The sequence below is a fragment of the Robertkochia flava genome, from assembly GCF_020166515.1.
In the GTDB taxonomy this organism is placed as follows: domain Bacteria; phylum Bacteroidota; class Bacteroidia; order Flavobacteriales; family Flavobacteriaceae; genus Robertkochia; species Robertkochia flava.
Genome location: NZ_JAINZT010000007.1, coordinates 1 through 57,671 on the forward strand (window position 1 = coordinate 1; position 57,671 = coordinate 57,671).

Here is a 57,671-nt window from a genome sequence, read left to right on the forward strand (position 1 = left end):
GCTCACCTCTTCCCATTCCGAACAGAGCAGTTAAGCCCGTCAGCGCCGATGGTACTACGAAAGTGGGAGAGTAGGTCGCCGCCTTCTTTGAAACCCTCATCATGAAAATGGTGAGGGTTTTTTTATGACCTAAAGTGATGTGTGATGGGGGAAGTGTGACCAGGTACAGGTTACAAGTTACAAGTACAACTGGTACTCTCTACTCCCGACCTACCGTGCTTCGCACAGGCAGGATTTCCTTCGGGAAGGGATGGCAAGCTCCCGACTCCCGACTAACTACTCCCGACTCCCCACTCCAAACTGCCCCATTAACCAGCAAACAGCTTGTAACCTCGAGGTTATTTTTCTTACTTTAGGGCTCCAATTCTTGACACATGAGACCCGTATTTTTCTGTTCATTGTTATTCCTCTTTCTTCTGCATTTCGGATTTGCCCAGCACTCCCTGGAAAATGATGTCAATGTTACTCCTTTGACCATATTTGAAGACCCTTCCCTGGTCCCCATTCATCAACAGGTAAAGGCCATTATGGAGGAGGGCATAAGCGGGGAGGCCTTTCCCGGTGCGCAGCTTATGGTAGTAAAGAACGGCCAGATGCTCTTTCATGAGGCTTACGGATTTCATACTTATGACAGCCTGGTGCCTGTAGGGAGAAATGACCTCTACGACCTGGCGTCGGTAACCAAAATAGCTGGAGCATTACCCGGGTTGATGAAGCTGGTGGATGAAGGGAAGCTCGACCTGGATGTGCCCTTCAGTACATATTGGACCTCCTGGGCCGGGGTTGATGATAAACGTGACCTTACCCTACGGGAGATCCTTGCACACCAGGCCGGGTTGCACCCCTACATTGTTTTCGTAAATTACCTAAAAAGAAACAACGGAAAGTTCAGAAAGCGCTACATAAGAAAGGAGTATAGTCCCAAATTTCCCGTGAAGATCACCGACAGTCTTTTTCTGTCCCGGAAATTTAAGGACGCCATGTATAAGGCGATAGACCGCTCTGCTGTTCAGGATGAAAAAAAGTATAAGTACTCCGGACTCTCCTTTTTATTATACCCCGAACTCATAGAAAATAGCACGGATACCTCCTATCGAACGTTTGTTCGCAAGACCATCTATGAACCCATAGGAGCGCATTCCCTGATGTTTGTCCCTGAGGGTTGGTATCCGGAACAATTGATCGTACCCACCGAAAGGGATACAGTTTTTCGCAATTCCTTGATCAGGGGAAGGGTGCATGATGAAAATGCGAGCCTGATGGGAGGCCTATCAGGAAATGCCGGATTATTTGGTACAGCAGAAGACCTGGCCAGGCTTATGCAGATGTATTTACAGGATGGCCGGTTCGGGAATAACCAGGTCATTTCCGGGGCAACGGTGAATGAATTCACCCGGGTGCAGTATCCTGAAAATGGGAATCGCCGCGGACTGGGATTTGATAAACCTTTACTCAATAATAAAGGAAAGGGTATAGAAGATGCCTATCCCGCGCCGGGTGCCAGCCAGGAAAGTTTCGGGCATTCCGGGTTTACAGGCACCTTTGTCTGGGCCGACCCGAAAGGGGAGTGGGTATTTGTGTTTCTTTCCAATCGCGTATATCCCTTCAGAAGTCATTCCGGGATCTACAGTATGAATATTCGCGAAAGACTTTTGCAGGTGTTCTACGATGCCTACCCCGATTAAAGCATACTTCGGAAGTATTTCTAGGGTACCGTGGAGAGCTTTTTTTCATAACACCGGCTGTTGGCCATGTTGGTATACTGGCCGTAACAGGGCATTTGTGTGTACCCGCAACGTTCATAAAGCCTGATGGCAGCCGTTTGTCTTAAACCGGTTTCCAGGATGCAGCGGCGGTATCCCAATTCCAGGGCCCATTCTTCCAGTTGCTCAAGTACTAATGGGGCCAGACGGTAACCGCGATGCGCTTCCCTGGTATACATTCTTTTGATCTCTACAGTGGATTCATTAAATTCCTTAATGGCTCCGCAAGCTACTGCCTCACCTTCAATATAAAGCAGCACTACATGGCGTATGGCATTTAACTTATTGAACTGATCGTAGAAGGCGTGTTCTTCCCCATCTGTAATCGCCAGATAAGCATCCAGTTTCTCCACGAGGCCCAGGAAGTCAGGGTGGGAGGCGTTGGTACGGATGATTTTAGTCTGATTCTTCACAACGCAACGGTTTAATGGTTGTTAACTTTTTTTGCTGAAAATGCATGACCTGCAAAAAAAATGACAGGCACCGTAGGGGTGCTGGATATCATTTTTTAAGGGAATCTCCTTTATATCCTTAAAGGTCTCAGTTAGAGACAAGTTTAAGTCCGACGATCGAAGCGATCAAAGTCGAAATAAAGAACAGTCGCCAAAATGTAGCGGGTTCTTTAAAAAATATAATACCTACCAACACGGTTCCGACGGCTCCGATTCCCGTCCATACGGCATAAGCAGTACCAATGGGTAGTTCGCGGCTTACCTTGACTAACAGGAGCATACTAACTGACAAACAGATCAAAAAGCCTGTATACCACCAGGCGGCTTCCGTTCCTGATACTTCTTTTGCCTTTCCAAGGCAGGCTGCAAAGGCTACTTCAAAGAGTCCGGCGATGATTAACAGTATCCAGTTCATTTGTTTTTATGCTTCCATTTCAGGAAATATCCATTTATAAACTAAGAGCAGATCTAAACGCCTTTAAGGTATCCTCCATCCAGGGGAATCGCTGTTCCGGTAAGGTAGGCAGCCTTGTCGGAAGCCAGAAAGCTGACCAGGTAACCGTATTCCCGGGGTTCACCGATTCGGTGCAGCGAATTCTGATCGGCCATTTCTTTTTGGAGTGTTACCATGCTTTTACCGCTGCGTTCCGATTTTTTGCGATTCACTTCTTCGAGTCGCTCTGTATCGAAATAACCGGTCAATATGGAATTTACCGTGATGCCATGAGGGCCCAGTTCCTGGGAAAGTGATTTTGACCAGGTTATGATGGAGGCTCTTATGGTATTGGAGAGCACCAGTTCAGGCTTGGGTTCTTTCACTGTTACAGAGGTCACATTGATGATGCGCCCGAAGCCTTTTTCTTTCATGTGAGGAACCACTTCCATGGTGGTAAAGCAAATAGTGCGGAAGAGCAGGTCGAAAGCCGTTCCGTAATCCTCATCATTCACCTCGGTGACGAAGCCCGGCGGCGGACCAGGGGTGTTGTTTACCAAAATATCTACAGGATAACTTTTTACGAATTCCCGGATATCCTTTTTATAGCGTTCCAGGTCGGCCATATCGGTACAGATATACCGGTGTTGCTGGCCGGGCCGCTTTTCCAGTTGATGAAGGAGGTTGTTTAGTTTATCCTCACTTCTGGCCATTAGGGTAACAGAGGCGCCCGACCTGGCCAATTCCCTGGCTATGCCTTCTCCTATACCCTTGCTGCTGCCCCCTACAAGGGCATGTTTTCCTGTCAGATCGATTTTCATTTCTATTGGTATTCTTCCCGGGGTGGACAAAAGATATCTGTAATCTTACAAGGGGTAATAGCCTTGCCGCCATGAGTGATATGAGGCTCCAGGTAAACCACGGTGCCGGGGCCATAGATTCTTTTAACGCCGTCTACAGTGAGTTCAAATTCTCCCTCAGTAACCTGCATGATCTGTTCGTGATAATGGCTGTGCTCGGGAATCTCTGCTCCGGCTTCCACTTCCCAATACGCTATGGTGGTTTTTGGAGTGTGCACCATCCTTCCGTGAAACCCCGGAATGATCTCCTTTTGAGGCATGTCTTTAAGTTCGATGTCCATGATAGTTGATCGGTTATATAGTTATACTACTAAATTGTTCTAATATGTTTTAACTAAAAATCTCAATTTCAGATGCTATAATTCACCATCCACCATTCACCACTCTATACTCTCTACAACAATTCCTTTCCTGCGAGGGCAGCACCGATAATTCCGGCTTCATTAAGGGTCTTTGCCGGGATCACGGGTACAGTGATTTTTAAATATTCTTCTATTTCAGGCAGGTATTTTGCTCCGCCGCCACCAAGAATATACAGATCGGGAGAGAAGAGTAAATTGTAATAGTCGAGCACCTTGTTGATTCGTTTCCCCCATTTTTTAAAACTGAGTTCCTGTTGTTTTCTTGCAGAATTTGCTGCGTAATGCTCGATCTTTTCATATTCTCTGAAGTGCACCTGTCCCAATTCAAAATTAGGGATCAGTACGCCGTTGAAAAATGCACCCGATCCTATTCCGGTACCCAGGGTGATCACCAGTACCAGTCCTTTTTTGTTTTTTCCGGCACCGAAATCCATTTCGGCCAGGGCAGCAGCATCGGCATCATTGATCACCTTAAAGGGGAGTCCGATAGATTCACTGAAGTAATCTTCAGCATTGACACCTACCCATTGTTTGTGCAGATTACTCTCCGTCTGGCAAACGCCGTTCTTGATAGCAGTTGGGAATCCGCAACCTACAGGGCCTTTCCATTTGTGGTGTTTTACGATCTTTTCTATAACATGGGTAACGGCAGCAGGGGTGGCGGGTCGGGGTGTGGGTATCCGGTAACGTTCAGTAAGCATTTTACCTTTTTTAAGGTCAACTATAGCTCCTTTTATTCCGGACCCACCTACATCAATGCCAAGAATTTGCATATATCCTGATATTTTTAAAAACGATTCCTTAAAAATACGGGATTAATGGGTATTTACATAAAATGATTCTCCGGAATGGGAGGAGGGAGTTTAAATTACCAGGGTTACACACTTTTCTGAACCACTTCAAATACCTTACTACCATCACATTTAAGGGTTTTCGAAGGGAATTTAAGCAGGAGCGCATAATCGTGGGTAGCCATAAGAATGGTTCGCCCGCTATTGTTAATTTCTTTTAGCACCTTCATCACTTCTACGCTGGTCTGTGGGTCAAGATTTCCGGTGGGTTCATCTGCCAGGATCAGTTCAGGATCGTTGAGCAATGCCCTTGCGATGGCTACACGCTGCTGTTCTCCCCCGGAGAGCTGATGGGGATATTTAAAGCCTTTGGTTGCCATCCCTACTTTTTTGAGAACCTCATCTATCTTATTATCTATAAGTTCCTTGCTGGTCCATCCGGTGGCCTTTAGTACGAAAAGCAAGTTGTCGTAGATGGTGCGGTCGGGAAGGAGTTTGAAGTCCTGAAATACGATGCCGAGCTTTCTTCTTAAAAACGGAATGTCTTTCTCCTTAAGGGTGCGGAGATCAAAGTCTACGATCTCTCCCGAGCCCTGGGTAAGGGGGAGGTCTCCGTAAAGTGTTTTCATAAAACTACTCTTTCCGCTCCCTGTCTTTCCGATAAGGTAAACAAATTCGCCTTTGTTGATGCTCAGATTGATATCGCTCAATACCAGGTTTTCTCTCTGGTATATGGCAACGTCCCGTAATTCAAGAATGACTTCGTTCATGATGGTAGATTTGTTCCCGGTAAATATAAGGACTTCTGATCGTGTTTTCATAGTCGCCAGTTTTCAGAATGCAATAATCTGCAATGGTTATAAGCATGGAATTTCTGTAAGGATAGAGGTAAGGTGATAAATCCATTGCAGATCAGGGAATTGGAAGGGAGCTCCAGTGGAGGGCCTGAAGATCGTATCGAACATGCATGATCAGGTGCATGTTATGTAGGAATAAAATGACGGGTTGATTAGAATAATCGTCAGGCCTTACCTGTTCCTCTTTTTTAATCCATAAATTCCCGGCGATCCATATAATTAACGGGAATTTGCTGCGTTATTAGTATGTTTGTTATTAGTTTCAGATCACTCAACTTAAAACCTTCTTATGCGTGTACTTCGTCATCTCTTTGGTTGTATGCTGTGTCTTTTTTTGATGCCGCTTTTTGCACAGCAATCCAGAATATATACCTATGAAGATCGGGAATACCAGGAAGCTTTGGAATTGTATAACAATAAACAATACCAGGCCGCCCAGGCAATTTTTCAAAGGGTTAAGGAGAAGACGGACGATCCGGAAGTCAAAGCCAATGCCTCGTATTACAATGCCAATGCCGCCATCCGGTTGAATCAACTGGGTGCCGATAAGCTCATGGAAGATTTTGTGAATACCTATCCGACGTCTGTAAAGCGCAATTCGGCCTTTATGGATGTTGCCGATTATTACTTTAAACACGGTAAGTATGCCCAGTCTCTTCCCTGGTACAGCCGGGTAGAAGAACAGGGAATAAACAGAGGCGAACGCGAATCCTTTAACTTTAAAAAGGGATATGCGCTATTTGCCTCCAGGAAATACGGAGAGGCTCAGAAATACCTCGAGCGGGTGTCTACATCCTCAAAATTCGGATCTCAGGCTAAATATTATATTGGGTATATGGCCTATCAGTCTGATGATTATAACCAGGCTAACCAGTACTTTGAACAAGTCTCCTCCGATCCTGAATTAAGTTCTAACCTGTCGTATTACCAGGCCGATATGAACTTTAAACTCGGTAATTTTGATAAGGCCATTGCTCTGGCAAAGGAACAGTTGCCCAAAGCCGACAGGAAAGAGATCTCTCAACTCAACAAGATCATTGGAGAGAGTTATTTTAATAAACAGGAATACCAGGCAGCCCTGCCGTACCTGAAGGCCTATAAAGGAAGTCGCGGGCAATGGACCCTGACCGATTATTACCAATTGGGATATGTGTATTACAAGCAAGGACTTTATGAAGAGGCAATTTCGGAATTCAATAAGATCACAGAGGGTAGCAATGGTGTAGCTCAGAACGCCTATTACCACCTCGGGGAATGCTATCTGCGCACTAACAGAAAACAGGAAGCTCTCAATGCATTCAGAAATGCAGCTCAAATGGATTTTAATGCCACCATCAGTAAAGATGCCTGGCTTAATTACGCCAGGCTGAGCTATGAGATCGGGAACCCGTATGAGAGTGTTCCGGAAGTGCTCACTGCTTACCTGGAGAAGTATCCCGAAAGTGAACACGGGGAGGAGGTCAGAGGTCTTCTGGTAGACTCCTTTATCACCTCGCGTAATTATGAGGCGGCCCTGGAGCTGTTGCGCAAGAACCGGTCCTATGGCAGTAAATCGGCATACCAGAAGGTGGCTTTTTATTACGGGCTTGAATTGTATACCGAGGAACGATTCTCAGAGGCCCGGGAGTATTTTGAGAAAGCACTGGAAGAACCACAGAACGACCTGATCACTGCAAGGGCTACCTTCTGGAAGGCAGAATCGGATTACCTTGCCCAGGATTACAATTCGGCCGTTATTGGATATAAACAATTTAAGATGTTGCCCGGAGCCCGAACCACCTCAGAGTACGGGGATGTCGATTACAACCTGGGGTACGCATATTTTAACCAGAAAGATTATACCAATGCCTCTGGGCATTTCCAGGATTTCGTGAACACAGGTAGAGGAGAAGGAGAACAGCTTAAGGATGCTTACCTCAGGTTAGGCGATTCAAGGTTCGTTAACCGGGAATACTGGCCTGCGATGGAAGCCTATAATAAGGTGATCTCACTGGGCGGCAGGGGAGCAGATTATGCGGCCTACCAGAAAGCAGTGTCCTATGGTTTTGTGAACAGGACAGAAGATAAGATCAAGGCTTTAAATGAATTTGTAGGTGCCTTTCCTAATTCCACCCTGAAAGACGATGCACTTTACGAAATGGGGAATACGTATGTGAACAGCAACCGTGAGGATGAAGGGGTGAGGGCTTATCGTAAGATGGTATCCGAATACCCTATGAGCTCCCTGGTCCCCAAAGCAATTCTTAAGGAAGGGCTGGTATATTACAACGGAGGGCAAAACAGTAAAGCACTGGAGCGATTTAATACTGTGGTTCAGAAATACCAGGGCTCAGAGGAGGCCATGCAGGCGGTGGCAACGGCAAAACTAATTTATGTCGATGAGGGTCGTGTGAATGAATACGCCAACTGGGTGCGGGAACTGGATTTTGTGGATGTCTCTAATGAGGAGCTGGATAATGCCTCCTTTGAATCGGCCGAGCGCCATTATGCGGAGAAGAACTTCTCCAGGGGGATTAAGGCCATGGAGTCTTACCTTGGCCAGTTCCCTAAAGGGATTCATCACGTTAAGGCACATTATTACCTGGCAGAGATGCGCTATGAAACTGACGATAAGGCGGGAGCTCTTGAACATTATGAATTTGTAGCCAATTCGGCAGGAGCCGAATTCAACGAGCCTTCCCTTTCCAGGGTAGCGGATATCTATCTTGAACAAAGAGAAAATGCAAGGGCTATCCCTTATTTGAAGCGACTGGAACAGGAAGCCAACTATCCGCAAAATATAATGTTTGCCCGTTCCAATCTTATGAAGGCCCATTATGAACTTAAGCAATATCAGGAAGCTCTGGCCTATGCCGAGAAGGTACTTGCTGAGAACGGTATCGACGACCGTATCAAGGGTGACGCGTGGATCGTTATAGCGCGGTCTGCCCTGGAAACGGGTAACGAGGCCAGAGCAAGACAAGCCTATGGGGAAGTGGCGAAAGTGGCCACCGGGTCCCTGGCGGCAGAAGCCCTGTACTATGACGCCTTCTTTAAACAAAAGGATGGGAATTACGAAGCCTCCAATACCGCAGCCCAGAAACTGGCAAAAGACTATGCTTCCTATAAGGAGATCGGCGCTAAAGGTCTGGTATTGATGGCGAAGAACTTCTATGCCCTGGGTGATGCCTTTCAGGCCACCTACATTCTTGAAAACGTTATTAAAAATTTTTCGCAGTTTCCGGAGATTACCGAAGCGGCCGGTCTGGAGCTGGAAAAGATAAGGTCTCAGGAAGCACTAAAGAATACTACTTCAGCCCCGGAACAGAAATAAAAGCATTGCCATGAAAAAGATCATCAAGAATATCGCTGCTAATCCTATGCGTTTTAGTCATAAATTATTGTTTTCAGGATCCCTTCTTTTTTTCTCCTATGCCGGAACTTATGCCCAGGAGAAGGAAGGTGTGGGTACTGAGGTTGTAAATGTGGTCAAGGCTTTTGATCCCACGGTAAATAAGGCCGTGAAGATTCAAAAACTTCCTGTTTTGGAAGACTCTGTGACCACGACAAAGAAAAAGGTGGAGTACACCATCTTTTCGGTGCCGGTGGCCTCGACTTTTACCCCTGCCAAAGGAAAGGCCACGGTGCTCAAAAAAGAACCCGGAGAAGAGCTCTTTAACTCCTATGTAGCCCTGGCGTTAGGGAATTATACAGCAGCCGACCTGGATGCCTATACCAGTTTTACCATCAGCCGCGATCAGCGATTCGACCTGGCGGTGAATCACACTTCTTCTCAGGGCGGACTGGATGCGGTGAACCTGGACGACAGGTATTTTAACAGCAGGATAGATGCAGGATACAGAATGAAGGATAATTATATGGATTGGGGGGTCATGGGGGGCTTCCAGCATCAGGTTTATAATTGGTATGGTATTCCGGATATCTTTTCTGAAACCGAAATTAACCAGATCGCCGAACGCCAGTCCTACCTTACTGCCGAATTGGGCGGAGACATAGGTTTTGAACGCTCCTTCTTTAAAAAAGGGGAGTTCCAGGTACGAAGATTTTCGGATCGGTTCAGTTCCGGGGAGAACCGGGCCCTTCTGAAGGCTGCTATGGAGCTTCCGATCTCCACAGAAAGGGTAACCCTGGACTTTGGAGTAGATTACCTCAACGGCAGTTTCGAGAGAAACTATGCCAATACGGATGATCTTGCCTACAGCAATCTGATGACGCATCTTTCCCCAGGACTGGAAATTCTCAGTGATGACCTTACAGTAAACCTGGGAGCGGCCCTGTATTATAATTTTGATATACAAAATGCAGATCATGATTTCTTCCTGTATCCAAGAGTTTCTGCATCTTACCGCCTTATCGAAGAATATATTATTCCGTACGGCGGCCTGGAAGGAGAATTGATCCAGACCAATTACCACGACCTTGTGGGAGAAAATCCCTTTCTTTCTCCTACCCAGAATATCCAGCCTACCGATATGCAGTACAATGCCTATGTAGGGGTTAAAGGACGGTTATTGCCTAACCTGGGCTATAATCTTAAGGGGGGCTATAAGGCGAGTAATGCAATGCCGTTATTTCGATCTAATCCCGAACAGGCCGGACAGTTAACCCAGGGGTATGAATACGGGAATTCCTTTGGTGTGGTGTATGATGATGTGAAAACCCTCACTGTTGCAGCCGAATTAAACCTGGATGTGAATTCCGACTTTCACCTGGGGTTACGGGGAGAAGTTATGGATTATAACACTCAGGACGAGGCAGAAGCGTGGAACCTGCCTTCGCTCACAGGAACTTTGACTATGGATTACAAACTGGGCGAAAAGTGGCTCGCAGGAGCAAATGTTTTCTTTGTGGGAGACCGGAAGGATCTTATAGACAACAGAACCTTACTGGATCCGGAAGTGGTAACCATAGACAGTTACTTTGATATTAATGCCCGTTTGTCTTACCAGGTTTCCAAACCTCTTGCAGCATTCGTTCGTCTCAATAATATCAGTAATAATGAATACGCCCGCTGGAATAATTTCCCGGTACAGGGATTTCAGGTGTTGGCGGGAGCTTCCTATAAATTTGACCTGTAGTTTCATCGGCCATTTCGGTTAATCGGGATAATGAGCTTCCAGATAGCGCTCCATGTCAGAATACAGCCTGACACTTAAACGATAGATCCATTCCAGCTGCTCGGAGAGAATTCTGGCTTCTTTGATATGTTCTCGAAAACTGGCATTAAATTCTGTGGTGCCCGCATTTTCCATACGTTTAAGTTTATCCTTAAGGACGTGGTAATGCACAATGAGGGCCTTTCTGGCTTCCTCCACCGTGCCTTCCATTTCCTCTAATCGATGAGACCCCGGCTCGATCAGGTTGGCAGCTTTTTTCAGGGTGTTAAGCGTTCCGGTAATATAGATATTGAAATGGATACTGGCTTCAGAGGTCGGGTGTATCTGTATGTAGGTACCCATGGCCGCAGTGGCCGATAACAGGTCCTGGGAGGTGCTCACCAATTCCTGCAGTTTTGCGGCCCCCTTTTGCCTTGACTTCGGTTCCTGAAGTAACCGGTGAAAGGCAGAATTTAACTGCGACATCATCAGGAACACTTCCTTCCTGGCCAGCCGGTACCGGGTAGTGGTTTGTCCTTTCAGGATGTAAGATTCCCTGATGCTTTCCAGGTAATTTTGTTCGGCTGCCAGATAGTTCAGCAGGATAGCACTGATCTGTCTGTATTCCCAGAAGGGGAGGATCAGGTAATTGGTTAGCAAGGCAATCCCGGCTCCGATAAGCGTATCAATGATTCGGTACTGGATAACGCCGTAAGGATCGGAAGTAAGCAGTACATAGATCAGGATGATGGCTATCGTTACAAAAGTTGCCGAGGTCCTGTAATTTTGCTGGACATAGGTAAAGGCCAGGGTAAGTGTGATATAAGTAAACAGGATGAGAGGGAGCTGCCCCCTGAACAGGAAAATAAGGATCGCGGCTATACCTGCACCCAGAATGGTGCCAGCTGTACGTTGCTTTGACCGCTGTTTGGTTAACGAATATGCCGGGCGCATAATTACGAATATGGTCAGCAGGATCCAGTAGGTTTGTGGCAGGGAAAATACCTGTCCTGTGATCATCCCGATAAGAATCGCAAAAACCAGTCGCAGGGAATGCCGGAATATAGGTGACTTCAGGCTGAGGTGCTGCAAGAATAACAAGGGCTCATAAGTTTGCCGTGTTAAAAATTTTTCCTTCTCTGTGATATCTTTATCGCCACTGCTGTTTTCCGATTCGGACAGAAACCGCGTTATACAATCTACCTTTTCATCGATTTCCAGCGCATAATCGTGCAGGTTTCTCAGGTAAATAATTGCTTCTGTATATGTTGAGACAGATACTTCTGTCTTGAAATTTTCAATGGCAGCCTGGCATTTATAACTTAATTGCCGGCTTTCTTCGGTAGTTGCGTTCGTGCCGTCCTCCTGGTGGGAAAGATGAAAGAGGTTATTGGCACTGTGTTCGAGGAAGGAACAGATGGTGTTCAAAGCCTCCAGATAACTATTTTTAGCAGGCCGTTCGTGATTATGCTCCTTCATCTGGGCTACGATCACCTCGAACAGGTCAATCAGCTCTGCGGTGGCTAGGAGTTGTTTTCTCTGATCGCCTCCAATTCCCTGAAGGGCCTCCCTGGTTAAAAGTTCGTTTCTGAGTTGCTCGTGAAGTTCGGTAAGACTTACCTGCAGTTCGTTCATACGTTTAATACTGAACCGGTCTTTGGGGTCTTGTATCTGTTTGATGTTGAATTTCAGGAAATCCGCAGTTTTCCGGATACCGGTATTGAGAAGCTCATTGCGCAGCACAGGGGGTGTGATCAGGTCGATAAGCAAAGCAATGCCCATGTACCAGAGCCCACCGAGAATGATGTATAGCGCGACATTATCTACCCTGTCTAGTGGCACAGGCCTGGCAAAACTGACAGCGATCCCCAAAAGAGACGCAAAAGACACCAGGGAAGCGCGAAATCCAAAGATGGAGAGGTAGCTGCTCGCAAAAACACAAATCGCCGTAACAGGGTAAAGTATCCAGAGGGTATCTTTGCTGAGCTGAATAAGAATGTAATTGAGAACTCCCAGGAACAGGGCAACGAACATGCCTCCAACCCGGTGCCGTCGCAACCCGGTAATATCGCTCATGGAAACTATAAGTACCCCGAAAGCCATACCAATACCTGTATTGATATCGAAGAACAGGTATGACAGTAAGAGCGCAAGCAGGGCACTGCTGCTGATCAGTAAGCCTTTGAGAAAGTGAAAACTTTTGAGAAAACGAAATACCTTTTTCATTCATGATGTTTACGGGGTACAAAGGTAAAAACATCTTTTGAGGGCATTAAGGGTTTTCGGGGGTATCCTTTGAAAAAGAATAGTATTTTTGTTAGAAGATATACTAACCATATTCTCTTACTATGAAATTCAGATTTATCTTATTGAGTACATTGCTGTTGCTTCTCGCTTGTGAAGAAAAGGAACAGGTAGACCTCATTGTTCATAATGCCAAAATCTATACCGTTGATTCTCTCCAGTCACAGGCCTCTGCTTTTGTTGTTGCCGATGGAAGGTTTCTGGATGTAGGAAGTTCTGACGATATTCTCGAGCGGTTCAGAGCAAAAGAAGTAGTGGATGCCGGGGGAAAGACCATTGTTCCCGGATTCATTGATGCCCACTGTCATTTTTACAACCTGGGCTTAAATCAGCTTCGGGTTGACCTGAATGTCACCCAAAGCTACGAGGAGGTACTGCAGCGGGTAGTGGCCTTCCAGGAAGAAAAGAATGTGCCCTTTATTCTGGGTCGGGGATGGGATCAAAACGACTGGGCCTTAAAGGCCTTTCCCCATAAGGAACGTTTGGATGAATTGTTTCCTGAGACCCCAGTGATCCTGGAAAGGGTAGACGGCCATGCATACCTGGTGAATCAAAGAGCCCTGGATATGGCAGGCATTAACAGTGCCACCCAGGTAGAAGGGGGAGCGATCATACAAGAGAACGGGGAGCTTACAGGCGTCCTGATCGATAACCCTATGGCAATGATCGATGCCATTATTCCCGATTACGATAAGAGCACAAAGATCGATGCACTTAAGGCGGCGCAGCAAATCTGTTTCGATTACGGCTTAACCACCGTTAACGATGCTGGACTCAACCGGGAGACCATTTCTCTTATTGATAGTTTGCAGAAATCAGGAGACCTGGATATGCGCGTCTATGCCATGATCAGTAATAATGCTGAAGATGTGGATTACTACCTTGAACAGGGTGTTCTGAAGACAGAGAAGCTTCATGTGGGCTCCGTAAAAGTGTATGCAGATGGAGCTCTGGGTTCCAGGGGTGCTGCTATGAAAGCTCCATACAGCGATCACGAGGGTCATTTCGGCGCCATGGTTACCCCTGTTGCAGACATTGAGGCGCTGGCTTCTAAGCTGGCTGCTTCCAGATTTCAGATGAATACCCATGCTATTGGCGATTCGGCGAATGTAGCCGTACTCCGAGCCTACGATAAGGTATTAAATGATGGGGACGATCGCAGATGGAAGATCGAGCACGCACAGATCGTGGACCTTGAAGACATGCATTATTTCTCCCGAAATATCATTCCTTCGGTACAGCCTACGCATGCTACCAGTGATATGTACTGGGCCGAAGACCGGGTAGGTGCTGAACGTATGAAGGGAGCATATGCTAACAGGAAGCTCCTTGAAGAATCCGGAATGGTTGCGCTTGGAACTGACTTTCCGGTTGAGCAGGTGAGTCCCTTCCTTACATTTTATGCCGCAGTGGCCAGAAAAGATCTCCAGGGATATCCTGAGGGTGGTTTCCAGCCGGAAGATGCCCTTACAAGGGAAGAAACCCTGAAGGGAATGACATTATGGGCTGCATGGTCGAACTTCGAAGAAACGGAAAAGGGAAGTATAGAGCCGGGGAAGTTCGCTGACTTTATTGTTCTTGATAAGAATATCATGGAAGTGCCCCTGGAGGAAGTTCCCGGAATACAGGTGTTGCAGACCTGGCTGGGCGGAAAAAAAGTAAAATAGGGTGTTAAAATATAAACAGGAGAAGGGGTGATATCACCCCTTTTCTTTTGTTCCATTTTCAGAGGATTTCAGGGGGTGTATTTTTTGTCCCTTGATCACCTTTTCTATCGATTTGATATTCCCGATATCTTCGAGGGGATTTTTCTGTAACAGAAGCATATGTGCCTTCTTTCCTTCCTGTATCGTTCCGTATTCAGTTTGAAGTCCGAAGAACTGCGGACCATTGATGATCGAAGTTGCCAGGGATTCTGCAGGTGACAATCCTGCCTGGGTTAACAGCATGAGCTCTTCCTGAAGAGAGGCTCCCGGATATACATAGGAATTATATGCACCACAATCAGATCCGGCAAGCAGGGTAATGCCAGCCGCGTGCATGGGTTGAATAAGTTCTTTAAATAACTGAAAGCGTTTTTCTGTGTATTCCTGTTGTTCATCACTCCTGCTTTTTGCCCCGGATTCTCTTCGTGCATAAGTTTTTCGGATGTGATCTCCCATTTGAGATAAAAGCGAGTCCTGGCTGTGATCCCGGGTTCGGAGGTCTTTTAAAACCTTGCCGATATGCATTGTGGGAGTGGCGTAAAACTCCTTTTTGACCAGGGTTTCAAAAGCCTGTTGGGCAGTTTCAGGATCAAAACTGTCTATCAATGCCGGAAGGCTCCCGTAGCCGTTACTCAGCCGTCGGATGCTGTCTCCTGAAGGAGAACTTACCCCAAGCACGTAATAGAGGTGTTCTATTCCGTCCAGTCCCAGGTTATAGGCCTTAATTAGGTCTGCACTCATAGGCATATGGCCGGTCACCTTCAGGTTTCTGGACTCCGCTTGTTTAATGATCTCGTAATAGATATCCTCCTGAAGGGAGCCGTCATAGATCTTCACGTAATCAACTCCGAGCCGCTCTAAAGAGTCGAGTGCAGCAGACACTTCTTCCGGGCTGGTTACCCTGAGTGATCCGGGCCAGGCCGGGCGTTCTCCATCGAGTTTAGGGCCTGAAGTGAAGATGTCGGGGCCTTCGAGATTTCCCATTGCTATTTCCTTCTTCCACTCCAGGATGGCCGTGGTAATATCGCCTCCGGCATCCCTGACAGTGGTTACACCGTGATTTAGGAACATCTTAAGCAATGCCTTATTCTCTGTAATCATGGTGTCGCCACCCCGGAAGTGCACATGCATATCCCAAAGTCCGGGCATCAGATACTGCCCTTTTCCATCCACCTGCACTTTAGCAGTAGTTACCAGGTTGCTGTCCATATCGGCCACCATAGCTATGGTATCCCCATTAATACCAACTTTCATAGGGGCGGAGGTGCTGTTTTCGATAACGTCTATGATCCTTACATTGGTAAGAAGTAGATCGAATTGAGGGGTGGGTTCAACTGAACAGGAATGGATGAGAAAAGAGAGAAGGAACAGAAAGGAAATGGGTCTCAGCATTTTTAAAGTATTTGGGTTTGCGCTCCATCCTCAGCCGGAAGTATTCACCAGGTTGCGGCCTGATGCCACTCGGCAGTGGCAATGCCACTCATAATGGAAAGTATAAATATACGTTAATTGTTGGTGAAGAATGCCTCATGATATTTTCCTGATTTTCCCGTGGGGAAAACCGTTTGTATTCAGGATGCGGTGTGTGAGAGTTTTTTCCTTAACGCAAGGAACATGAACATGCTCAGCAATCCAAGCCCTGCCATAAAATACCAGGTGTAGGTGAAGCCTTTCCAGCTAATGAGTTGCATCCCGGAATTATGACTGAAAAGATGTCCGAGAGAAAAGGCAATGGTATACAGCCCCATATAGGCCCCTTGTTTTCCTTTTTGAGCCATCTGCAGCGCAATGGCATTGGAAAATGGAAAGGCAATCATTTCCCCGACGGTTACCAGCAGCATTCCTATAACCAATACCCCGGACCAGGACCCAAGATTAAGTATGGCGAAACTGCATATGGTGAGAAAGATCCCAAAAATGATGTTTTGAACGGCAGAATGGCTGCGGGCTTCCAAAAATTTGATCAGGGGCATTTCCAGGAGGAAGATCAGAAACCCGTTCATGGCCAGCAGAAGTCCGATACTGCTTTCCTTTAAGCCATGCACCTGTTTGTAAAAAAGAGGCACCGTTGAAAAGTACTGAAGAAATATAAATCCGAAAAGAAAGGTGGCTCCCAGGAAAAGCAAATAGCTTCGGTCTTTATAAGGACTGATATTGTTGTATTCGGTGCTTTGGGATTCCAGTACTTTTGACCGGCGGGGATCAAGGATCTTAAGCAGCAGAATCCCGGCAATGATACAGCTTATTCCATCAACCCAGAACAGTCCCCCGTAACTCAGTTGGGCAATGATAAGTCCCCCAACTGCGGGACCTGCAGAAAACCCCAGGTTTATCGCCAGGCGTATAAGGCTTACCGAGCGCGTTCTGTTTTCTACCTTGCTGTATGCTGTAAGGGCTACAAATACGGCAGGGCGGAACATATCAGCTACAACCATCACCACAAGAATTCCGGTGCATATGCCCCAAAACCCTGTAATGTACTGCAAGCCGATAAAACCTATCCCGGACAGGAGAAGACTGGAGTACATAACCTTATAATACCCTATGGTATCGGTGAGCTTACCTCCCAACCAGGACCCGATAAGGGAGCCCAGTCCGAAGGCGCTCATTACCCAGCCAATATGTTCCAGGCTAAAGGAGAGGCTTTCCGAGAGGTAGAGGGAGAGAAAAGGGATCACCATGGTTCCTGCCCTGTTGATCAGGGTGATCAGGGCCAGCCACCAGACCTCTTTCGAAAGTCCGGAGAACGAATGGATGTAATGTCTGAGAATGAAATTCATAATTTTTTCCCTTGGGAAAATCAAAGAACCCGGCCTTTTTGCCGGGTTTCCGAATTCGTATTTGGGTACGGTATAAGTTTTTTCAAAGGGAGGGTATTCCGGAACATACCATAAAGAATTGACCTCCTTATCCTCCTCAAAACTATGAAAAAGAAGGATATGTAGTATTTTTGAGGTCAAAATAATTGAACCATGATCAGATTGGCCTTTTTTATATGGATAGCATTGGTGGTTTCCTGTAAATCGGATAAGCGTTATCATGACGATTCAGGTGTACAGGAGGAACAGGAAATGAAGGCCGGTACTTCTTACCCGGAAGAAATTGCTGCCCTCAGGGCCGAAAAGGATAAAAAGTTTGCAGAAGCGGGGAGTTCTCCCCTGATAGCAGCAGACCTGGATGAATTTACGGGTCTGCCCTATTTTCCGGTAGATACCACTTATAAGGTAGAGGCTACCCTGGAGCTTTCTCATTCGACTGAGCTTACTTCCATGCCTACTACCACCGACAGGGAAGTGAAGCAAAGGGTATTTGGAGTTTTACGGTTCACCCTCCAAGGGCGGCATCTGAGCCTGAAGGTGTACCAGGATCCAATGCTCACGGAGCCCGGATACGAAAATTATCTTTTTCTTCCGTTTACAGATCAGACCAATGGGGAGCAAACCTACGGTGGAGGCAGGTACCTGGATCTGGAAGTCCCCGAGGGGAACCGGTTAACCCTTGATTTTAATAAGGCCTACAATCCCTATTGTGCATACAACCCAAAATATTCCTGCCCCCTGGTGCCCAGGGAGAATCATCTGGATGTGGCTGTAAAGGCCGGAGAACGGGTTGCAGAAGAACAGTAAATATAAAGAGCAGCCCAGAAGGCTGCTCTTTACTTGTGCAAATAAATGTTTATACTACCTGGAGTGCTCTACGCTGAGGTCAGCATAGGTGGCATCCAGTCCCTCTTCATAGGCTTCCATACCGTGTTCGTGAGTATCCAGTCCGTCCAGCTCTTCCTGCTGACTAACCCTGATCCCCATGGTTTTTTTCAGGCTGTAAATGATAATAAAGGCAGATCCGGTACAGAACAAAGCATAGGTAGCCACGCCTCCTAATTGGGCGAGGAACTGCGTCCATCCGGCTTTTGCGCCAAATATACCCACGGCAAGCGTTCCCCAGATACCACAGATCAGGTGAACGGCTACGGCTCCCACAGGATCGTCAAGTCTAATCCGGTCTATCAGGGATACGCCCAGGACAATGATGCATCCGGCGATGGCGCCAATGGCAATCGCATCTCCCGGACTCATAACATCCGCCCCTGCGGTAATACCTACCAGTCCTCCAAGGATCCCGTTGAGAAACATGGTGAGATCCATATTCTTGTACAGGAAGGTTGAGAGCATGGAAGCGCATACGCCTCCTGCTGCTGCTGCAAGACATGTGGTTACCAGTACCAGGGATGTGGCAGAAGGGTCGGCAGAGAGCACTGAACCTCCGTTAAATCCGAACCAGCCTAACCATAGAATGATAACCCCGGCCATGGCCAAAGGTATATTATGTCCCGGGATGGCACCAAGGCTTCCGTCGGCTCTGAATTTTCCAATTCGCGCCCCCAGCAGGGCAATCGCTACAATGGCAGCCCATCCGCCTACAGAGTGCACCAGGGTGGATCCTGCAAAATCATAGAATCCCATCTCATCCAGAAATCCGCCGCCCCATTTCCAGGATCCGGCTATCGGATAGACCAGGCCTACATAAATAATCGTGAAGATCATAAAAGGGAGCAGCTTCATGCGTTCGGCTACAGCACCGGATACGATGGTTGCGGCCGTGGCAGCAAACATTCCCTGGAATAGAAAATCGGTCCAGTAGGTGTATCCTGAATTGTATGCCAGATCTAAGGTGCCTCCGGCTACGGGAGCTTGTAATCCAAAACCGGCAAATCCGAGAAAGCCATTAAACTCTCCCGGGTACATCAGGTTAAAACCCATCAGGGCATAAAGCAGCAGTCCCGAGGTGATAATGAATACGTTCTTAAAGAGAATGTTGATCGCATTCTTCTTTCGGGTAAGTCCGATCTCTAAAAATGCAAATCCCAGGTGCATAAAAAATACCAGGGCAGTGCATATCATCATCCATACGTTATTGGTGGTTAACAGGTTTTCCATTTCAATGCAATTTTAATTAAGTGATGAGCCTCCTTTTTCTTTTGTTCTGATGCGATAAGCCTCTTCGATGGTCGAAACGAAGATCTTTCCATCGCCTACCGTGCCGCTGCCTGCAGATTCCAGGATGGCGTTGATCGTGGGTTCCAGGAAATCATCGTTCACCACAATGGAAAGGTACCGCCGCTGAATATCGGCCGTACTGTAACTTACCCCGCGATATACGTGGCCTTTTTTCTCATTTCCAACCCCGGTGACATCCCAGTAGCTGAAAAAATTAACACCCACCTCGTGAAGGGCATCGCGAACCTCATCGAACTTGGATTTACGAATAATGGCTTCAACTTTTTTCATGAAATAATATGATTTTACTCTAGTAAAACTATACATATTTCAATACCAACCCAAAAAAATAGGGGGTACGGTTGAAAAAAATACGCTTTTGTTAATAAATACCCCTAAAATTTAAGGGTATTGTTATGGAGAGTTAAATAATCCAGAAGTACTCAGGCGATCACCCTGCTTAACCAAATGCCTCCCATGACCGCAGCAATTCCGGTGATAAGGCTCATCAGGCTGTAGAGAAAAAAGGAGTTCAGTTCACCGCTTTTAAGGATCTCGAGATTCTCCAGGGAAAAAGTGGAAAAGGTGGTGAACCCACCACAGAATCCGGTTATGAGCAGCAAACCAATGGTTTGGTCGAGGTAGTTGGTGCGCACTACCCAACCCGAGATCAATCCGATGACCAGGCAGCCGATAATATTCACGCTGAAAGTGCCTATATAGAAGTGGGCGATCAGCGGATTGAGCCATTTTGAAAGCAGGTAACGCAGGGCACTTCCGGCGCCGCCACCGATAAAAACAAGGATGAGTGCTTTGAGGGTTTGCAAGGTCTACTGCATTTCAGATTATTCAATTGAGGGTGCCACAGGAACGTAGATCTCTGTGATCCAATCGGCAGGATTGTCGGAACTGTCGGGGCCTTTGGCAAAAACTTCAAAAGGAACACGATCCTGGTCTATGGTGATGTCGAGTTTCTCCATGTTGAACATGGTCTTTTCATAAGCTTCCTGAAGGTTCTTATGATCGCCTTCGAGTATGGTTTTGTAATAGGGGCCTTTCTCCTGATATCCGGCCATTACTGTGCTTCCCGAGGCTACATTGGTCATATCGCGAACCGGAATGTGAACCGTGAGCAGGGCGGCATTGGTTGCGCGATCCCATTTCTCAATCGCCACAAAAGGAGGACCGGCCGGGTTGATATTTTCACGTTCCATATAGGATCCGATCTCTTCCAGAAGCCTGCTGATCTGTGTGTCCGCATCATCTATAGGACATGCAACCGATTGGTACAGGTTGTATCCGCCGCCGTACTCGGTAAGTCCTTTAAATTCGATCTTGTACTGCGACATTTCCTCATGGAGCTTATCGTCCAGGTTCAGAAGTCCCCTTTCATAATCCGGTCCGATCAGGCCTTCCATATCTTTACCCTGAAAAAACATATAGGCTTTTTCCATGAAACTCAGTCGGCCTTCCATACCCCAGGTCACCTCTATGCCCATCTTTTTTTTCTCCAGGATCCAGTAAACGTCACCCTCGGATTCATAGGGCTTAATGAAACTGATCTTTTGCATCAGGGAATCCGGAGTGCTGTAGAGCGTTTTCATATTCCCTTCCCCCAGGGCTTCCCCTGACCAGCTGTAATACGCATCCTTTCCTGAAGAAGGGTCGCTGAAATTGAGTTGGGCCTCCGGATCCTGCTCCATCCAGGGGGACCATTCCGGCCATTTCCGGTAGTCGTCTATATAATTATAAACCATGCTCTCAGGGGCATTGATCAGTCTGCTGCGTTCCACTTTGTAGTGGTCCGGTTTGGTGGTGACATATACTGAAAAACCGATAATGGCGATCAGAAACAGAAAGAGAAGGTATTTTAAAATTTTCATCAGGTTGGTATTACGGTTCTAAAATACAAAAATCCACTTACAAGTAACGCCCCGAAATGCCGACAGGAGAACGGGTGTAATCATTTATTGGGTGAGCAGGTATTTGATGAGAAGCAGTATGGCCATAAACGCGATGAACCCAATAAGAACCCACTTGGTGCCACGGAACTGGTTGAGGTGAATTTTTTTGTCTTTTCTGTAGCTGATGACCATGATAATAATAAAGGCTACAACGAAAAAAATGGCGAAGATCTTTTGACCCGTACTAAACATATACTTCGGTTTTTAAGTGAAATTAAGCGACCCCGTGGGTGAAGGCTATTGGGAGTGAGGCACCCGGCCTGAGGTTAAAATAAAAAAGGGGCGGTGAGCCCCTTTTTTCCGCGGTTTATACTTTATATCTCCAGCCAAACTTGTCTTCGGCCTTGTTGTATTGGATGTCCATAATTCGCTTTTTGATTTGCTGGGCATAAGTGGAGTCCTGTTTGGGCAGTTCCCATTTATCGCCCTTATATCCGAAACCGAGTACAGGAGTGATCACTGCTGCGGTACCGCTACCAAAGATCTCCTTCAGGCGCCCATCGTTTGCGGCTTCGATGATCTCTTTTACCTTCACCGGCCTTACCTCGACGTTTATTCCCATATCGCGGGCTACATCAATCACACTTTTCCGGGTCACTCCATCCAGGATACGATCGCTTATCGGGCAGGTAACCAGGGTGTCATCTATTCTGAAGAACACGTTCATGGTGCCTGCTTCCTCCAGGTATTCGTGGGTGTTGGCATCCGTCCAGATCACCTGTTGAAAGCCATCTTCCTTGGCCAGGTTGGTAGGGTAGAACTGACCGGCGTAGTTTCCTGCCGCCTTGGCAAATCCGAATCCGCCACTGGCTGCACGGCTGTAGTGATCGGCGATCTTAACCCTTACTTCCCCTCCGTAATAGGCCTGGGCGGGAGAGCAGATGATAATGAATTTATAGGCGTTTGATGGCGAGGCCATGACACCTGCCTGGGTGGCAATTACAAAAGGTCTTATGTAAAGTGAATTTCCAAATCCCTTTTTGATCCAGTCTTTATCGAGTTCCAGGAGGGTTTTAAGACCCTCATAGAAATAGTTTTCCGGGAATTCGGGCATGGCCAGCCTTTCACAGGATTTGTTGATTCGGTTAAAGTTCTCGTCCGGACGGAAAAGCCAGACCTGATCCTCATCATCCCTGTAGGCTTTCATCCCTTCAAAAACAGCCTGGCCATAATGGAATACCCTGGCAGATGGGTCAAGGGTTAGGGGTTGATAAGGAATAACCTGGGGATCCTGCCACTGCCCGTCATGGTAGTCACAAACGAACATATGGTCGGTAAATACCGAACCAAACACGAGGTTGTCAAAATCAACTTCCCCGATTTTGGAATTCTTATTTTTTTCTACGGTTATGTTTTGTAAGGTTTCTTTTGTCATTTCCAATTGGTTTTCGCAAAATTAACAAATTAATAGCTGTCCTTTAGGAGTGATGTGGGTTTTTTCATTTAATTTGAAACTGAATTTAATAAAATTTCAGCTATGAAATTCAATGTATGTGTGCTTCTGGCATGGTTATGTCTTACCGCATGTAAGTCGGAGAATAAACAGGATCAGCCCGATACGAAAAAACCGGCCGTGGCGGCTGCAATCCAGGACCAGGAGTTTGGAAAGGGAATCAACGCCGATAAGATCTCTTCTGCGGCAGATATGGCCGGAATGTATGAAGGAATGATGGAGCCTGACACCCTGTCTGTGGCTTTCGAAGCAAAGGTGGTGGAGGTGTGCCAGATGAAAGGTTGCTGGATGAAACTCGACCTGGGCAATGATCAGACAGCTATGGTGCGGTTTAAGGACTATGGTTTTTTTGTACCTAAAGACCTTGCGGGAAAATCTGTGGTGGTTGAGGGGAATGCTTTTGTTGACCTGATGAGCGTAGAAGACCAGAAGCACTATGCGGAAGATGCGGGAAGCACCGTGGAGGATATAGAGGCGATCAAAGCTCCTAAAAAAACCTACACCTTTATCGCTTCCGGAGTAGCAGTAAAATAGGTTATGGAACGAAAGATCATTAAGACCGCCGATGGGTCGGTAACCATTTATCTGAAGGAATGGGATGAGCATTACCACTCCAGACATGGGGCTATCCAGGAGGCCTTTCACGTATTTATCGGGATGGGCTGGAATCTCGCCCTGGAAAATTTCGGTAAACAGCTCCGGATCATGGAGATCGGTTTCGGAACGGGTTTGAATGCCTTTATTACTTTGCTGGAAGCAGAAAAGGAGGGAGTGGAAGTAACCTATACGGGCGTAGAGGCTTATCCGGTGGAAGAAGCGGAATGGAAACAGCTTAACTACGCGGAACAATTAAGCGCTACTCCGGGTCAAAGTGCCCTTTTTGAGAAACTCCACCGGGCATCCTGGGAGCAGGAACAGGAGATTACCCCGGGATTCCTCCTGAATAAACGCAAACAATTCTTTAACGATATTACAGACCAGGACGCTTTTGACCTGATCTATTTTGATGCCTTTGGGGCCAGGGTCCAACCCGAACTCTGGGAAGAAAGCATTTTTCAAAAAATGTATGAAGCCCTCGTACCCGGGGGTATCCTGGTAACCTATGCTGCAAAGGGAAGTGTCCGCAGGGCGATGAAGGCGGTCGGGTTTGGAGTAGAGAAACTCCCCGGACCTCCGGGAAAACGCGAGATGCTAAGGGCCATAAAACCGAAGTGATTGAAGATTTCTGAAAAAATTACGCTTCTTATTGTTAAACCTTCATTAAACCCTATTAAAGAGCAGGGATTATTGTTTATTTTTAAATAAACCATTAATCGATGCGAATACTTATTACCGGTGCCACCGGCTTGGTGGGCAGCGCAATTTCAGCCTTATGCATGGAAAAAGGGCACGAGGTGTTTTACCTGACCACCAGTAAGGATAAGATTTCAGGAACTCCTAACTATAAAGGGTTTTACTGGAATCCTTCAGAGAATGAGATCGATACTTCCTGCTTTCAAGGGGTTGATGCTATTATCAATCTGGCGGGAAGCAGTGTGTCCAGACGATGGACTTCCTCCTATAAACAAGTCATCCGGGATAGCCGGGTGAATTCCCTGGACACTCTTTTTACAGGTTTAAAGCGTTCCGGAGAAAAGGTGGCCAGCCTGGTAAGTGCATCGGCTATTGGATATTATCCCTCCTCGCTCACCAATTATTACGAAGAAGATACCCACGAGACTGCTGCCTCCTTTCTTGGAGAGGTGGTACGCGACTGGGAGCAGGCTGCAGACCAGTTTACCGCCCTGGAGATGCAGGTGGCCAAAGTACGTATCGGCCTTGTTCTGAGTATGGATGGGGGCGCTTTACCTGAAATGGTAAAACCTGTCAGGTATTATGCAGGGGCAGCCTTTGGTTCCGGGGAGCAATGGCAAAGCTGGATTCATATCAATGATCTGGCATCTGTTTTTCTGCATCTTTTGGAAAATGAATTTTCGGGCATCTATAACGGGGTTGCACCTAACCCGGTAACTCAAAATAAACTCATTCAAGGCATAGCCGGTGTTCTGGGAAAACCCCTGCTTTTACCCAATATTCCCAAGTGGGCCGTTGAGGCTTTACTTGGAGAAATGAGCTCGGTCCTGCTGGAGAGCCAGCGGGTAAGTTCCAAGAAGATCGAAGCCAGTGGCTATCATTTTATATACCCCAACCTGCTTCCGGCCCTGAAAGATCTGATCAATGAAAAAGGCCAGCTCCGGGAAGAACTGGCCTCTTGAAAATATCTCAAATACTTTAATTAGCTATTCTTAGCCATTACCTTAATGGTTAATTCGATCTCGTCGTTGATGAATTTATCTCCCAGGTTATCGAAAACACTCTTTGAACCGTAGTTTACATTCCATTCTGTTCTGTCGATGGTGAAAGGTTCGCTGCTCACTTCGATCATGTCTCCGTTGTTCTGAACCTGTACCGGGAAGCTAATATTTTTAGTAATTCCCTTAATAGTCAGGTTTCCTTCCATCATGGTTTTCTCTCCCTCAGTGCTGATTCCGGTTACCTCAAAACTGGCAGTTGGGTGTTCCTGAACATTAAAGAAGTGGTCTTTTTTCTCTTCCACAGTACCTTTAAGGTGGGCTTCCAGATCCTCTTTTCCATCTCCTGCTTCCAGGTCGGTTACGTTGATGCTGGTCATATCAATGGTAAATTCACCACCTTTAATTTCTTCTCCGTCAACCATAAAACTCCCCGAAGAAATGGCTACGGTTCCGGTATGTGTTCCTGTCGGTTTAAACCCTTTCCACTCTATGGTACTGTTGGCAGGATCTGCACTGTATTCTGCAGCAGCCATTTCGGTAACACTTTCCGTAACCACTGCTTCTTCGGCACTGGTTTTATTTTTCGATTCTGATTTACAAGAAGCCATAACTGCAATACATGCTATGGCACCTAACTTAATGATGTTCTTTTTCATAATAAATTGATTTCTTAATTAGTTGCCCAAAAGTAAGGAATAGGAAGCGGGGAGTTTATTAAGGATTTATTAAATATTTTAAGATGACATTTTGACATTTTACAGGAAATGGCAGTACTTTTGCCGTTTGAAAATCAGGTTTTAGAAATTTCATCATTCACTATGGCAAAAAAAGAAAAGGATATAAAGGAGATGGAAGGCCTCTCGGAAGAGCAGAAGGCCGCACAGGAAAATCAGCAACAGAAGGAACAAGCCGAAGAGCGTTCTGAAACTGAAGTGCTGGCGGAAGACCTGGCCAGGGAAAAGGATAAGTTTTTGAGGCTGTTCGCCGAATTCGAGAATTACAAGAGGCGAACCTCAAAGGAACGTATTGAGCTTTTCAAGACCGCCGGACAGGATATTATGGTAGCGATGTTACCGGTACTGGACGATTTTGACCGTGCAGTAGCCGAGCTGAGCAAGAACAGCGACCAGGAAGTCCTAAAGGGGGTGGAGCTCATCCATAATAAATTCCGCGATATTCTTCAAAATAAGGGATTGGCAAAGATTGAAGTGAACCAGGGCGATGCTTTTGATGCAGAATTGCACGAAGCCGTGACCCAGATTCCGGCTCCCACCGACGATCTGAAAGGAAAGATCATTGATGTCGTTGAAAATGGATATAAGCTGGGCGATCGCGTGATTCGTCACCCGAAGGTGGTGGTAGGTCAGGCCTGATTTGAAGACCGATGGTTAGTGGCGAAGACAACGCCCTGACCGCTATGGAGCAGATGTCAAATGAAAAAATTCCGGAGTGATCCGGGTCCCAAAATCTAAAATTGATGAAGCAAGATTATTACGAAATACTGGGGATAGAAAAAGGCGCCAGTACGGCAGAGATCAAAAAGGCCTATCGTAAAAAGGCTATAAAATATCACCCGGATAAGAATCCAGGCGATACGGAGGCCGAGGAGATGTTTAAGAAGGCTGCTGAAGCTTATGAGGTGTTGAGCAACCCCGAAAAACGCGCCCGATACGACCAATATGGCCATGCAGCCTTTGACGGATCCGGAGGTTTCGGTGGAGGCGGTATGAATATGGATGATATTTTCAGCCAGTTTGGTGATATCTTCGGAAGTGCCTTTGGCGGCGGAGGCGGTTTTGGCGGCTTCGGTGGTTTTGGTGGCGGTCGCGGCCGTGTGAAGGGGAGTAATCTGCGCATCCGGGTGAAACTTAACCTTGAAGAGGTAGCTAATGGAGTGGAGAAAAAGGTAAAAGTAAGGCGTAAAGTACAAGCCGACGGAGTTACCTATACCACCTGTTCCACCTGTAATGGTACCGGTCAGGTAACGCGAATTACCAATACCATTCTCGGTCGTATGCAAACGGCTTCTACCTGTAACACCTGTTCGGGTGCCGGTCAGATGATCGATAAGAAACCTGCCGACGCAGATGCCCAGGGCTTAAAGGTGAAGGAAGAAACCGTGTCCATCAAAATCCCTGCCGGGGTTGTAGATGGCATGCAGCTTAAAGTCTCAGGAAAGGGGAATGAAGCTCCCGGTAACGGAATCCCTGGTGACCTGATTGTGGCCATTGAAGAAGAGGAACACCACAGCCTGAAGCGGGAAGGCGATAACCTGCATTTTGATCTGTACATTAATATTGCTGAAGCTGTTCTTGGAACTTCGAAGGAAATTGATACCGTGAGCGGAAAGGTGCGTATCAAACTGGAAGAAGGGATACAGTCTGGAAAGATCCTTCGCCTGAGAGGGAAAGGGATCCCCAATTTAAATGGGTACGGAAGTGGTGACCTGTTGGTTCATGTAAATGTATGGACGCCCAAAACCCTGAATAAAGAACAAAAAGATTTCTTCGAAAAAATGATAAACGACGAAAACTTTGCTCCAAATCCGGAGAATAGTGATAAGTCATTCTTTGAAAAAGTGAAGGATATGTTTTCCTAATTTAACTTTTTGATATTTTAAAAAAAACTATCTTTGTTAAGATGCTAGTGTTCCACTAGTGTTAATTTTTTCTTTTTCATAGCAATTTTTTCCCATCCTTGATCCTGATTAAGGGTGGGTTTTTCTTTTTATACCTCCCGGCATTATTCCAAAATGTGGCCGTGTAGCTGGAGGGCTTTTTTATATCTTTACAAAAAGCGTTGCAGCCATGTCTGATCTATTGGTACTTAAAGACCTGTGTAAATGGTATGGAGCTTATCAGGCTCTTGACCATGTCAACCTGGAGATCCCGAGGGGAAGTATTTTCGGACTCCTGGGGCCAAACGGTGCGGGAAAGACCACTCTTATTCGTATCATCAATCAGATCACCCATCCTGATTCCGGGGAGGTGCTTTTCGATGGCAAGCCCCTTAACAGAGATCATATCCGACGTATTGGCTACCTGCCAGAGGAACGGGGGCTGTATAAGTCCATGAAGGTGGGGGAACAGGCGCTTTACCTATCGCAATTAAAGGGGCTCAGCCATCAGGAAGCAAAACGACGCCTTGAGTATTGGTTTGAAAAATTTGGGGTCAGCGGCTGGTGGGATAAAAAAGTACAGGAGCTTTCCAAGGGAATGGCGCAAAAGGTTCAGTTTATTGTAACGGTACTACACGAGCCGGAACTGCTTATCTTCGATGAGCCTTTCAGTGGGTTTGACCCTATAAACGCCAACCTGATCAAAGATGAGATCCTTCAATTAAGAGACAAGGGCGCAACGGTGATCTTTTCCACTCACCGTATGGAATCGGTAGAAGAACTATGCGACCACATCGCCCTGATCCACCAATCCAGGAAGATCCTTGACGGGAACCTGAACGCCATTAAGAAGGCGCATAAAAGCAATACGTATGAGGTGGGGCTGCTCCATGACAACCCTCAAGACCTGAAACAGGAACTCGATACAATGTTTACTACCAGGGAGGCTGTATTCAGGTCTCTGGGTGAAGAATTAAAACTTCGAATAGCCCTTGAAAACGGTACAGGGAGAAAAGAACTTCTTAGTCTGCTGAACTCCAGGGCGGAGGTAACCTATTTTAATGAAGTGATCCCATCTGCCAACGATATTTTTATTCAAACTGTTAATGAACAAGCCGGTGGCAATGGACAAGCTTAAACTCATCATCAAAAGAGAATACCTGGCCAAGGTAAGAAACCGTTCTTTTATCGTCATGACCATTCTGAGTCCCCTACTCATCGTAGGTATGATCGCAGTTGTAGTATTCCTCACCAGGATGAATAACGACCAGAAGAAAGTGATCGGGTTGCTGGATGAAAGTATCTATTTCGGAAACCAGTTTATAACCGGGCCCGAGCTTTCCTTTGTAGACCTGGAAGGGATCACCCTGGAAGAGGCCAGAGATTCCGTGGCGGCCATGGGCTATTACGGACTTCTTCATATTCCTAACGATACCTCCATAGAAGCCGTTTCTGAAGGTATTCAGTTTTATTCGCGGAATTCACCTTCCATGGCCGTTACCGGGATGCTTGAATCCAGGATCGGGAAGCGGCTCCGGGAGGAGAAATTGCAGGAACTGGGGGTCTCCCAAAAGGTGGTCCAGGAACTGGCTTCCAATTATGAGATACGCACTTCCACCTTTAGCGGGGAACGCAGTGTGAAGGGAATAAATGAACTCAAGGCGGCCATAGGCGGAGGATTCGGGTACCTTATTATGATGTTCATTATTATTTATGGTGCCTTTGTAATGCGAAGCGTGATCGAGGAGAAAACCAGCCGGATCATAGAGGTGATCATTTCTTCTGTAAAGCCTTTCCAGCTTATGCTGGGTAAGATCATCGGCACCTCCCTGGCGGGCATTACCCAGTTCGTTATCTGGATCATTTCTGCCTCAGTGCTCGGGGTTGTGGTGTTCAGTCTTATGGGAATCCATTGGACCGAATTAAATTCCGGAACTAATATTCCTCCGGAGACCATGGAGACCATTAATGAAGCTGCGGCCTCCAATGAGATCGTGGAGATCTACCTGGCTGAACTCCTTAAAATTCCATGGATTACTCTATTCGTGTCTTTTATTATTTATTTTGTGCTTGGCTACCTTATTTACAGCTCGATCTATGCCGCAATAGGTGCAGCAGTAGATAATGAAACAGATACCCAGCAATTCATGTTTCCTGTTATCATGCCACTCATGCTTGCCATTTATGTAGGATTCTTTTCGGTGTTCGACAATCCGCACGGTCCCATCGCTGTAGGATTCTCGCTGTTTCCTCTAACCAGTCCGATTGTCATGCTAATGAGGCTGCCCGCAGGGGTGGGAGCCGATGGTGTGCCCTGGTGGCAATTAATAACCTCCGTAATTTTATTAATGCTTACTTTTATAGGCATTGTTTGGCTTGCCGCAAAAATCTATCGGGTGGGAATCCTGATGTATGGCAAAAAACCTACTTACAGAGAATTGTATAAATGGCTAAAATACAATTAACCGCTATGGAGATCATTAAGCGTATCCTGTCTGAGATCGGTAATTTTCTCGGACTTCATATTTACAAAGGAGTAACCCTGGGCACCCTGATCAGCATTGTGCTGGGTATCTTCATTTCCTTCTATATTTTGAAATTTATCAGAAAATGGGTCACCCGACGGATGCCCATGGAAGATAAACTCAAGTTCAAAGGGATCTTTAAGTTCGTGAATTACCTGGTGTATATCCTGGTAGTGATCACCGTGCTCAATTCGGCCGGAATCAACCTGACTGTGCTGCTTACAGCTTCGGCTGCGTTGTTTGTAGGTTTGGGTTTTGCCCTGCAGTACCTGTTTCAGGATATTATCTCCGGTATTCTCATCATTCTGGACCAGTCGCTCCACGTAGGCGATATCATAGAAATGGAAGGAAAGGTGGCCAGGGTGGAAGATATAAAACTGCGCACCACCCGGGCCATTACCAGGGATGATAAAGTGCTCATAATTCCTAACCATAAATTTCTTACCGAGAACATCCTTAATTACACCCAGAACAGAAGGGTTACACGGGAATCTGTAAAGGTGGGCGTTGCCTATGGCAGCGATACCAGGCTGGTTACCAAATTGCTGCTGGAGGCTGCAAACGAACAAAATGGTGTGTTGCGATCTCCACAGCCAACAGTGCTTTTTGATGATTTCGGAGATTCCGCCCTATTATTCATTTTGAACTTTTTTGTCAGGGATAGCTTCGGAGATCCGACTACTAAAAGTGAAATCCGTTACCGGATTGACAAGAAGTTTCGCGAAAACGGAGTCACGATTCCTTTCCCGCAGCGGGATGTACATATTTACAAAACAGGGGGGGAGTCCTGAGTTCCTTATTTTCTGTATTTAGTCAGAGAAATTACGGTATGATTGTTGAAAGTATCCCTTCGGTAAACCTATTTGAAAACCTTATTTAAGATAGATGTCAAAGATTTTGATCATAGAAGACGAAGCGGCCATCAGGCGGGTACTGGTAAAGATTCTAAGTGAAGAGAATTCAGATTACCAGGTTGCCGAGGCAGCCGATGGTCTTTCCGGTTTGGAGCTAATCAAGCAGGACGATTACGACCTGGTGCTTTGCGATATTAAAATGCCTAAAATGGACGGGGTTGAAGTCCTGGAGGCCGCCATGAAGATAAAGCCTGAAACTCCCTTTGTGATGATATCCGGTCATGGCGACCTGGATACAGCGGTGAATACCATGCGAATTGGTGCCTACGACTACATTTCAAAACCCCCGGATCTGAATCGTTTATTAAATACGGTAAGAAATGCTCTTGATAAAAAGGAACTGGTTTCTGAGAATAAAAGATTAAAGAAGAAAGTGGGGAAGAATTATGATATGATAGGAGAGAGCGATGCTATTACCCATATAAAGGATATCATAGAAAAGGTGGCACCTACAGATGCACGTGTGATGATTACCGGGCCAAACGGGACCGGGAAGGAACTCGTGGCACATTGGATTCATCAGAAAAGTGACCGTTCTTCGGGGCCGATGATAGAGGTAAATTGCGCTGCCATTCCTTCTGAACTCATCGAGAGTGAACTTTTCGGACATGTTAAGGGAGCCTTTACTTCTGCGGTAAAGGACCGTGCAGGTAAATTTGAAGCGGCTAATAAAGGGACCATATTTTTGGATGAGGTGGGAGACATGAGTCTTTCGGCCCAGGCCAAGGTTTTAAGAGCACTTCAGGAGAATAAGATTTCCAGGGTAGGAAGTGATAAGGATATCAAGGTGGATGTACGGGTTATTGCAGCTACCAATAAGAATTTACAGGAAGAGATCGAAAAGGGGAATTTCCGGGAAGACCTGTATCACAGGCTGGCAGTGATCCTGATCAAGGTACCGGCGCTTAATGACCGCAGGGAAGATATTCCCATGCTCGTGGAGCATTTCAGTAAAAAGATAGCGGGAGAGCAGGGCAGCCCGGTGAAAAAATTCTCAGAGGAGGCACTGGAGTTGTTACAGCACTATAACTGGACCGGGAATATCCGGGAGTTGAGAAACGTAGTAGAGCGATTGCTCATCCTTGGAGGAGAAGAAGTCACCGAAGAAGATGTGAAGTTGTTTGCAAGTAAATAAATCGAACACAAAAAAAGCCCTGATAAGTAATCAGGGCTTTTTTTGTGTTCTGTATTTCTTAAGAATTACTGCTGAGCACAGCTCCCGAGGGCTGCAGCAACATCTTTTTGCATTCTTATCGTTTGCTGGAGGTACCAGGCCTTGGTTTCTTCAAGGCTTTCGTTCTCCAATACACCGTCGTTTCGCTTATAACTGCTGTTAAGAACGGATATAGCTTTGGAGCATCCAAGACTTTCCGCCAGATCGCGAAGACTTTGTTCCACAGCCTGCAGGTGTACCTCAGCAGCTTGCTTTACTACCAGTTGCTCCTCCAGTTCCCTGGCCCTGGCCATTCTGGCCTTCTCTGCAAGCGCTCTCTGACGAGCAATTTTTTCTTCAAGCTTACGCTGCTCTTCTTCGAGGCGTCTGCGTTCTGCTTCCAGTTTTTCCTGTTCAGAGATCAGGTCGCTGTTTGCTGCGATATACTCTGTAGATGAATCTGCAGAGGCGGTGAGTTCGTAATCTGAAGAAGGAGTAGCAGGAGCGGTGGTATTCATGGTGCATTGATCTAATGCCCCCATCACCGCCTTGGCATGTTCGAAAGCAATTTTAGTGTAATATCTGCCAGCTTCCCAATCGGCGGGATCTGTCGCTTTTACCAGGTTGTCCAGTCCCTGTGTCATTTCATTCAGGGCAGGCTGGCATCCGCAGTCTTCAATAAGAACCCGGGCTTTCTCCATGGCTTCCACTCCACGATCCGCATAAAGCATCTGATGGTCAAAGTTGTCTGCATTTAAAGCCCTTTTGGTATGTGCAAGCGCATAAGAAGCTGCAGAGTAGGCTGAGGTGCACTGGGCTGAAACCGCAACTGCGGAAGCAATAAGCAGGGTAAAGAGTAAAGTAAATTTTCTCATAGTTGGAATAGGTTGAGTTAAATACAACTGAAATTTGGGTTTAACAATATTACGATTAATCTTTCATTTTAAAAAACTTCGACTTAAAGCGCTAAAAATGAATTCATTAAATGGTATTTTTATGAAAAAGTATCACATGGATAAGATTAGAACCGAACGCTACAGGGTAGATAGCCCGGTAAAACTTTCGGAATTGGAGACGTATGAAGACCTGAATTCGGACGATGATGGGTTAAAGAAAAGACTTGCAGAAACCAGAAGAAAGCTCGGTAAACTTCAGGATGTTATGTATGCACATGGCAAATATGCTGTACTGATTTGTTTACAGGGGATGGATACGGCAGGAAAGGACAGCCTGATCAGGGAGGTATTTAAGGATTTTAATATGAGGGGAGTTGTGGTGCATAGTTTTAAGGCCCCTACATACCTGGAGAAGAAACAGGATTATTTGTGGCGACATTATTTGCGGCTCCCCTCAAGAGGGAAGTTCGGCGTATTTAACCGTACCCATTACGAAAATGTACTGGTTACCAGGGTTCATCCCGAGTATATCCTGGGGGAACACATTCCCGGTATCGTAACGGTGGAAGATGTCAATGAGTCGTTCTGGCATCGCCGGTTCGAGCAGATTAAAAATTTTGAACAACACCTGGTAGAGAACGGTACCCTGGTATTCAAGTTTTTCCTGCATCTCTCAAAGGAAGAGCAAAAAAACAGGTTACTCAGGCGACTGGACCTGCCGGAGAAGAACTGGAAATTTTCTCCCGGAGATATGGAAGAACGCAAGTACTGGGATCAGTACCAGCAATATTACCAGGAAGCCATCAATATTACCTCAGGACCGAAAACACCCTGGTATGTGATCCCGGCCGATAACAAAAAAGCATGCAGGACCATAGTGGCAGATATCATTTACGACGAATTAAAAGGATATAAGGATATTGATGAGCCTGTTCTGGCGAAGGAGGTCAGGGACAATATTGATCGCTACCGCAAAGAATTAGAGAAGGATTAATATTTATTGAAAATTTAACATGACTTTTGAAGGGGAATGCCCAATTTAGAACTCATAAAATGCGATGCTACCATGAGAAGGATTCTTACCCTGTTCTTACTGTTACCACTTGCGCTCCTGGCTCAGACTGAAGACCAGAGGCAAATTGAGGAGATTTTCTCCCAATCCCTTACCAACGGCAAAAGTTACTCCTGGCTGGATTATCTGAGCAATCAGATAGGGGGGCGTCTTTCGGGGTCATTAAATGCGGAAAGGGCCGTGACCTATACAAAGCAGGAAATGGAATCCTTGGGGCTGGACAGGGTTTGGCTGCAACCCGTTATGGTGCCTAAATGGACCAGGGGGGTTAAAGAGTATGCGTATATAGAATCCGGACCGGGGAAGATCACCCCGGTGAATATTTGTGCCCTGGGCGGTAGTGTAGCTACTCCGGACGGTGGACTCAGGGGACGTGTGGTTGAGGTAAATGGTATTGCAGAGATGGAAACCCTTGGTCGGGAAAAGCTCGAGGGCAAGATCGTGTTTCTGAATGAGCCCATGCAACCAGATCTTATCAATACGTTCCAGGCCTACAGTGGCTGTGTGAACCAGCGTTATGCAGGAGCCCTGGAAGCCGCTAAATACGGAGCCACCGGAGTTATTGTACGATCGCTGAATCTTCGCCTGGACGACCTGCCGCACACCGGAAGCATGTCTTACGGAGATCTGCCAGCAGAAGAGCGAATTCCGGCTGCGGCCATCAGTACTAAGGACGCAGAGCTGTTGAGTACTATGCTCAGGCTCGATGATAAGATCACCTTTTATTTCAGCCAGAAATGCCGCGTATTTGAGGATGTGAAATCCTATAATGTTATTGGAGAGATCAAGGGCTCTGAATTTCCTGAACAGATCATTACCGTTGGAGGTCATCTCGATTCCTGGGACCTGGGTGACGGTGCCCATGACGATGGTGCCGGATGCGTGCAAAGTATGGAGGTGTTGCGCTTATTAAGCGAAACCGGTTACCGACCTAAAAGAACCATCCGGGTGGTACTCTTTATGAACGAGGAGAATGGACTGCGCGGGGCTAGAAAATATGCTGAGGTGGCTTCTGAAAATGGAGAAGAACATCTTTTTGCACTGGAAAGCGATGCCGGAGGTTTTACCCCCAGAGGGTTTTCCTTTGATTGCAGGGACGATCAATTCGAGAAGGTTTTAAGCTGGAAGCAATTGTTTGAGCCCTACCTTATCCATTTATTTGAAAAGGGTGGAAGCGGAGCCGATATCGGTCCGCTGAAAAATGGTCAAACCGTTCTGGCCGGGTTGAGACCTGATTCACAAAGGTATTTTGACCACCACCATGCAGCAAATGATACGTTCGAGCACGTCAATAAACGGGAACTCGAACTGGGAGCTGCAACCATGGCAGCCCTGGTGTACCTGGTGGATAAATACGGATTTAACTCTTCAGAAATTAAGGGCTGAGCAGTTCCAAAGAAACCTGTCTGGCGGTGTTTTGCTTGCTGGTCAAAACCTTTATTAACAAAACTTTAGGCCGGGTCTTTGCCCCGTTCCATCCTTAGCCCCGGTAAAAAATTAGTATTTTTACAAGGCTATGAAAGATGTATTCAGAAAAGGATTTGTATTTGATTCTTACAGCGCTCCGGAGGTTTCTACCTTCGAAAAGCTCTTTGAGATTTTTAAGGAGCTTATCACCCATACTTCGGGTGATTTCGATGAAGCTATATCGTGGCTGAGGGAACTGGACAAGGAGTATGAGCTTACCACAGAAGATTATTCCATTGATGATTTTATAGAGGACCTCAAGAAAAAAGGGTATATCAGGGAAGAGATCGACCCGGAAGCCGGTGAAGGAGAAGGCAATGGAGATCCAAACTATGCCATAACCGCAAAGACAGAACAGCTGATCAGGAAGCATGCCTTAGACCAGATCTTCGGGAAATTAAAGCGCAGCGGTTCCGGTAACCACCGTACCTCATTTGTAGGTCGGGGGGATGAGCATACCGGGGATTTCAGGGAATACCGCTTTGGAGATCCCCTGGAGCGTATTTCCATGACAGAGAGTATGCGAAATGCCCAGATCAATCACGGAATAGGGGCCTTCACTCTTAATGAAGATGATCTTGTGGTGGAGGAAACCCATCTCAAAGCGCAAATGAGTACGGTACTGATGATTGATATCAGTCATAGCATGATCCTTTATGGGGAGGACAGAATAACCCCGGCAAAAAAGGTAGCTATGGCCCTGGCCGAACTTATTACCACCCGTTACCCTAAAGACACGCTGGACATTCTGGTCTTCGGGAATGATGCCTGGCCTATAGCAATAAAAGATCTTCCCTATCTGAAGGTAGGGCCTTACCATACCAATACGGTGGCAGGTTTGCAGCTGGCTATGGATATGCTGAGGAGAAAAAAGAATACCAATAAGCAGATCTTTATGATCACCGATGGAAAGCCCAGCTGCCTTCGCGAGCCTAATGGTGAATACTATATGAACAGCATGGGCCTGGACCCCTATATAGTTGATAAGTGCTACCAAATGGCGCGGCAGGCGCGAAAACTCCATATCCCGATCACTACCTTTATGATCGCACAGGACCCTTACCTCATGCAGTTTGTGCGTCATTTTACCGAAGCCAATCGCGGTAAGGCCTTCTTTACAGGCCTGCAGGGATTGGGAGAAATGATTTTTGAAGACTACGAAAACAATCGAAAACGAAGGATCAGAGGATAACCTTAAAGCAACATTGTTTATGAATATTGAAAAGATAAAGACCCTTGGTGAATTAAAAGCATCCGGGTACCGTTCCCGAACGGTGAAGGAAGAACTCAGGGAAAACCTGATAGCATGTATAAAAGAGGGCAAGGCCCCTTTTGAAGGCATACATGGCTACGAGCATACCGTTTTACCGGAACTCGAAAGGGCTATTCTTTCCCGCCATAACATCAATTTACTGGGACTAAGGGGCCAGGCAAAAACGCGGTTGGCCCGGCTCATGGTTGGTTTACTGGATGAGTGGATGCCGGTAGTGGAGGGGTCTGAAATTAACGACGACCCCCTGAATCCCATCTCCAGGTATGCCAGAACGCTGATAGCCGAGAAGGGTGACCAGACTCCTGTAAACTGGATTCACAGGAATGAGCGTTTTTATGAAAAACTGGCCACCCCGGATGTTACTGTGGCCGACCTGATCGGGGATGTGGATCCGATCAAGGCTGCCAATCTCAGGTTGTCGTACGCAGACGACAGGGTGATCCATTTCGGGATGATCCCAAGAGCCAACAGAAGCATTTTTGTGATCAACGAATTGCCCGATCTTCAGGCACGGATCCAGGTGGCGTTATTCAATATTTTGCAGGAAGGAGATATCCAGATCCGGGGATTTAAATTGCGGTTGCTCCTGGATATCCAGTTTGTGTTTACCGCCAACCCTGAGGATTATACCAACCGTGGAAGTATCGTGACCCCGTTAAAAGACCGGATCGGGTCGCAGATCCTGACGCATTACCCGGAGACTGTTGCCATTGCCAAAACCATTACCCAACAGGAGGCCAGGCTGGATGAGAACCAAAAGGAACGCATACATGTTCCTGAACTTGCAACCCTGCTTATCGAACAAATTGCATTCGAAGCCCGTGAAAGCGAATTTATAGACCATAAAAGCGGGGTTAGTGCCCGTATGAGCATTACCGTGTTTGAGAACCTGATGAGCACAGCCGAAAGGCGTATGTTGTTAAATAATGAGGAGAAGGGAACGATCCGCCTCAGCGATTTTATGGGTGTAATCCCTGCCATTACCGGTAAGGTTGAGCTGGTATATGAAGGCGAACAGGAAGGTGCCGAATATGTGGCCAACGCGCTTATCATGAGCTCTGTAAAAAGTCTGTTCCCGGATTATTTTCCCAAGATAGAAAAGCTTGAAAAGCCTGGAGAGGAAAGCCCTTACGATGAGGTGATGCAATGGTTCTTTGAGGGCAGTGGTTTTGAACTGGAAGACGACCTGGCAGATGCGGAATACAAGGTGCAACTCGATACGATACGGCCGCTGGAAAGGCTGCTCACAAAATACCAGCCTGAACTTCCGGAAAAGGACCGTCACTTTATGAAGGAATTCCTTCTGTGGGGCCTGGCAGGCCATAAAAAACTGTCCAGAAATCGTTTTGTTTCCGGATTACAGTTCAAGGATGTCTACGGCAATTACATCAGCAGACTTTAATTAAAAGAAGGTTCGGGGGGATGGACCCTCTGAATCTTTCCTGCTTATATCGCAGGCATTCCCATGCTGATCGAACTTAGCGCCTGATAGCAAAGTTCACCTATGGTATAAGCGAGATATACGCTTAATACGACCATGAGTATGGCAAAGAATGATTGAATTAAAATGCCGGCCTCCTCTTTTCGGTTTTGTTCTGCAGTTTTCATATTGGTTGGTTTAAGTGTTAATTGAGCGTTCAGCAGATTTTAGTTCAGGTTGGTATGATAGGGTTTGTGAACGGGGAGCCAAGGGTGCAGTACCTTAATATTCAACTACCTTATCCACAAAAAATATTTTTGAGTTTTCACCATTTTTCAATTTGTATTGTATTTGCCGGGTCGAACCGTCGCTAAGAATAAACCGCCTTACCAGGGAGGTTTCCACCACTGCAAATTCGTCTCCGCCCACATAGCCTTGCACCAGGTCGGGATCATCTTCCATGGGAGGCAGGTAAACCGGGGTCAGAGATTTTCCATTAAGTACAGAATAGGCGAAGGCATTACCTTTTTTAGCCTCGTCTGCAGTTTGGGTATACACCACAAGTTCCGGCCATCCATCGCTGTCCAGGTCTTCCGCTTCAGCCTTTACCACAACCCCTTTCGCCTGGGTTTTTAAAGGAGAATTATCGATCTCCAAACCGGAGGGAGTCACTACAAGAACATTCCCGTTTTGCGTTACTGTAAATTCTGTCCCGTTCATCGAGTAGGTTTCTGAAAAGGAAGTGATTTCAGGTGCAGTAGTTACCTCCTTTTCATCCCCGGTTTCAGGAACAGGACTTTCTTTGCTTTCCGGGTCTGTCTTACAGGCCATTACAAAAAGCAAGCTGATCCATACTACTTTGTGAGATTTTAACTGCATATACTTCTTCAGTAGTGATTTACAGCATTAAGTTAAGAAAAAATTAACAAATTTCACAGGTGTTTCCAGTGATCTGTCTAAAGATTGTAATGAACTTCCCATAAGATGGAAAGAATAAGTATATTTAAGTAAAACATTTGTTCATGGCTGAATTTTTCAGAGCCCGTGTTAATAGCACGTACGAATTCGATCTTTCCGAAACATCGCTTTCTGATATGGACCAGATCCGCACGGGTCCTGATGCCTACCATATTTTAAAGGATAACCGGTCAGTACATATCACCGTAGAATCGTCTGATTTTTTTAATGCCCGGTATACGATCCGGATTGAAGGTGAAACCTTTGAGGTGGATCTGGATACGCCTCTGGACCTGTTTATTGAAAAAATGGGATTTGCCGTGGCCGGGGACAATGCCGTCGACAAAGTAGCGGCACCCATGCCAGGCTTGCTGCTTAGCATTTATGTCACTGAGGGACAGGAGGTGGAAAAAGACACCCCTTTACTTGTCCTCGAGGCGATGAAGATGGAAAATGTGATCCTTTCCCCCAGGAAAGGAATTATTGATTCTATAATGGTCTCTCAGGGTACTTCAGTAGAAAAGGGAACAGTACTAATATCATTCCGCTAACATGAAAAAATTATTGATTGCCAACCGCGGCGAGATCGCGGTCAGGATCATTCACAGTGCCCATAAAATGGGAATAGCTACCGTAGCTGTGTACTCTGATGTCGACAGGGATGCGCCTCATGTGCAGCTTGCCGGAGAAGCATGGAATATTGGTGGTCCGGATTCGGCCTCGTCCTATCTGGATATGGATAAGATCATTGCTGTCGCTAAAAGTTCGGGAGCAGATGCCATCCATCCCGGATATGGATTTTTAAGTGAGAATGCGGCGTTCGCAGAACGCGTAACTTCGGAAGGGATCATTTTTGTCGGGCCTTCTCCGGAATCGATTCGGGTAATGGGGAGTAAGCTGGAGGCGAAGGCTACCGTGTCTGCCTATGATATTCCCATGGTTCCCGGCACTGAAGCGGCCATAACTGATGCCGAAGCGGCCATGGAAATTGCCCGTAAAATCGGTTTCCCCATTCTTATCAAGGCTTCTGCCGGGGGTGGTGGTAAAGGCATGCGCATCGTAGAGAAGGAGGGTGACCTGGCATCCCAAATGGAAAGAGCCATTAGCGAAGCAAAGGCGGCATTTGGGGACGGAGCCGTTTTTATAGAAAAATACGTAAGCTCGCCCCGCCATATCGAGGTACAGGTGTTGGCAGATACACATGGAAATACCGTGCATTTATTTGAACGGGAGTGCAGTATTCAAAGGCGTCACCAAAAGGTGGTCGAAGAAGCACCATCCAGCGTGCTCACGCCGGAGCTCAGAGAGAAAATGGGACAGGCGGCTATTCATGTGGCCAGGTCCTGTAATTATGTGGGAGCAGGTACGGTGGAATTTCTTCTGGATGCTTCCCATAATTTCTATTTTCTCGAAATGAATACCCGATTGCAGGTGGAACACCCGGTTACAGAGCTGGTTACGGGTAAAGACCTGGTAAGGTTACAAATTGAGATTGCGATGGGTCAGGAACTGCCTTTTAAACAGGAGGACCTGGCCCTGAAAGGTCATGCCATCGAGCTTCGGGTATATGCCGAGGATCCGCTGAATAACTTCTTACCAAGTACGGGAACCCTGGAGACCTATCAATTGCCCAGCGGACCGGGCATCAGGGTTGATAACGGGTTTAAGGAAAAGATGAAAGTTCCCATATATTACGATCCCATGTTATCCAAACTGATCTGTTACGCAAACGACCGTACCGAAGCCATCCAGCTCATGCTAAAGGCCATTGAGAATTACCGGGTGGAAGGCGTGGAGACTACGCTTTCTTTCGGAAGTTTTGTCATGCAGCATCCCGCATTTAAAAGCGGGGAATTTGACACGCATTTCGTAAAACAGTATTACGATCCTGAGGTTATAGCCCGAACCCGGGAATACAAGGCTCATCTAGCGGCATTGGTGGCCTTTAGTGAATACCTGAAAGATCGTAAGATCTTGAGATTACCAAACGCATAGGCTATGAAAGAAAAGATAGAAGCACTTAGAAATAAACTGGAAGCGGCCCGAAAGGGAGGAGGAGAAGCCCGGATCTCACGTCAGCACGAGAAAAAGAAGCTCACCGCAAGGGAGCGTATCGATTATCTTTTGGATGAGGGGTCCTTTGAAGAGATGGGAGCGCTGGTAACCCACAGGGCTACCGATTTCGGGATGGAGAAACAACAGTACTACGGAGACGGGGTCATTACCGGATATGGAACAATTGAAGGCCGGATGGTATATATTTTTGCTCAGGATTTCACGGTGTTCGGCGGAGCGCTCTCGGAAACCCATGCAGAAAAGATCTGTAAAGTTATGGATATGGCCATGAGAACCGGTACCCCTATGATCGGATTAAACGATTCGGGAGGTGCCCGCATTCAGGAAGGGGTAAATTCTTTGGGAGGCTATGCAGATATATTTCATCGCAACGTCAGGTCTTCAGGCGTTATTCCACAGATCTCAGCCATTATGGGGCCTTGTGCCGGGGGCGCCGTATATTCTCCTGCCATGACCGACTTCACCCTGATGGTGGAGAACTCCAGTTATATGTTTGTAACCGGACCTAACGTGGTAAAGACAGTGACCAACGAAAATGTAACGGCCGAAGAGCTGGGTGGCGCTGCTACACATGCGTCGAAATCGGGTGTGGCGCATTTTACGGCTATGAATGATGTGACCTGCCTGGATAAGTTAAAAAAGCTCTTGTCCTACCTGCCTCAGAACAACAGGGAAAAACCGGAAAAGATCCCCTATGTATCGGGTGAAGAGTACCGGGATATGCTAACTTCCCTTATACCGGATCATCCAAACCAGCCTTATGATATGCATAAGGTGATCGAAGAAATCATCGATACCGATACCTTCTTTGAGGTTCATGAGGAATACGCCGAAAATATTATTGTGGGCTTTGCCCGACTTGGGGGTCGCAGTATTGGTATAGTTGCCAACCAGCCCATGCACCTTGCGGGAGTACTGGACGTGAACAGCTCGGTTAAAGCAGCTCGTTTCACAAGATTTTGCGATTGTTTTAATATCCCGCTGCTGGTGTTGGTGGATGTCCCTGGATTTCTTCCCGGTACCGACCAGGAATGGAACGGGATCATTGTAAATGGAGCAAAGTTACTTTACGCACTTAGCGAGGCCACCGTACCCAAGGTAACCGTAATCACCCGAAAAGCCTATGGGGGAGCATATGATGTGATGAACTCCAAGCATATCGGGGCCGATCTTAACTTTGCCTGGCCTTCTGCCGAGATCGCCGTAATGGGCGCCAAGGGAGCCAGTGAGATCATTTTCAAGAAGGAGATCCGGGCGGCCGAAAACAGCGAGGCTAAACTTGCTGAGAAAGAGAAAGAATACGCGGAGAAATTCGCCAACCCCTATACGGCGGCGCAAAGAGGGTTTATCGATGAGGTTATTGAACCCCGGGAAACCCGGCGAAAACTGCTGAAAGGATTTAGTATGCTCGAGTGTAAAAAAGCTGAGCTTCCCCAACGCAAGCATGGCAATATCCCATTATAAAAAAGGTCCGGAAGCGCATCCGGACCTTTTTTTATTTTCTGTTATGCAATCGTAAAATTATTCGATAACGCCTCCGCAACTAACCCTGGCGCCTGCAGCACCACTGGGCTGGGAGGTAAAGTCGTCTGTACCCTGGTGTACGATCACGGCTTTACCGAGGATATCTTTTTTCTCATCCCCGCATCCGATACACCATTGGTCGGTCGCAAATTGAATAGCACCTTTCCCGGTTTCATCTGCCGTGAAATTACCGATATCCCCCAGGTGATAACCATCAGCATCTCCCCATTGGCCATGTTTGGCAAAGGTGGGATTCCAGTGGCCTCCGGTGGAGGTAGCATCGTCTGCAGAGCAGTCTGCTTCTTCATGAAGGTGAATGGCATGTTCGCCGGGGGCAAGCCCATCAAAAACTGCGGTCATACTCACCACCCCGTTTTCTTCTGAGAAAGTCACCTCTCCCTTTACTTCACTACCGCTTTTCGATTCCATGACTACCACTACCTCCCGGGCAGTTTCGGTCATGGGTTCGGTTTTCATCTCTTCAGTCTGGACCGCATCCTCCGTGGTCTCTTTTTTTTCATTCCCTTTACATCCTATAGCCAGGGTTAATACCCCTAAGGATAGTATTCCTATATACTTTTTCATGTTTGTCATACAAATGTTGGTTTTTTGTGTTAAACCCGAAGATACTAAGTAATACCGTTTTTCACAACATTATGACTCCCTGATACGGGTTTCTATATGATTTGGGGTTTCCAGCGATTTATGAACCGGACACTTATTTGCTATGACCAAAATTCGTTTCATCTGTTCAGGGTCCAGGTCACCTTCGATCTGAATTTCCCTCTGAAAATGATCGATCCTCGCATTCGGGTCTGTACATACTTCGCAGTCCTCCCCATGTTTTCTGCTGTGAGACACAAAGACATTAATGCGTTCTACCTTCCAGTCTTTGCGATCCAGATACATTCGCAGGGTCATTGCCGTACAGCTGGCCAGGGCTGCCGCCAGGAGGTCGTATGGGGTGGGCCCCAGGTTGGCACCGCCGTACGCCTCAGGTTCATCTGCAAGCATATAGGTGTCGCCTGCGAACATTTGCGTCGTGAATTTATCGTCAGGGTCCAGGCTTGCCGCCACCTGGTGGTCGGTTTGTTTTACGGGGATTTCAGGTCTGGGGATGTATCGGCTGGCCCAGCTCCCGATAAGTTTTCCGGCATAAAGCGAGTCTTTCTTATCGCTTAGTAAATGGTCGGCCCCATCGAGGGAAACAAAGCTTTTTGAATGCCGGGCGGCTTTATACAATTCCCGGGCATTTTTGATGTTCACAATGCTATCCTGGGGTGAGTGCATGATCAAAAGAGGGGTTCCCGGGGCTTTACTGACTCCATTTTCAGACATGTTCTCCAGGTCATCCAGAAACTGTTTTCTTATGGTGAAGTCACGTCCCCCAATATTGATAAGGGCTTTTCCCGTTTCAAGGATACTGTCTTTGCCTTCTTTTAGCAGATGAACTACATGTGAAGGATGAGATGGTGCTCCGATGGCTACCACGGCTTTTACAGAAGGGATTTTTGAGGAAGCAACCAGGACAGCGGCTCCGCCAAGAGAATGACCCACAAGCAGGGCCGGAGCGCTGAATTGCCGTTCAAGCATTTCGGCGGCGTCTTCCAGGTCGTTTATATTTGCCGAAAAGTTGGTGTTGGAAAAATCACCTTCGCTATTTCCCAGGCCTGTAAAATCAAACCGCAATACGGCAAACCCCTCAGAAGTTAAACCACGACTGATGTTTTTTACCGCAGGGAAATTTTTGCTGCACGTAAAGCAATGGGCAAAAATAGCCCAGGCATGGGGTTTTTGGTCAGGTGGCAGATCAATCCTTCCGGAGAGTTCAATACCGTCCCTGTTTTTAAAGGTCAAGGCTTCTGTTCTCATAGATTACGATTGTGCCGACTTCCGGAGAAATCAGGATTAAAGAATACAGCAAATTGCAGACGGTCGTAGTTGCGGCCCGTAAAATGGTTTTTCAGAAAGCCCAACTGCAGGCTGAGGTCCGGACGTAATTTATAACCCAGGGCCCCGTACAACCTGTTCTGGCCAAAGAGGGGTTGCTGTAAGTTAATAAATATTTCATCGTAAAAATTCAGAAACCACTTTTCATTCAGCGGATAGGTGAGTTGCAGGCGGTATCGGGCCCGATGCTGGGTATCGGATCTTCCGTATTGCTCGAGGAATCGCTGTTCGAGTCTGTAGCGGTGTTCAAATGCAATATCGCCCAGGGAGTTTTTGAGTATAAATTGCTGAAAGATCCGGTGTTCAAAACTTTTCTTTTCCCCTTCAAATTCTTCGAATTCCGTATCGGTGTCGATATAGGCGTAACCCAAAGTGGCTATGGCGTTTGCTGCAATATGGAAATTGGCTCCGGTACGCAGCAGCATCTGATTGAAATTACCGGCCACCTCGTAGTACCGGAATTGCGCCTCGGTATGAATACTCCATTTTTCCGAAATCCTGTTGGTTCCGAAATACATATACCATGCCCCCAGGCGGTCTTCTCCGGTATCCTGGGCAATGGCAGCGCTATGACCCGAAAGTAAAAGAGCCAGAAAAAGGCAGGTTAAGAATCTTTTCATCGCTTCACATTGTTATGGGTTAAAAAAAATCCTGCCTGTACCGGAGTACAGGCAGGACCTAAGTTGTTACATCCTGAATCAGGATTCCGGGATGTCTTTACTGTTCTTCATGTCGGGATCTGCAGGCTCCTTTTTCAGGTAGGTGTCCAGAAAGGTGAGGATAGATTGATATGCTCTGATCTCATTCTCCTTTTTATTAAATCCATGGCCTTCATCTTCAAAAAGTACATATTCCACAGGGACACCATTGGCTTTTACCCCTGCAACGATCTCATCCGACTCCACCTGAAGTACCCTTGGATCCTGTCCGCCCTGAAGTACCAACAGGGGTTTTGTTACCTGTTCGGTATGGAATAGCGGGGAAATGGCTCTTAGCCGTACAGAATCTGCAGAATTCGGGTCTCCCATTTCCTGGTACAAGGCATCCTTAAAGGATTCCCACCATGGCGGTATGCTTCTCAGGGTACGGATCCAGTTGGTTACCCCAAACAGATTGACCCCGACCTCGAATTCTTCAGGAGCAAAGGTCATGGCGGCCATAGTCATATATCCGCCATAGGAACCTCCCAGGATACCGATCTTTTCGGCATCGATATTATTTTGGGAAGCCAGCCAGTCTTTTCCGGCAATACAATCCTTCAGGTCTTTATCCCCGTGGTTCTGGTCATCCATGCGGTAAAAGGTCTTCCCATATCCGCTGCTCCCCCTGTTATTTACGGCCAAAACCGCATACCCGTGGTTAACCAGGTATTGAATGGTAGAAGAATAATTTTGTCTGGACTGGCCTCCGGGTCCTCCGTGAACCCAAACGATTGCCGGTACTTTATGTTCGGCAGTGGCTTGATGAGGTTCGTAATAGATGGCCGGAATCTCAAGGCTGTCAAAGGAAGGATATCTGATGACTTTTGCTGCTACAAGGTCTTCCTGGTTAATAGCCGGATTCAGCACGTCTGTTAACTGTTGTAGTGACCCGTCTTCAGGGTGGTAAGCCCAGGTGTTGGTTGGGGTGTGAGACCCGCCAACGCTTAACAGCATGCTGCTCTCATCTCTGGAAAAACGCACCCCGTTGATAAAGGCATCATCGAATTCCGGTAAATCCAGGGTTTCCCCGGTGTTTACCCGGGTAACGATCACCTTCGACCTGGCATCCTCGTTGATGCTGGTAATGCTGTAATTCCCGTCATGACTAAAACCAAAACCATTGATGTCCCAGTTTTCTTCTCTTACCTTCTCCCTGCTTCCGGATGCGATGTCATACTTCACGAGGTAACTGAATTCAGAGCCCTCGTCTGTGGTGTAGTACAAAGCACTGTTATCCGGTGCAAAATCCTGGGGACTATTCCCCGATTGGTTCTCATTGATCTGTACGGCCTCGCCGGTTTCCAGGTTCAGAAGAAACAAATCGCTATCATTGGTGTTGATAGGTTTTACATAGGCAAGGTATTTCTCGTCAGATGAAAGTGCACTGATCTGAACCCCCTCCTTATTGGTGAATACGGCTTCTGATGCATAGGTTTCCGTATCCATCTTAAAGAGGTCCATCTGGCGGGAATCCCTTTCATTACTCATGTAATAAAACGCATCCCCATCTTTACTCCATCCCCAGAAAAGCGCTCTTACTCCTTCAGCAGGTGTAAGCCGTTTAATTTCACTACTATCCTTGACAAAAATCTTGAAGATCTCATCCCCATTGTTGTCCATTCGGAAAAGTACCCTGTCGTCTTTTGGGAAATACGATATTCCCCAGGCTGAGGTACTGTCTGATTGTGTGATAGGTTCCGGTGCTCCTCCGGTAGAAGGAATACTGTAAAGATTGAAAATACCCGATCGGTTACTGGTAAGCAGTACTTTCGAATTGTCATGATTGAAGCCATTTCCCCAGGCCTCCTCGTTATTCATGAACTGCTCGATGCTGTACTGCGACACCTCCCGGTTATCAGTTTGAGAACCATCGGCCTTATCCTGCTTACAGGAAAACAGGATAAGACTCAATAGTGTGGTGTAAAAAAAAGATTTCATAATTTATTGGTTTTCAGCTACTCTAATCTAAGGAAAAAGTTTTAATCTCCTTAAATCTTTCGATATTTGTAGCTTCCATTTTTTCGCGATAAGCCGGCCAGTCATTCTTGTAGAACGCATTGGTGTGCTGTACCGTCTGGTCGAGAGCATCCTCAGCCTGTTTCATCAATTGGGTTTCCGTGTCGGTGATACCGGTCTTTCTGCTGCTCACATACCCTGAAGCCAGGCGGATTCGCGAGGTTACCGTAGGGTCATTGTTACGGGTAATTCCCTGGCGTTTGTCTTCTTTGCCAAAGATCTCATCAAGGATACTGTCAATCTTCTTAACGATCTCTTCTGAAGCTTCGATCTCTTCCTTAAAGGCCTCCTTATCTTCTTTCTTAAAATCATTTTTAAAAGATTCAGCTGTTTTTCGGCTCTCCAGCAGTTGCTGACTAAGGTCGGCAGTGAGTTGCTGCCAGGTTTCCAGCTGTTGTCCGGCCTGGTATACTTCTTCCAGGTCTGCCATATCATAGTCGATACGTGGATCGGTCTTTACTTCAATGCTGTTTTCAGAGACCTGGTCACCGTAGGTGAGTCTGAGGTTATAGGTGCCTGGAAGGACTTTTACACCTCCTGGTTCGCGGTTTGATTTGCGTATCCGGCGTGCAGGGCGGTCTGCGCCTTTTTCATCCAGATTCCAAAACATTCTGTGAATTCCCTTTTCTTCAGGGGCTTTTTGCTTCAGGGTTCTGATGAGCTTGTCACCTTTAAAGATCTCCAGGGTCAGGCTGTCCCATTTTACTTCGTTCTCTTGTTGTTCCTGAGTTTCTTCTCCTGTTTCTTTCTCGTTTTTATTTTCATCCGCTTTTTTGGCAGGAGGATTTATGAAGAAGGAGATCATGGCACCGTCCTGTTTGTTTTCTCCGGCGAACATGGCATCTGCCCCGAACCGGCTTCCTGTGGGTTGCTGGTAGGCTGCATCATATGCTGCCGGCGGGGTGAACAAGGCGATCTTACCGTTGAGGACATCTTTATTTGCTGCGATCTCCCTTAGCGGGCGGATGTCATCCAATACCCAGGCTGCACGGCCAAAGGTACCGATAACCAGGTCGCCTTCACGTTCCTGTATCGCCAGGTCCTTGGTGGATACCGAAGGGAAGCCCTCGGTCCACTTTTGCCAGTCTTCCCCGGCGTTTAAGGACAAATAGAGCCCGTCATCGGTGCCCATGAACATCAGTTTCGGTTCTTCGGGATCTTCAATGATCGAAAGAGCGTAGCTTTTTACATCGTTTTCATCCACGATACGTTCCCAGGATTTTCCGTAATTCTTCGTTCTGTAGGCATAAGGGGTGTAGTTGTACCTGCGATAGTCATTAGCAACAAGCAAGGCTTCCCCTTTATTGGTCTTTGAGGCTTTGATCTGAACGATCCAGCTGCCCTGTGGCAGTCCTTTGATGTTTTTGGTAACCTCGTTCCAGCTTTCACCGCCGTTGGTGGTATAATGCACCCTTCCGTCATCGGTACCTGCCCAAAGCATATCTTTTTCAACCGGGGAAGGCTCAATAACCAGGATCGTGGTATAATTTTCTGCTCCTGTAGCATCCAGGGTGAGTCCTCCACTCTCATCCTGCTTTTGCTTTTCAGGATCATTGGTGGTTAAATCCGGGGAGATCACCTCCCAGGTCAGTCCTTTGTCTGTGCTCTTGTGCACGAACTGGCTGCCGAAGTAGACCGTAGACGGGTCGAACGGATCCTGACCGATAGCTGCATTCCAGTTGAACCGGAGTTTCATCTCCGGATCCGGGTGGGTGGGTCGAACGGTGTAGTTATTTCCGGTTTCTGCATCGTATCGCGAGACATAACCCTGCTGGCTCATCGCATAACCGTATCGGGGGTCGTTTTGATCGGGAACCACATCAAAGCCATCTCCAAAGGCGATTTCCTGCCAGTAGGAATTGCGAATGCCCTGGTCTTTCCATACATAGGCAGGACCCTTCCATGAACCGTTGTCCTGCATTCCTCCGTAAACATTGTATGGAAAGTCGTTATCGGTACTGATGTGGTAGAACTGCGCCACAGGAATGTTTCCTATGAATCTCCAGGTCTTCCCTCCGTCGTGAGTGATGTTGAGTCCACCGTCGTTTCCATCCATCATAAAACTACCGTCTTCCGGGTGAATCCACCAGGCGTGGTGATCCGGGTGTACCCCGTTACTCACACCATAGGCCGGCATCAGGGCATCAAAACTTTTTCCTCCGTCTTCTGATACATTCACATAAGTAAAGATGGAGTAGAGGCGATTTTCATTTTCCGGGTCAACCGCCAGGTCGGAATAATAGAAGGGACGGTTACCGATCTCCTCCTTATCGTTCACTTTTTTCCATTTAAAACCACCATCCGTACTTTTGTAAAGGGCGTTCTTTTTAGATTCAATCAGGGCATAGACAATATTGGGCTTGTTCCTGGCCATGGCCAGTCCGATACGTCCGAGTTCTCCCTTGGGAAGTCCGTCTTTCTCCGTGAGTTTTTTCCAGTTTTTACCTCCGTCATGCGTGAGATAGAGACCACTGCCTTCTCCTCCGGATTTAAAAAACCAGGGGTCTCTTTTGTGTTCCCACATGGCGGCTATAAGTTTATTGGGATTCGAAGGATCCATGATCAGTTCTGCAGCTCCTGTTCTGTTATTTACAAAAAGGATCTTTTCCCAGCTCTGTCCGCCGTCAGTAGTTTTATAAATACCGCGTTCCGGATGCTCTCCCCAGGGAGATCCTATCGCAGCCACGTACACGGTGTTGGGATTTTCAGGGTCAATGATCACCCGGTGGATATGACGGGTTTCTTCCAGACCCATGGAGGTCCATGATTTCCCTCCGTCGAGTGATTTGTAAATACCGTACCCACCGTTGAGACTGTTTCTGGGGTTACCTTCTCCGGTACCTACCCAGATCACAGAGGGATTGGATTGCTGAATGGCTACTGCCCCGATAGATGCGGTAACCTCCTTTTCGAAAACAGGTTCCCATTTGATGCCTCCGGAAGTAGATTTCCACAATCCTCCGGAAGCGGTACCCACGTACATAATATCCGGGTTTTCTGTAACCACATCAATGGTGGTGACACGTCCGCTCATCCCGCCCGGACCAATATTTCTGGGTTTCATGTCCTGAACCAGGTCCATTGAAAAATCCTGGGCAAAACACATAAGTGATGCGAAGAGCATCACTCCTGTAGTAAAAAAGTTTCTCATAGAGTAAGATTCGTTATTTTTTCAGCACTAAAATAACGAAAACTCCTGCAGTAACTCTTAAAGACCTGTTAAGGGATGCTGCGAATTACAATTGTTTGCTCACCACCAGGTAGTCGCGGTCTACGGTGAATGAAGCCACCTTCTCTGTAAGTGGCATTTCTTTCCAGGTGGCGGTGGGGAAGATCCAGTCGGTGTGGCCGTTGAGGGTTACTTCCAGCGGCATATCGAATCCATTGACAATGTCGGTATAGCGGTAGCGCAGGGTATTGCCCTGTAATTCGTATTCAAATACGGGGATACGGGTGTCTCTGAGATACTGGTTGAAAAAAGCGGAAAGGTCTTTTCCGGTTTTTTCCGACAGGTAAGCTTCCACCTGGGCAGAACTCACGGTTTGATGGTAAAAGTCTTTATTCAATCCTCTTAGAATGTTGCGCCACTGTTGGTCGTCTTCCACCAGTTGCCGCAGGGTGTGCAGCATATTGGCCCCCTTGTAATACATATCGCCGGAGCCCTCATGATTTACATGGTAAACGCCAATAATGGGTTTGTCGTTCAGGATATTCTTCCGGGTTCCGGTAACATAGTCGGCACCGGCCTCTTTTCCGTGAAAATATTCCACGAAAAGGCTTTCGGAATAAGCGGTAAAGCTCTCGTGGATCCACATGTCTGCGATGTCAATATTGGTAATGTTGTTGGCAAACCACTCGTGTCCGGATTCATGCACGATTATAAAATCGAACTTGAGGCCCCAGCCCGATCCGGAAAGATCGGTGCCTCTGTAACCGTTCTGGTAACCGTTTCCGTAGGTTACAGAACTCTGATGTTCCATCCCAAGATAGGGGACCTCTACAAGTTTGTATCCATCTTCGTAAAAAGGATAGGGGCCAAACCAGTGTTCAAATGCTTCCATGGTTTGAGCAGCCTGTTTAAAATGTTCTCTGGCCTTTTCCAAATTGTAGGACAATACATAATAATTCATATCCAGCGGGCCTTTCTCTCCCTGGTAGACTTCTCCGAAGCCTACATAATCGCCTATGTTAATGTTTACCCCGTAATTGTTTATCGGATTGGTTACCCCCCAATGGAAGGTTCTTTTCTTATTGATTTTGTCGTGATCGATACCCAGCAGCCTTCCGTTGGAAACATCTACCAGGCGTTCCGGTACGGTCACACTGATCTTCATGCTGTCTGCCTCGTCGTACATATGATCCTTATTGGGCCACCATACACTGGCGCCAAGTCCCTGGCAGGAGGTGGCGATAAAATCCTCGTCATTGCGATCTTCCTTCCAGGATAATCCTCCATCCCAAGGGGCCCGAACCGCCTCTTTGGGGTGGCCGGAATAAAATACCCTGATCTCCTGGATACTGCCACTGTCTGCCACCTTTTCAAGATGAATGAAATGGGCATTGCCTTCAGACTCGACCTTAAGGGCTTTCCCTTCCTGTTCTACCCGGTCGATCTTCATGGGTTCCTGGAGGTCAACCTGGAGGACCCGTCCCGGTTTTAAAGCGGTAAATGCGATGAGATTACTCCCGGTGATCATTTTTTCTTCCGGTAACACTTCGATGTCCAGGTGGTAATAATTCAGGTCCCACCATTCCCGTTCAGGGGTTATACTCCCTCTTAGGGTGTCTTGTCGGGTAAACTGCTGTTCTTCTTTAAAGAGTTGTGCCTGGGTAAGCAGTGGAAGGATCAAAAGCAGGTAGCATATATTTTTCATAGGACGAACTTGTGTGCTGTAAAAATATCACATTCTTTTTATTTGACAGAAAAAAGGCCTTTCCGTGAAGAAAGGCCTTATGTTTTTTATGTATCAGGTGCTAGTCCCTGATGATACCTCCCGGAAAGCTCACTACGCTTTCATTGCCATTCTCATCAACGGCAGTTACGCCAAAGAAGAAATTATCGATTACGATCCCCTCCAGGGTATATGCTGTAACATCACCAACGTACCGGCTGTGGTCCCATGTTGGGCTGGTGGTATCTCTCCAGTAGATCTTATACCCGGAAGCGCCTTCTACCTTATCCCAGCTCAGTTTGGCTGCGGGTTCCACGATGCCTCCGATCTTCACATTATCCGGTGCAGGAGGCGCCCAGGCAATGGAGGCGAGATTGATAGCATTCACTGCGGTGAGTTTGGCAGCATATTCAAAATTGACGTGTTTTACCACATCGCCATACTCAATGCCATTCTCGGTGCGCAGGTCCTGGTGTTGCTGGGTGTAATTCTCATGGGCTTCCATAATACGCAGTCCGGCAAAGCCGGCATCGTTAAAGGGGCGGTGGTGGCCCCCACGACCAAAACGGTCGAGCCTGTAAATGAGCATGGGGTTCATTTCCGGCATATAGGTCTTAGTGGTTCTGTACACGTACCTTGCCAGCTGGCGACTGATGCCGTCGACTTCCCCTCCGAAGAAACGTCGGGCGCGACGCTGCTGTTCGGTTTCCGTAGGTGGTACAGGTTCTGAAAAGATCCTGAAATCCCGGTTACTCACCACGCCGTCTACCCCCCGGATATTCCCGATCATGTCATTATTAAAAATGCCTATTATATTCCAGTTCTGCTCCTTGGCATAGGCGGCAAGGCCTTTACCACCGAACAATCCCTGTTCTTCCCCGGAAAGTCCGGTAAAGATGATACTATGCTCAAACTCGTAATCTTTAAGAACACGCGCGGCCTCGATGGTACCGGCCATCCCACTGGCATTATCGTTGGCCCCAGGGGCATCAGAGGTGTTATCGTTGGGGTCAGATACCCTGGAGTCGATGTCTCCACTCATGATAATAAAGTTGTTCGGGTACTTGGTTCCTCTTTTAATAGCCACCACATTCACTACCCAAACATTTTCAAAGATCCTGTCGTTACTGCCTTTTTCCACGAGATTCTTCTGGTAGAAAACTTCCAGGCAGTTGTTACAACTTTCTGAGATCCGGTCAAATTCGGCTTTGATCCAGCGGCGGGCAGCACCAATTCCCCTGGTATCGGAGACCGTATCGCTCAGGGTGTGCCGGGTACCAAAATTGGCCAGGATACGAATATCACTTTCTATTCTTTCAGGAGAGACCTGGTCTATGATCTCGTAGATTTTCGGGTTTAACTGGGCAGAGCTCCAGCAGGTTACCAGGATGGCAACAGCAGTCAATAGGTAAGTTTTCATGTAAGTTTTTTGGTTAAAAATATAAATTCCTTCAGAAATGACTTAATAAAGTGCGTTTATCTTATTCCGGGAAACTTCTCCAGCAGTTGGTGTACCTGTTCGTTGGTGCGCACATAGTACCTGGCTTTGGTTTTCTGATAGCCCACTTTAACCGTATATGCGTCTTCGGGCATCTCTTCAAACATATACTCGTCTGTCCAGTCGTCTCCAATAGCGAAGAGAAAATCATAGGTGTCGTTCTGCGAGAGTAGTCGGGATAAAGCTCGTCCCTTATTCACATTACTGCTTTTGATTTCGGTGACCTTATTGCCTTTCAGGACGCTGAGTTCATTGTTGGAGATCAGGCTGGTTAATACAGTATTGAGTTCCATCACCCTGATTTCGGCCAGTTCGGGGTCGGCCTTGCGGTAATGCCAGGCCAGGGAATAATTTTTTTCTTCGATAAAGGTCCCCGGGGTGCGGTCTACGAAAGTTTCCAGGATGGGCCTGATGTTTTCCATCCATTCGGTTCGGATTCGTTCCAGGGATTCCCATCCTTTTTCGGCAGTATGCAGCCAAACTCCGTGGTCGGTGATCATGGTAAACCCGTATTTCCCGAACCATTTTTCCAGGGTTTTTCGGTCGCGCCCGCTAATGATGACCATATCGTTACCCGGGATCTCATGGATCTTTTTCAAAAGGGCGATCAGGCGCTCATCCGGACCGGCATCCTCAGGATTATCCCTGAACCCGGTGAGGGTACCATCGTAGTCCAGCATCATTAGCGACCGGTTGGCGGACTTGAATTCGCCCAGCATTTTTTGTTCCGTTTCCTGGCTCATACGCTGGGCCACTATGACCTGTCCAAGATTTTGAGTGGCCTTAAGCGACCTGAAAAATTCTGCAGCCCATTTGTCGATGCTATACCTGCGCAGTCTTTTCTGGAGTACCTTATTGCGTTTTTTCTGTTCTTTAACGGGCATTTCCAGTGCCTGTTTGATACTGTCTGCCAGATCTTCAAAATTATTGGGATTGATGAGGAGGGCTTCGTTCATTTCCTGGGCCGCTCCCGCCATTTCGCTAAGAATAAGGACCCCGTCTTTCTTTACCCTTGTAGCGATGTATTCCTTGGCTACAAGATTCATTCCATCCCGTACCGGGGTGATAAGGGCCACATCAGAAGAGGTATAGAGGTCGATGAGGTTATGAAAGGGGAGCGAGCGGTAAAAGTACCAGATAGGTGTCCAGCTTACAGTGGCAAACTGCCCGTTAATACGCCCTACCAGCTCATCGGTTTCCTTCTTTAGCAATTGATATTGGGGTACGTTGGATCGGGAGGGTACAGCAAGCATCACCAGGCGTACCTTTTGCTTGAATTGGGGGTATTTGTTTAAGAAATACTCAAAGGCTCGGATCCTGTTCGGAATTCCCTTGGTATAATCCATCCGGTCTATGGAGAGGATAAGTTTGGTGTCTTCATCTGTCTGAATATGATCGTCGAGGCGTCTTTGGAGGTCGGACCGTTCCGAAGGCGATTTTTCCAGGTGTTCCCTGGCCGCCTCGTGGAATTTGTCATAATCAATTCCCATAGGAAAAGAATCGACCTTTATGATACGATCCTTGTAAACGATCTCGTTGAAATTAACCTCCAGTCGCAGGATCCTTTTAACAGAACTCAGGAAATGCCGTTCGTAATCATAGGTGTGGAAACCGAGAAGATCGGAACCCAGCATGCCCTCCAGGACCTCTTCCCGCCAGGGGAAGGTTCTGAAGATCTCGTATGAAGGAAAAGGGATATGGAGGAAGAACCCTATGGATATATCGGGTTTTGATTCCCTGATCAATTTTGGCAACAGAAGGAGCTGGTAGTCGTGAACCCAGATGGTATCGCCGTCTTCTGCATGGTCCAGCACAACTTTTGCAAATTTTTCATTTACGGTTTTATACGAATCCCAATAGTCTTTTTCAAATTCGGTATACTCCATAAAATAATGGAACAGGGGCCAAAGGGTCCGGTTGCTGAATCCAAAATAGAATTTATCGATGTCTTCCCCGGTGAGGGGTACCGTAGCACATTTTTCTTTTCTCACCGCTACTTTGACCTCCTCTTTGAGCTGGTCGTTCAGTTCTTCCTCGGTTAACCCGGACCAGCCGATCCAAAGGCCATTACCTTCGGAGTGTACAGATTTCATCCCGGTGGCCAGTCCACCAACACTGGGGGTGATCTGAAGTTGTTCATCCTGAAGTTTTACCTGAAGCGGCAGTCGGTTGGAAACAATAATGGTTTTACTCATAATACGCGATAAATCCCTATTTTTTTGGTAATTTAATGATTTAATGACGGTTATTTGAAATATAATAGGAATTAATGGACAATCTTGACTACGGAATAATAGGGAATTGCCGCAGTGCGGCACTGGTCTCGAGGGACGGATCGATTCACTGGGCATGCTTACCGGAATTTGACTCTCCTTCGGTTTTTGCAAAATTGCTGGATGATGAGATCGGGGGCAGCTTCGGGTTTAAAGTTTCAGAAAAATACAGGATCTCCCAGGAGTACATGAGAAATACCAATATTCTCATTACCCGCTTTACCAATGGGAAAGACTGTTTTGAGGTACGCGACTTTATGCCGAGGTATAAAGAAGAGATCGGCAGCCATTACACCCCGCCTGATATCGTGAGGTATATCAAGCACATAAGCGGGAAACCAAAATTCAGGGTAAAGTATGATCCCAAGCTGGAATATGCCAAAGGGACCACCTCTACCTATATAAAAGACGAATTTGTGGAGAGCCTTACAGATAAGGAAAAATACGACACGCTTTTTCTCTACACGAATTTCGACAAGACTAAGGTGGTGCAAGGAGAGGAGATCATCCTGCATTCAGACGGGTTCTTTACCATGGGATATAATGAAAAGATCTTTCCGCCCACTACAGAAAGGGCCCACCTGGAATTGTCGCGCACCATGGTATACTGGCTGAACTGGATGGAACGAACCCCCTCCTACGATAAATACAACGATTATATTTCCAGAAGTGCCCTTACCCTGAAAATGCTCAGCTATGATAAGTCAGGGGCAGTACTGGCTGCCGCCACAACCTCCCTTCCGGAAACCATCGGGGAGGTGAGAAACTGGGATTATCGCTTTTGCTGGATACGGGATGCCAGCATGGTGATCAAGGTGGTTTCGGAACTGGGACATAAGAATATCGCCCGCAGGTACCTGCAGTTCATCATAGACCTGGTTCCCGATAAGGATGAGAAATTGCAGATCATGTACGGTATCAATAAGGAAAAGATGCTTACCGAGGAAACCCTCGATCACCTGAAGGGGTACAAGAATTCGCGTCCGGTACGTATCGGTAATGCGGCCTATGAGCAGCGGCAAAATGATATCTACGGAATCCTGATGGATGTGATCTATGAACAGGTAGCAAAATTCAAGAACGACATAGAAAACAGTGAAGAACTCTGGGCGATC

Annotated in this window: 49 protein-coding genes and 1 rRNA gene (1 of these 50 running past the window's edge); 23 read left to right on the plus strand and 27 right to left on the minus strand. The window is 46.9% G+C overall.

Translation table 11 applies throughout. The annotated features are described in order from the left end of the window. Positions 1–87, plus strand: a 5S ribosomal RNA gene (rrf, locus tag K7R11_RS11210); the annotation flags it as partial. Between the two features lie 287 nt (positions 88–374). Next, positions 375–1,685 carry a serine hydrolase domain-containing protein gene (locus K7R11_RS11215; RefSeq protein ID WP_224490832.1) on the plus strand — a complete coding sequence of 437 codons (1,311 nt, stop codon included), beginning with the start codon at positions 375–377 and terminating at the stop codon, positions 1,683–1,685. A gap of 20 nt (positions 1,686–1,705) precedes the next feature. Here the strand turns inward: K7R11_RS11215 and K7R11_RS11220 are convergent, their stop codons facing one another. The 6 genes from K7R11_RS11220 to K7R11_RS11245 all read right to left on the minus strand — a co-directional run bounded on the left by K7R11_RS11220 (position 1,706) and on the right by K7R11_RS11245 (position 5,431). Further along, positions 1,706–2,176, minus strand: a complete 471-nt coding sequence (locus K7R11_RS11220) for a GNAT family N-acetyltransferase (protein ID WP_224490833.1) — start codon at positions 2,174–2,176, stop codon at positions 1,706–1,708. 127 nt (positions 2,177–2,303) lie between these two features. Then, entirely contained in the window at positions 2,304–2,630 is a 327-nt protein-coding gene (locus tag K7R11_RS11225; RefSeq protein ID WP_224490834.1) for a DMT family transporter, read from the minus strand. A 53-nt stretch (positions 2,631–2,683) separates the two neighbouring features. Further along, entirely contained in the window at positions 2,684–3,469 is a 786-nt protein-coding gene (locus tag K7R11_RS11230) for an SDR family oxidoreductase (protein ID WP_224490835.1), read from the minus strand. A 2-nt stretch (positions 3,470–3,471) separates the two neighbouring features. Further along, entirely contained in the window at positions 3,472–3,789 is a 318-nt protein-coding gene (locus tag K7R11_RS11235) for a cupin domain-containing protein (RefSeq protein WP_224490836.1), read from the minus strand. A gap of 113 nt (positions 3,790–3,902) precedes the next feature. Continuing rightward, positions 3,903–4,643: a polyphosphate--glucose phosphotransferase gene (ppgK, locus tag K7R11_RS11240; RefSeq protein WP_224490837.1), complete on the minus strand. Its 741-nt coding sequence runs from the start codon at positions 4,641–4,643 to the stop codon at positions 3,903–3,905. 104 nt (positions 4,644–4,747) lie between these two features. Further along, on the minus strand, positions 4,748–5,431 hold the full coding sequence (locus K7R11_RS11245) for a cell division ATP-binding protein FtsE (protein ID WP_224491200.1): 684 nt from the start codon (positions 5,429–5,431) through the stop codon (positions 4,748–4,750). 376 nt (positions 5,432–5,807) lie between these two features. Here K7R11_RS11245 and K7R11_RS11250 point away from each other — a divergent pair, with 376 nt between their 5' ends. Together K7R11_RS11250 and K7R11_RS11255 are read left to right on the plus strand one after the other, a co-directional pair. Further along, positions 5,808–8,831, plus strand: a complete 3,024-nt coding sequence (locus K7R11_RS11250) for a tetratricopeptide repeat protein (protein WP_224490838.1) — start codon at positions 5,808–5,810, stop codon at positions 8,829–8,831. 10 nt (positions 8,832–8,841) lie between these two features. Further along, entirely contained in the window at positions 8,842–10,596 is a 1,755-nt protein-coding gene (locus K7R11_RS11255; protein ID WP_224490839.1) for a TonB-dependent receptor, read from the plus strand. An 18-nt stretch (positions 10,597–10,614) separates the two neighbouring features. Here the strand turns inward: K7R11_RS11255 and K7R11_RS11260 are convergent, their stop codons facing one another. Further along, positions 10,615–12,840, minus strand: coding sequence for an FUSC family protein (locus K7R11_RS11260; protein WP_224490840.1), 2,226 nt, complete (start codon positions 12,838–12,840; stop codon positions 10,615–10,617). 122 nt (positions 12,841–12,962) lie between these two features. On the opposite strand from K7R11_RS11260, the gene K7R11_RS11265 reads away from it, so the two are divergent. Beyond that, positions 12,963–14,585, plus strand: coding sequence for an amidohydrolase (locus tag K7R11_RS11265; RefSeq protein ID WP_224490841.1), 1,623 nt, complete (start codon positions 12,963–12,965; stop codon positions 14,583–14,585). Between the two features lie 33 nt (positions 14,586–14,618). On the opposite strand, the gene K7R11_RS11270 is transcribed toward K7R11_RS11265, so the two are convergent. Continuing rightward, positions 14,619–16,016: an amidohydrolase family protein gene (locus K7R11_RS11270; protein WP_224490842.1), complete on the minus strand. Its 1,398-nt coding sequence runs from the start codon at positions 16,014–16,016 to the stop codon at positions 14,619–14,621. A gap of 179 nt (positions 16,017–16,195) precedes the next feature. Then, entirely contained in the window at positions 16,196–17,404 is a 1,209-nt protein-coding gene (locus K7R11_RS11275) for an MFS transporter (protein WP_224490843.1), read from the minus strand. A 192-nt stretch (positions 17,405–17,596) separates the two neighbouring features. On the opposite strand from K7R11_RS11275, the gene K7R11_RS11280 reads away from it, so the two are divergent. Next, entirely contained in the window at positions 17,597–18,250 is a 654-nt protein-coding gene (locus K7R11_RS11280; protein ID WP_224490844.1) for a DUF1684 domain-containing protein, read from the plus strand. A 54-nt stretch (positions 18,251–18,304) separates the two neighbouring features. Here K7R11_RS11280 and K7R11_RS11285 read toward each other — a convergent pair whose 3' ends face one another. The 6 genes from K7R11_RS11285 to K7R11_RS11310 form a co-directional block, all read right to left on the minus strand. Next, complete coding sequence (locus K7R11_RS11285) at positions 18,305–19,561, minus strand: ammonium transporter (RefSeq protein WP_224490845.1); 1,257 nt, start codon at positions 19,559–19,561, stop codon at positions 18,305–18,307. Between the two features lie 12 nt (positions 19,562–19,573). Continuing rightward, positions 19,574–19,912 (minus strand): P-II family nitrogen regulator, encoded by a 339-nt coding sequence (locus K7R11_RS11290; RefSeq protein ID WP_224490846.1) that lies wholly within the window; start codon positions 19,910–19,912, stop codon positions 19,574–19,576. Positions 19,913–20,064: 152 nt separating this feature from the next. Continuing rightward, positions 20,065–20,448, minus strand: coding sequence for a fluoride efflux transporter CrcB (gene crcB / locus K7R11_RS11295; protein ID WP_224490847.1), 384 nt, complete (start codon positions 20,446–20,448; stop codon positions 20,065–20,067). 18 nt (positions 20,449–20,466) lie between these two features. Continuing rightward, positions 20,467–21,504: an SRPBCC family protein gene (locus K7R11_RS11300; protein WP_224490848.1), complete on the minus strand. Its 1,038-nt coding sequence runs from the start codon at positions 21,502–21,504 to the stop codon at positions 20,467–20,469. An 84-nt stretch (positions 21,505–21,588) separates the two neighbouring features. After that, the gene (locus K7R11_RS11305) at positions 21,589–21,777 is read right to left on the minus strand and encodes a hypothetical protein (RefSeq protein ID WP_224490849.1); all 189 of its coding nucleotides are present in this window, start codon (positions 21,775–21,777) and stop codon (positions 21,589–21,591) included. A gap of 115 nt (positions 21,778–21,892) precedes the next feature. Then, positions 21,893–22,960: a branched-chain amino acid aminotransferase gene (locus tag K7R11_RS11310; protein WP_224490850.1), complete on the minus strand. Its 1,068-nt coding sequence runs from the start codon at positions 22,958–22,960 to the stop codon at positions 21,893–21,895. A 102-nt stretch (positions 22,961–23,062) separates the two neighbouring features. On the opposite strand from K7R11_RS11310, the gene K7R11_RS11315 reads away from it, so the two are divergent. The 3 genes from K7R11_RS11315 (at position 23,063) to K7R11_RS11325 (ending at position 25,293) form a co-directional block, all read left to right on the plus strand. Further along, positions 23,063–23,572: a DUF4920 domain-containing protein gene (locus tag K7R11_RS11315; protein WP_224490851.1), complete on the plus strand. Its 510-nt coding sequence runs from the start codon at positions 23,063–23,065 to the stop codon at positions 23,570–23,572. 3 nt (positions 23,573–23,575) lie between these two features. Continuing rightward, a complete protein-coding gene (gene mnmD, locus K7R11_RS11320; protein ID WP_224490852.1) occupies positions 23,576–24,253 on the plus strand; it encodes a tRNA (5-methylaminomethyl-2-thiouridine)(34)-methyltransferase MnmD in 678 nt (225 codons plus the stop codon). A gap of 101 nt (positions 24,254–24,354) precedes the next feature. Then, a complete protein-coding gene (locus K7R11_RS11325) occupies positions 24,355–25,293 on the plus strand; it encodes a TIGR01777 family oxidoreductase (RefSeq protein ID WP_224490853.1) in 939 nt (312 codons plus the stop codon). A 20-nt stretch (positions 25,294–25,313) separates the two neighbouring features. Here the strand turns inward: K7R11_RS11325 and K7R11_RS11330 are convergent, their stop codons facing one another. Next, entirely contained in the window at positions 25,314–25,988 is a 675-nt protein-coding gene (locus tag K7R11_RS11330) for a YceI family protein (protein WP_224490854.1), read from the minus strand. Between the two features lie 162 nt (positions 25,989–26,150). Between K7R11_RS11330 and K7R11_RS11335 the strand changes: the two genes are divergently transcribed. The 6 genes from K7R11_RS11335 to K7R11_RS11360 all read left to right on the plus strand — a co-directional run bounded on the left by K7R11_RS11335 (position 26,151) and on the right by K7R11_RS11360 (position 32,523). Next, positions 26,151–26,705, plus strand: coding sequence for a nucleotide exchange factor GrpE (locus tag K7R11_RS11335; protein WP_224490855.1), 555 nt, complete (start codon positions 26,151–26,153; stop codon positions 26,703–26,705). Positions 26,706–26,809: 104 nt separating this feature from the next. Next, positions 26,810–27,931 (plus strand): molecular chaperone DnaJ, encoded by a 1,122-nt coding sequence (dnaJ, locus tag K7R11_RS11340; RefSeq protein WP_224490856.1) that lies wholly within the window; start codon positions 26,810–26,812, stop codon positions 27,929–27,931. 208 nt (positions 27,932–28,139) lie between these two features. Continuing rightward, complete coding sequence (locus tag K7R11_RS11345; RefSeq protein ID WP_224490857.1) at positions 28,140–29,087, plus strand: ABC transporter ATP-binding protein; 948 nt, start codon at positions 28,140–28,142, stop codon at positions 29,085–29,087. After that, positions 29,074–30,414 (plus strand): ABC transporter permease, encoded by a 1,341-nt coding sequence (locus K7R11_RS11350; protein WP_224490858.1) that lies wholly within the window; start codon positions 29,074–29,076, stop codon positions 30,412–30,414. Before K7R11_RS11345 ends, K7R11_RS11350 begins: the two co-directional genes overlap by 14 nt. Before the next feature lie 5 nt (positions 30,415–30,419). Further along, positions 30,420–31,265 carry a mechanosensitive ion channel family protein gene (locus tag K7R11_RS11355; protein WP_224490859.1) on the plus strand — a complete coding sequence of 282 codons (846 nt, stop codon included), beginning with the start codon at positions 30,420–30,422 and terminating at the stop codon, positions 31,263–31,265. Positions 31,266–31,359: 94 nt separating this feature from the next. Beyond that, positions 31,360–32,523: a sigma-54-dependent transcriptional regulator gene (locus K7R11_RS11360; RefSeq protein WP_224490860.1), complete on the plus strand. Its 1,164-nt coding sequence runs from the start codon at positions 31,360–31,362 to the stop codon at positions 32,521–32,523. A gap of 65 nt (positions 32,524–32,588) precedes the next feature. On the opposite strand, the gene K7R11_RS11365 is transcribed toward K7R11_RS11360, so the two are convergent. After that, positions 32,589–33,416 (minus strand): hypothetical protein, encoded by an 828-nt coding sequence (locus K7R11_RS11365; RefSeq protein ID WP_224490861.1) that lies wholly within the window; start codon positions 33,414–33,416, stop codon positions 32,589–32,591. A gap of 136 nt (positions 33,417–33,552) precedes the next feature. Here K7R11_RS11365 and K7R11_RS11370 point away from each other — a divergent pair, with 136 nt between their 5' ends. From K7R11_RS11370 to K7R11_RS11385, 4 genes are all read left to right on the plus strand, one after another. Beyond that, positions 33,553–34,431 (plus strand): PPK2 family polyphosphate kinase, encoded by an 879-nt coding sequence (locus K7R11_RS11370; protein ID WP_224491201.1) that lies wholly within the window; start codon positions 33,553–33,555, stop codon positions 34,429–34,431. Between the two features lie 72 nt (positions 34,432–34,503). Further along, entirely contained in the window at positions 34,504–35,895 is a 1,392-nt protein-coding gene (locus K7R11_RS11375; protein ID WP_224490862.1) for a M20/M25/M40 family metallo-hydrolase, read from the plus strand. A 130-nt stretch (positions 35,896–36,025) separates the two neighbouring features. Then, a complete protein-coding gene (locus tag K7R11_RS11380; RefSeq protein WP_224490863.1) occupies positions 36,026–37,168 on the plus strand; it encodes a vWA domain-containing protein in 1,143 nt (380 codons plus the stop codon). A 19-nt stretch (positions 37,169–37,187) separates the two neighbouring features. Then, positions 37,188–38,651, plus strand: a complete 1,464-nt coding sequence (locus K7R11_RS11385) for a magnesium chelatase (protein ID WP_224490864.1) — start codon at positions 37,188–37,190, stop codon at positions 38,649–38,651. 44 nt (positions 38,652–38,695) lie between these two features. Here the strand turns inward: K7R11_RS11385 and K7R11_RS11390 are convergent, their stop codons facing one another. After that, positions 38,696–38,857, minus strand: a complete 162-nt coding sequence (locus K7R11_RS11390) for a hypothetical protein (RefSeq protein ID WP_224490865.1) — start codon at positions 38,855–38,857, stop codon at positions 38,696–38,698. Positions 38,858–38,951: 94 nt separating this feature from the next. Then, on the minus strand, positions 38,952–39,548 hold the full coding sequence (locus tag K7R11_RS11395) for a hypothetical protein (protein WP_224490866.1): 597 nt from the start codon (positions 39,546–39,548) through the stop codon (positions 38,952–38,954). Positions 39,549–39,691: 143 nt separating this feature from the next. On the opposite strand from K7R11_RS11395, the gene K7R11_RS11400 reads away from it, so the two are divergent. From K7R11_RS11400 to K7R11_RS11410, 3 genes are read left to right on the plus strand one after another with little or no spacing between them, the layout of a single operon-like run. Next, positions 39,692–40,177, plus strand: a complete 486-nt coding sequence (locus K7R11_RS11400; RefSeq protein ID WP_224490867.1) for a biotin/lipoyl-containing protein — start codon at positions 39,692–39,694, stop codon at positions 40,175–40,177. Position 40,178: 1 nt separating this feature from the next. Further along, the gene (gene accC, locus K7R11_RS11405; protein ID WP_224490868.1) at positions 40,179–41,621 is read left to right on the plus strand and encodes an acetyl-CoA carboxylase biotin carboxylase subunit; all 1,443 of its coding nucleotides are present in this window, start codon (positions 40,179–40,181) and stop codon (positions 41,619–41,621) included. Between the two features lie 3 nt (positions 41,622–41,624). Further along, a complete protein-coding gene (locus K7R11_RS11410) occupies positions 41,625–43,166 on the plus strand; it encodes an acyl-CoA carboxylase subunit beta (protein ID WP_224490869.1) in 1,542 nt (513 codons plus the stop codon). 57 nt (positions 43,167–43,223) lie between these two features. Here the strand turns inward: K7R11_RS11410 and K7R11_RS11415 are convergent, their stop codons facing one another. The 8 genes from K7R11_RS11415 to K7R11_RS11450 form a co-directional block, all read right to left on the minus strand. After that, complete coding sequence (locus tag K7R11_RS11415) at positions 43,224–43,811, minus strand: superoxide dismutase family protein (RefSeq protein ID WP_224491202.1); 588 nt, start codon at positions 43,809–43,811, stop codon at positions 43,224–43,226. Positions 43,812–43,880: 69 nt separating this feature from the next. Beyond that, positions 43,881–45,098: a bifunctional alpha/beta hydrolase/OsmC family protein gene (locus K7R11_RS11420; protein WP_224490870.1), complete on the minus strand. Its 1,218-nt coding sequence runs from the start codon at positions 45,096–45,098 to the stop codon at positions 43,881–43,883. Then, positions 45,095–45,796 carry a DUF2490 domain-containing protein gene (locus tag K7R11_RS11425; protein ID WP_224490871.1) on the minus strand — a complete coding sequence of 234 codons (702 nt, stop codon included), beginning with the start codon at positions 45,794–45,796 and terminating at the stop codon, positions 45,095–45,097. Before K7R11_RS11425 ends, K7R11_RS11420 begins: the two co-directional genes overlap by 4 nt. Positions 45,797–45,874: 78 nt before the next feature. Beyond that, positions 45,875–47,815 carry a S9 family peptidase gene (locus K7R11_RS11430; RefSeq protein ID WP_224490872.1) on the minus strand — a complete coding sequence of 647 codons (1,941 nt, stop codon included), beginning with the start codon at positions 47,813–47,815 and terminating at the stop codon, positions 45,875–45,877. A gap of 22 nt (positions 47,816–47,837) precedes the next feature. Next, a complete protein-coding gene (locus tag K7R11_RS11435; RefSeq protein WP_224490873.1) occupies positions 47,838–51,044 on the minus strand; it encodes a VPS10 domain-containing protein in 3,207 nt (1,068 codons plus the stop codon). Positions 51,045–51,129: 85 nt separating this feature from the next. Beyond that, the gene (locus K7R11_RS11440) at positions 51,130–52,767 is read right to left on the minus strand and encodes a M1 family metallopeptidase (RefSeq protein WP_224490874.1); all 1,638 of its coding nucleotides are present in this window, start codon (positions 52,765–52,767) and stop codon (positions 51,130–51,132) included. 100 nt (positions 52,768–52,867) lie between these two features. After that, positions 52,868–54,205: a M28 family peptidase gene (locus K7R11_RS11445; RefSeq protein WP_224490875.1), complete on the minus strand. Its 1,338-nt coding sequence runs from the start codon at positions 54,203–54,205 to the stop codon at positions 52,868–52,870. A gap of 56 nt (positions 54,206–54,261) precedes the next feature. After that, entirely contained in the window at positions 54,262–56,478 is a 2,217-nt protein-coding gene (locus K7R11_RS11450; RefSeq protein WP_224490876.1) for a bifunctional alpha,alpha-trehalose-phosphate synthase (UDP-forming)/trehalose-phosphatase, read from the minus strand. A 74-nt stretch (positions 56,479–56,552) separates the two neighbouring features. Between K7R11_RS11450 and K7R11_RS11455 the strand changes: the two genes are divergently transcribed. Then, on the plus strand, positions 56,553–57,671 hold the 5' portion of the coding sequence (locus K7R11_RS11455) for a glycoside hydrolase family 15 protein (RefSeq protein ID WP_224490877.1). Its footprint extends 687 nt past the window's final position; only the first 1,119 of its 1,806 coding nucleotides appear in the window; its start codon is at positions 56,553–56,555; its stop codon lies beyond the right edge, outside the window.

Bases quoted from the DNA above. Each gene is read 5' to 3' on its own strand.
- K7R11_RS11440 (WP_224490874.1), bottom strand. From the start codon at position 52,767: ATGAAAAATATATGCTACCTGCTTTTGATCCTTCCACTGCTTACCCAG.
- K7R11_RS11430 (WP_224490872.1), bottom strand. From the start codon at position 47,815: ATGAAATCTTTTTTTTACACCACACTATTGAGTCTTATCCTGTTTTCC.
- K7R11_RS11350 (WP_224490858.1), top strand. From the start codon at position 29,074: ATGGACAAGCTTAAACTCATCATCAAAAGAGAATACCTGGCCAAGGTA.
- K7R11_RS11360 (WP_224490860.1), top strand. From the start codon at position 31,360: ATGTCAAAGATTTTGATCATAGAAGACGAAGCGGCCATCAGGCGGGTA.
- K7R11_RS11300 (WP_224490848.1), bottom strand. From the start codon at position 21,504: ATGAAAATTTTAAAATACCTTCTCTTTCTGTTTCTGATCGCCATTATC.
- K7R11_RS11395 (WP_224490866.1), bottom strand. From the start codon at position 39,548: ATGCAGTTAAAATCTCACAAAGTAGTATGGATCAGCTTGCTTTTTGTA.
- K7R11_RS11380 (WP_224490863.1), top strand. From the start codon at position 36,026: ATGAAAGATGTATTCAGAAAAGGATTTGTATTTGATTCTTACAGCGCT.
- K7R11_RS11435 (WP_224490873.1), bottom strand. From the start codon at position 51,044: ATGAGAAACTTTTTTACTACAGGAGTGATGCTCTTCGCATCACTTATG.
- K7R11_RS11315 (WP_224490851.1), top strand. From the start codon at position 23,063: ATGAAATTCAATGTATGTGTGCTTCTGGCATGGTTATGTCTTACCGCA.
- K7R11_RS11335 (WP_224490855.1), top strand. From the start codon at position 26,151: ATGGCAAAAAAAGAAAAGGATATAAAGGAGATGGAAGGCCTCTCGGAA.
- K7R11_RS11250 (WP_224490838.1), top strand. From the start codon at position 5,808: ATGCGTGTACTTCGTCATCTCTTTGGTTGTATGCTGTGTCTTTTTTTG.
- K7R11_RS11215 (WP_224490832.1), top strand. From the start codon at position 375: ATGAGACCCGTATTTTTCTGTTCATTGTTATTCCTCTTTCTTCTGCAT.
- mnmD (WP_224490852.1), top strand. From the start codon at position 23,576: ATGGAACGAAAGATCATTAAGACCGCCGATGGGTCGGTAACCATTTAT.
- K7R11_RS11390 (WP_224490865.1), bottom strand. From the start codon at position 38,857: ATGAAAACTGCAGAACAAAACCGAAAAGAGGAGGCCGGCATTTTAATT.
- ppgK (WP_224490837.1), bottom strand. From the start codon at position 4,643: ATGCAAATTCTTGGCATTGATGTAGGTGGGTCCGGAATAAAAGGAGCT.
- K7R11_RS11285 (WP_224490845.1), bottom strand. From the start codon at position 19,561: ATGGAAAACCTGTTAACCACCAATAACGTATGGATGATGATATGCACT.
- K7R11_RS11370 (WP_224491201.1), top strand. From the start codon at position 33,553: ATGGATAAGATTAGAACCGAACGCTACAGGGTAGATAGCCCGGTAAAA.
- K7R11_RS11345 (WP_224490857.1), top strand. From the start codon at position 28,140: ATGTCTGATCTATTGGTACTTAAAGACCTGTGTAAATGGTATGGAGCT.
- K7R11_RS11255 (WP_224490839.1), top strand. From the start codon at position 8,842: ATGAAAAAGATCATCAAGAATATCGCTGCTAATCCTATGCGTTTTAGT.
- K7R11_RS11305 (WP_224490849.1), bottom strand. From the start codon at position 21,777: ATGTTTAGTACGGGTCAAAAGATCTTCGCCATTTTTTTCGTTGTAGCC.
- accC (WP_224490868.1), top strand. From the start codon at position 40,179: ATGAAAAAATTATTGATTGCCAACCGCGGCGAGATCGCGGTCAGGATC.
- K7R11_RS11445 (WP_224490875.1), bottom strand. From the start codon at position 54,205: ATGAAAACTTACCTATTGACTGCTGTTGCCATCCTGGTAACCTGCTGG.
- K7R11_RS11290 (WP_224490846.1), bottom strand. From the start codon at position 19,912: ATGAAAAAAGTTGAAGCCATTATTCGTAAATCCAAGTTCGATGAGGTT.
- dnaJ (WP_224490856.1), top strand. From the start codon at position 26,810: ATGAAGCAAGATTATTACGAAATACTGGGGATAGAAAAAGGCGCCAGT.
- K7R11_RS11400 (WP_224490867.1), top strand. From the start codon at position 39,692: ATGGCTGAATTTTTCAGAGCCCGTGTTAATAGCACGTACGAATTCGAT.
- K7R11_RS11425 (WP_224490871.1), bottom strand. From the start codon at position 45,796: ATGAAAAGATTCTTAACCTGCCTTTTTCTGGCTCTTTTACTTTCGGGT.
- K7R11_RS11385 (WP_224490864.1), top strand. From the start codon at position 37,188: ATGAATATTGAAAAGATAAAGACCCTTGGTGAATTAAAAGCATCCGGG.
- K7R11_RS11365 (WP_224490861.1), bottom strand. From the start codon at position 33,416: ATGAGAAAATTTACTTTACTCTTTACCCTGCTTATTGCTTCCGCAGTT.
- K7R11_RS11260 (WP_224490840.1), bottom strand. From the start codon at position 12,840: ATGAAAAAGGTATTTCGTTTTCTCAAAAGTTTTCACTTTCTCAAAGGC.
- K7R11_RS11280 (WP_224490844.1), top strand. From the start codon at position 17,597: ATGATCAGATTGGCCTTTTTTATATGGATAGCATTGGTGGTTTCCTGT.
- K7R11_RS11235 (WP_224490836.1), bottom strand. From the start codon at position 3,789: ATGGACATCGAACTTAAAGACATGCCTCAAAAGGAGATCATTCCGGGG.
- K7R11_RS11355 (WP_224490859.1), top strand. From the start codon at position 30,420: ATGGAGATCATTAAGCGTATCCTGTCTGAGATCGGTAATTTTCTCGGA.
- K7R11_RS11245 (WP_224491200.1), bottom strand. From the start codon at position 5,431: ATGAACGAAGTCATTCTTGAATTACGGGACGTTGCCATATACCAGAGA.
- K7R11_RS11375 (WP_224490862.1), top strand. From the start codon at position 34,504: ATGAGAAGGATTCTTACCCTGTTCTTACTGTTACCACTTGCGCTCCTG.
- K7R11_RS11230 (WP_224490835.1), bottom strand. From the start codon at position 3,469: ATGAAAATCGATCTGACAGGAAAACATGCCCTTGTAGGGGGCAGCAGC.
- K7R11_RS11420 (WP_224490870.1), bottom strand. From the start codon at position 45,098: ATGAGAACAGAAGCCTTGACCTTTAAAAACAGGGACGGTATTGAACTC.
- K7R11_RS11310 (WP_224490850.1), bottom strand. From the start codon at position 22,960: ATGACAAAAGAAACCTTACAAAACATAACCGTAGAAAAAAATAAGAAT.
- K7R11_RS11410 (WP_224490869.1), top strand. From the start codon at position 41,625: ATGAAAGAAAAGATAGAAGCACTTAGAAATAAACTGGAAGCGGCCCGA.
- K7R11_RS11450 (WP_224490876.1), bottom strand. From the start codon at position 56,478: ATGAGTAAAACCATTATTGTTTCCAACCGACTGCCGCTTCAGGTAAAA.
- K7R11_RS11325 (WP_224490853.1), top strand. From the start codon at position 24,355: ATGCGAATACTTATTACCGGTGCCACCGGCTTGGTGGGCAGCGCAATT.
- K7R11_RS11270 (WP_224490842.1), bottom strand. From the start codon at position 16,016: ATGCTGAGACCCATTTCCTTTCTGTTCCTTCTCTCTTTTCTCATCCAT.
- K7R11_RS11275 (WP_224490843.1), bottom strand. From the start codon at position 17,404: ATGAATTTCATTCTCAGACATTACATCCATTCGTTCTCCGGACTTTCG.
- K7R11_RS11265 (WP_224490841.1), top strand. From the start codon at position 12,963: ATGAAATTCAGATTTATCTTATTGAGTACATTGCTGTTGCTTCTCGCT.
- K7R11_RS11225 (WP_224490834.1), bottom strand. From the start codon at position 2,630: ATGAACTGGATACTGTTAATCATCGCCGGACTCTTTGAAGTAGCCTTT.
- K7R11_RS11330 (WP_224490854.1), bottom strand. From the start codon at position 25,988: ATGAAAAAGAACATCATTAAGTTAGGTGCCATAGCATGTATTGCAGTT.
- K7R11_RS11415 (WP_224491202.1), bottom strand. From the start codon at position 43,811: ATGAAAAAGTATATAGGAATACTATCCTTAGGGGTATTAACCCTGGCT.